We start from the raw sequence: 43,064 nt of genomic DNA on the forward strand, positions 1-43,064 counted from the left end.
TGCCATTAAAGATGGCGAAATCTACGTTTTTCCGATTGAGAAATAGATTTTTTCTTAGGTCTGTTTCCGACCCAAAGCGGACATTGGGGCGGGGCGCGCGTGTGCTTCTCTTTTGGTATAGACACGCTAATTAAAAACAATGATCATCATTTAGGAGCAGCTTATGAAAGATGATTATTCAAGACGCACCGTTATAAAAGCAGGTGCTGGAACGGTACTCGCATTATCTGGAGCGGCCGAAATGGCAAACGCACAAGAAAATAAAGGTATGATGATGGCTTCAGATGACCTAGATGCTGTTGAATTTGGTCAATCATTGCGAGGTATGGGTTTCAATTTGTTAGTGAGCGATTTAGACGCAACCCTTGAATTTTCAAAAGAAATTCTCCATGCAACAATTATAAACGCGAGCGAAGGTTTTGCCGTTGTGCAAAGAAGCGGAGCAATTTGGATGCTCCACGCTGATAGTACATATCATAGTAACCCGCTTGCTGGGTTTGTTAAGGGTGTTGAAGGTCGTGGTCAAGGTATTGAACTACGACTATATGATCTTGATCCCGATAAAGCGGAAGCCCGCGCCAACGAAAAAGGTTATACAGTATTAGCAGGTTCCGCTAATAAGCCACACGGTTTAAGAGAGTGCTATATTCTCGATCCGGATGGGTATTGCTGGGTTCCTAGCCGCGCATTACGCGAAGGCGAAGAATAATTATTTATGAGTGACCTTTGGGTCTAAATCAAAACTTCTTGCTAATGATTCCAGTCTCTTAATGACCACATCATTCGTAATATCTTTCTTTTCTCTATTAATTCTGAGTAATAGAGTATCTTCATTAACGTCTAATTTTGCAATCTTCAATCCGCGTTCCGTACCCGCAGACAATCTTTGCGCCAACCTTAGTGCCATGCCGATTTTACGGGCATAATCTAAGTCATACTTGTTAATTAAAGATGCTGCTACTTCAACTTGATCACTATATTGTCTTGAACCTCCATAACATGTATATAAAGCCATTGAGATTAGTCCAACCCCCCAGTGATTAATGCCCCCGAAACGACCATATAAAACTTCACCAACCACTTTATCTGCCCGGTACTCTGGATGACCGCGCCAACCGACATCACTCAATATACAAATTGCTAAACGTAGTCTTTTTTGTTCATCGGATTCATTATCAAATAACGGATCAATCCAATTATAAAGCCTTTGTCCATGTTCGGGAAAACGACCTGTCATTTCTGCAACTTGATGACAACCAACGATAAGCGGATCTTGTGTGCGGACTTCATCACTCATACCATCATAAAGCACCCCTTCTCGAACACCGAAACCGGATACAACAAATTTTGATGATTTTAAATTTTTAAGAAGATGATATAGCGTTAACGATGCAAGCGAGATAATCTTTGCCCGTTTTTCCGATATTAATCCACGGTATTGATAAACTTCAACTAAACGCATTTTTGAAACTTTTTTAGCCAGCGACATTATTTCATTCACAGGAATGATATAATTGTGCATATTTATATGTGGATAATCGATCATATCCATATGAATACGCGCAAGTGAGCGCCACGCACCACCAACGGCATAAAACTTCTGGCCTTTGTTTTCAGATAACCAATTAATTTCAGCTAAATTCTTTTTTACCATTCTTTTAGGGTTATCAAACCATTTGCCTTCTTGATCTTGAAGTCTAAGAGGACCAATTGGTAGCGTACATTCATTATTAACGTTACGGTCTTTAATGGTCGCCAGTTCAAGACTACCACCACCAAGGTCAGCCATTACACCTGAAGCGTGCGGTACTGCACAAATCACGCCATTCGCAGAAAGCCTTGCTTCTTCAGTACCTTTGATAACTTCAATTGAAAGTCCAGTGTAATCTTTAATGCGTTCAACAAATTTCGGGCCGTTTTTCGCATCCCTTACCGCTGATGTTGCAATTATTCGTGGATCATCAATTCCCATTTTCACAATCAACATTGAAAAACGTTTCAACGTTTTTTCAGAGAGTTCCATTGCTTCATCGATCATATTACCCGTTTCAGCAACACCACGACCAAGGCCACAGAAAACCTTTTCGTTAAAAACCACATATGGTGCGCGTTCACGGTTTTCATATACAACCAATCGAACCGTATTTGATCCGATATCAATTATGGCAAACTTTCCCAAAGATTTCTTCCCTACTTTTTATTTACTCGTTAGTCTTTGTCTTCTTTATTTACCGTCCCTACGCCGGAAAGACTAGGATTAGTCATGAAATATTCGTGCGCTGAGAACGCTTCTTCAAGTTCATTAACTTTATCATATGTACCATCTTCTTTTAATAACCAGCTTTGCATAGTGTCTTTCATATTTGAAACCATAATTTGATCAAGAATTTGCGAATGAACTGTTGGGTTTTCAATTGCTACTAATACTTCAACGCGACGATCAAAATTACGCGGCATCCAATCTGCCGAAGAAATGAAAACTTTCGCTTTTGGGGATGGCAATTGATGCCCATTACCAAAACACACAATTCTTGCATGCTCTAAAAATCGTCCTACTATACTTTTCACTCTAATGTTTTCTGACAATTCTTTAACGCCGGGTCTTAAACAACAAATCCCACGCACAACCATGTCAATAGAAACACCTGCAATCGAAGCCTCATATAATTTATCAATAATGATTGGATCAACTAAAGCGTTTAATTTAAACCACATATTTGCTGGCTTTCCATTTTTTGCGAATTCAATTTCCTTATCAATCATTTGCATTAATTGCTTTCTGATCCCTTTAGGCGAAATGGCAATTTTTTGAAGTGATTGTGGTACCATGTTCCCCGTTAAATAATTGAATATGTGTACCGCATCTTGCCCTAATGCCTTATTATCTGTAAAAAATGATGCATCAGTATAAACTTTTGCAGTTTGCGGATGATAATTTCCTGTGCCAAAATGAAGATAGGATTTTAATCCCTCCTCTTCTCTTCTAATCACTACAGAAATCTTTGCATGGGTTTTAAGTTCCAGAAAGCCAAAAACAACCTGAACCCCTGCTCGTTCCATATCCTGTGCCCATTTGATGTTTCTTGCTTCATCAAAACGTGCCTTTAATTCAACGAGTGCGGTCACAGATTTACCCGATTCAGCAGCTTTGATTAATGCTTCTACGATTGGACTATTATCACCGGTACGATAAAGTGTCTGTTTAATCGCCAAAACATTCTCATCAGCGGCAGCTTGTTGAATAAAGCTTACAACCACATCAAAACTTTCAAACGGATGATGGACCACGAAGTCTTTTTGATTAATTGCGGCAAATATATCACCATTAAATTCTTTTACCCGACTTGGGAAACGAGGACTAAAAGGCTTAAAGGTTAAATCTTTTCGGTCATCAACGATTAGATCACTAAGCTCAGATAGGCCGAGTATCCCTTCTACATCAATTATTTCCTCTTTACGCACATCCAATTCTTTACGGATAATACGGCGTAAATTTTTAGGCATACTTTTATTCACTTCAAGTCGAACAACATTTCCACGCCGGCGTCTTTTTAACGCACTTTCAAAAACCAGAACCAAATCTTCAGCCTTTTCTTCAACTTCAAGTTCACTATCACGGATAATTCTGAAAACACCCTCGCCTTTTAATTTATAACTTGGAAAAATAAGTTTCACAAAAATACTTAAAAGGCTTTCAAGAGAGATAAAACGTATTTCAAGTCCATTATCCGGCAATCTGATAAAACGTTTCGTTTGTGCGGGGATAGGAATGAGCGCCAAAAGCGCTTTTTTATCAACATTTCTTCGCAAGTCTACAATCAATGAAAAACCAAGGTTAGGAATAAAAGGAAATGGGTGGGCTAAATCAATTGCAAGCGGTGTTAAAATTGGAAAAACATTTTCAAGAAAATATTTTTCAAGCCATATCATTTCAGTATCTGTAATTTCATCAACCTCAAGAAGGTTTAAATCATTGTTTTTTAATTCTTCTAAAAGGTTTCTACATTCTTGTTGTTGTTTTTCTACAAGTTCAACAGCCAATTCATTTATGCTCGCGAGCTGCTCGGAAGGTGATAAACCATCATCACTCACCATTTCTTTATTCGCTTTAACAAGTCCGCGCAATCCTGCGACACGAACCATATAAAACTCATCAATATTACTACCAGAAATGGAAAGAAAACGTAACCTTTCTAAAAGCGGGAAATTTTTATTAGATGATTGTTCCATCACGCGCTTATTAAATGCAAGCCAAGAAGTTTCTCTATTAATCATTCTTTTTGAAATATCAAAATCTTCTACACTCATCTTATTTTTCAACTTTCTCGCCCAATGCTCTTTTAACTATTGCACTTGTGATTTTCTTTTTTTCTATCAATGAAATTTCATCAACATCAGCAACCAGATCCCTTATAGCAGAAAAAGACCTCTCCGTATTTTTCATAATATACTTCAATACCTTTTCAGAAATCTTAACCTGCCGATCGGCAAATTGTTTTACTATCACTGCTTTTAAAAGCTCATCATCGGGCTCTTTGATCTTAACCGCATTTGCGGCCAATAAACGTGATGATAAATCAGCAAGATCGATACTCCATTTTTTTGGATGTTCAATTGATGTAAGCAGCAAATAACCGCCATGTTCCATCACCCAATTATAAAGATGAAGTAAATTTTCTTGGGATTGCTGATTTTCAAGATTTTCAAGCACATCTTCAATGATAATGAGAAAATTTTCATTGCTGGTAAAATCAAATGATTGAAGTTGATCAAGTTTAATAACTTGTGCACCCGTCATTTTTTGCCACACATGACATAAATGCGTTTTACCGCACCCCGTTGGCCCATAAAGGATTAAACAATGCCCGCCATTCCAATTGGGCCAGTTCCCGATCCAGGAAACGGCTTCTTCATTTGATTTTGATGGTAAAAAATCCTCTTCCGCGAGCGCCTCTTTGATGGGCAACTCCAGTAAAAGCTGTTCCGGATCTTTCGGTGCCCCCTTTGCCACTAATTAAACCTTCCTGACGTTGCAACATTTGTTAAACCGATTTCCCAATTTTCTGTTTCTTCATTTTGGGAAAGTCTAACCCCTTGTTGCGCAAGTGAAAGTACGAGCTGTTCCGCTTCACCCGAAAATTCAATTTCCAGATCAACCGTTTCAATATTTAAGCTTTTAAGGTCAACTTTTTTAACCAAATTCACTTTTTCAAGCTGTCTTTGCATGATCACCCAATCATTGATTTTTTCAAGATCACCACGCACAGCTATTTTCGATGAAATACCGTAATTGACCAAAACCTGCATTTTCCATAAGTCATCAACCCAACCGCTAGCGGCGTCCACACCCGCCATATATAGCGCTTCAAGATTACTTTTCCCTGTTTCATCATAGGCGGGTAAAGTCACAGATAATGTTTTCGGTTCATAATAGGCTTCTTCAACCAAGCTATTTTGCTTAAGATGAATATCAAGTGATATTTTATCACCGGAAGCACTTTTTCTTAAATTCGCAACCGCAATTATCAATTCGTTTAGTGCGCTTTTCTCAATGAAAGACGCAATAGAGCGTTGATCATCATTTTTTGCCTGTAGCGCACTGATATAAAAACGATTTTTAAGGGTCGGTGCTGGCGTATCAACGGGTACAAGGTTATTTGTCATGTCATAATTTTGCCAAGCCTCACGCCAAAGATTGTCTTTTTCCCATAATCGTAATGTGCCACCCTCTTCAAAGACAGGCAATACGCTTACCGCGCGGCCAAGCGTTTCCGCATAAGGGATTTGATTATTACTAAGCACATCATTAATTTTATCGCGATTGAAATGCACCACAAGCGACGCAATATAACGCACACTTGAACGTCGTTCATTATTAATTTCAAAACCATTAACATAATCCTGAACATCAAGATCGCTAAATTCCGGCAATCTATCCATGTCCGTTGTCAGGATCATACGGCGAAATAAACGCATCAAGGATTCGCGCTGCCCTTTGCGAAGGGCGCGATCACGCGCGGTCGCAACATTTCTCGACGTTTCATCGACTTCCATGTTGTAAATTGTATAAATATCCGCTTCGCGGTTTATATCCGCAAAGCCATTTTGCGCATTTGCCTGATTTGCCGTCAACATTAAAAAGCTAATGCAACACATTAAAAAAATAACATAAATTTTTATATTTAAATAATTTATTGTCAATTTATATACTCATTAATCATTCAAGTTGACTTGATCATAATATGGCATCTAGGCAGCACTATGGCAAGCCTTATAGCGCAGCTATATGACGCTTTCATTGCATTAAATTGATATTGCAAAATATGTAAATTTTTATAGCCTTTTACCCTGTTTATGCTTATATCTGTATCTATTATTTTTAAAGAGGAAAGTACATTCAAATTGTCTGATCAAGATAAATCCTACAGTTATAAAGATGTCGGCGTTGATATTGACGCGGGTAATGCCCTTGTCGATGCGATTAAACCGGCCGCCGCCTCCACCAAAAGATCCGGTTGCGATGCGGGACTTGGCGGGTTTGGTGCCCTTTTTGACCTTAAAGCCGCAGGGTTTGAAGATCCTATCCTCGTGTCCGGTACGGACGGTGTCGGCACAAAATTAAAAGTCGCGATCGAAAGCGGCAAACATGACACCGTGGGTATTGATCTTGTGGCCATGTGCGTCAATGATTTGATCGTACAGGGGGCGGAGCCCCTCTTCTTCCTTGATTATTATGCCACCGGGCATTTAACCATCGAAGTTGGCAAAGCCATCATTGAAGGCATCGCTGAAGGTTGCCGTCAATCAAATGCCGCGCTTATTGGCGGCGAAACCGCCGAAATGCCGGGCATGTATTCAGATGGTGACTATGATCTTGCTGGTTTTTGTGTGGGTGCCGTTGAACGGTCCCGCGTCATTGACGGCAAATCCGTCGGCGAAGGGGACGTTGTCCTCGGCCTTGCGTCAAGCGGTGTTCATTCAAACGGATTTTCACTGGTTCGTAAACTGGTTGAGGTATCCGGCGGCGACTATAACGCCCCCTGCACCTTCGAAGATGGCAAAACAATGGGCGAAGCATTGCTTGAGCCCACAAAAATATATGTAAAAAGCTGCCTCGCCGCCTTAAAAGCGGACTGCGTTAAAGGTCTTAGCCACATAACGGGCGGCGGATTTGTTGAAAATATTCCGCGCGTCTTACCTGACGGCGTCACCGTTGATGTTGACGCGAGCGGCTGGACACTGCCACCCGTGTTTGACTGGTTACGTGTAACTGGCAACATTACTCCGCTTGAAATGGCGAAAACATTTAACTGTGGTATCGGCATGGCCGTGATTGTTCCGGCGGATAAAGTCGCTGAAGCCACCAAAATTTTTGAGGATCACGGTGAAACGGTTTATCATATTGGCACGGTACGCGCGAAAAAGGCGCAAGAGCCATCAACAACCGTTAACGGATCTGCTGGCAGTTGGGGATATCCCGATGCCTGGACCGCGAAATCAGCACATTAGGATTAAAATCAATGATTGATGTCGCAGTTCTTATTTCAGGTAGCGGTACAAACCTTCAAGCATTGATCGATAATTGCGCCCGTGATGATTTTCCGGCGCGCATTGTTTTGGTGATATCCAATAACCCGGATGCCAAAGGGTTGGAACGCGCCGAAAAAGCAGGCATTCCGACAAAAGTCATCAACCACCGCGACTATCCGGACCGGGAAACATATGATGATCAACTCGACGAAGCCTTAAATGAATGCGGTGCGAAGCTTATCTGCCTTGCCGGGTTTATGCGTATCTTAGATGCGCGCTTCGTCAATCGCTGGCGCAATCGCATGCTGAATATTCATCCGTCATTATTACCGAGCTTTAAAGGGCTTCATACACATGAACGCGCCATCGAAGCGGGTGTGCGTTTCACCGGATGCACCGTTCATTTCGTTAATCCGGAACTGGATGATGGCCCGATCATTACCCAAGCGGTAGTTGCCATTAACCCTGACGAAGGCGCAGATAGCCTTGCAGAGCGTATCCTTTCACAAGAACATATTATCTATCCCCAAGCGTTAAAACTGGTCGCCGAAGGGCGTGTCCGCGTCGTCGGCAACAAAGTCACCATCCGCGATGCCGATTATGAAAATTTAATGTGCGTTAATCCGAAGGCAGAGTAGAAATTACAAGGCCCTTCTGAACTCTAATTTACTTAATGATTGATAACCTCTAGGACTATCGTTTGGCATCTTTAAAGGATTTGAACCTCCTCCATATTCTAATGATTTTTGTCTGGGCCAATTAAACCAAGGTAATAAATCAACAATCCTTCCTTCCGTAATTTCTTCATCTGTAATTTCTAAGGTGGCGCTTTTAAGGCTATACCCCTCCCCGAAACTCGCTTCAAGATCATCTGGATCAACCCGCTTCACAGAAGCCGGATCATCAAGATCGTCAAAAGTCACAAAAAGTGGATAATGTACTCTAGGTATAGATTTAATTTCGCCTTTATGTGAATTAACTTCACTTGCTGGCACTATTCTTGAGTCCATTCCAGACCCAACCTTCGAAGTTGCAAAGACGTGCAATGCAAGCGATGGCGTAGCGTTTGAAAGCAATACAAATAAATATTTACCATTTGGAAGTTCTATTATACTAGCCTCACCTTCATGTGAATCTCTAACGGATCGAATTTCTTGCCAAACATCAGGATATTGACGCCATTTAACAGCCACAACGGACGATCCAATAACAACCCCTTCTGGCGTTTCAACTTCGACTGTTAGTTTTTGATTCCAAGCATAGCTAGGGTAAGCTATTTTATAACTTACATAAAAGAATGCAATGATACCTAAGAAAATCAATAATTTCTGATGCTTAATCATTAAATTTTGCATGTCTTCCCCCATTATTTCTGCCATACCGCTTTAAATTCGTCAGTCATTATTAATTTTAAAGATAAAAATAGTGTTAAGACATAAAAAAAGCCGCTCGCATTTCTGCAAACGGCTTTTCAAATCAATTTATATCTTAAATCGAATTAACCAACGATCTGGGCGTCGTTGAAGAAATATTCGATTTCGATTTTTGCGTTTTCAAGGCTGTCTGAACCGTGAACGGAATTTTCACCGATATCAATCGCGTGTGTTTTGCGGATTGTACCTTCTGCGGCTTCTTCTGGGTTTGTTGCACCCATGATTTCGCGGTTACGGGCAACGGCATCTTCGCCTTCTAATACTTGAACCACAACTGGCTCAGACATCATGAATTCAACAAGTTCACCGAAGAATGGACGCTCTTTATGAACGGCATAGAAACCTTCTGCTTTTTCACGAGAAAGTTTTACACGCTTTGAAGCCACAACACGTAGGCCGCCGTCTTCAAGCATTTTTGTAATTGCGCCTGTTAAGTTGCGTTTAGTCGCATCAGGCTTGATGATAGAAAATGTACGTTGTAGAGCCATTTTTATTTCCTTGAAATTAATTACTTAGCTGTTGGCGCGCGTTATAGTGCGAATTGGGGCAAACTGCAATGATTTATTTGTGATTGTTTTTTTAACACGTTCTGTTAAAACCCCATGCATGTTACAAATTACCGACCTCACATACCGCATTGCCGGAAAATTATTACTGGATAATGCAAGCGTCACTGTCCCCGACGGCCATAAAATCGGCATTGTCGGCAAAAATGGTGCCGGTAAAACCACGCTTTATAAATTGATTTTGGGTGAATTGGAAAGCGACGACGGCAACATCCGCGTCCGCAAAAACGCGGTTGTCGGTCAAGTTGCACAAGAAGCACCGGGTGGCCCGGAAACCCTGCTTGAAACGGTGCTTACGTCACATAAAGAAATGAATGCCTTAAACGCAGAGGCCGAAACGTGCCAAGATCCAGACCGCATAGCCGCCATTCATGAACGACTAGCCGATATCGGCGCCTACGAAGCAGAAGCCCGCGCGGCCAGCATTCTTTCCGGACTTGGATTTGATGATGCGGCACAAAGACGTGCGTGCAGCGAATTTTCCGGCGGGTGGCGCATGCGTGTCGCCCTTGCGTGTACGCTCTTCACGCAACCTGATTTACTGCTTCTTGATGAACCGACAAACTATCTTGATCTTGAAGGGGTACTTTGGCTTGAAAACTTTATCAGGAATTACCCTTATACTATCCTGATCATTAGCCATGACCGTGACTTACTCAATAGTTCAACAAGTGCGATTGTTCATTTGGAACAAAAAAAGCTTACCTTTTATGGTGGTAATTTCGAAAAATTTGAAAAAACATATCGTGAGCAACGGGAACTTCAACGCGCAGCGATAAAAAAACAAACCGCAGAACGTGAACATATTCAGAAATATGTCGACCGTTTCCGCTATAAAGCCAGCAAAGCAAAACAAGCCCAAAGCCGCCTTAAAATGTTAGAACGGATGGAACCGCTTGCGGCACTTGCTGAAGAGCACACCGTGCAATTTAATTTTCCAAATCCGGCAGAACTTGCCCCGCCACTGATCACAATGGATAAACTTGCGGTCGGTTACGAAGAAGGCAAACCGATTTTAAGAAACCTATCCTTACGCATTGATATGGAAGACCGTATTGCGCTTCTTGGTCAAAATGGTAACGGTAAATCAACTTTTGCAAAACTTTTATCGGACCGATTAAAAGCGATGGATGGCTCAATCGTAAGGTCACGCAAATTAGGTATTGGTTATTTCGCACAGCATCAAACCGATGAGCTTGACCCAAATGGCACCCCCCTTACCCATCTTGTGGAATTGATGAAGGGAAAAACGACCACTCAAGTTCGTGCCCGCCTTGGCGCTTTTGGTTTTGGTGTTGATAAAGCCGATAATAAAATTTCGACCCTTTCTGGCGGTGAAAAAGCGCGTCTTTTATTCGCGCTTATGAGCTTTAATGCGCCGCAGATGATTATTCTTGATGAACCAACCAACCATTTGGATATGGATAGCCGACAATCATTGATCCACGCCATCAATGAATATGAAGGCGCGGTTATCCTGATCAGCCATGATAGTTATTTGGTTGAAGCTTGCGCCGACCGCATCATGGTCGTTGATAAAGGCACGATTTCAAATTTTGATGGTGATTTGAATGACTATAAGAAATTAGTGCTGACGAAAAAAGTAGGCGCACCCAAAAAAGAGAAAAAAGAAAAATCCGTTAAACCGCAAAAGAAGACGGGCGATGTTGAACTTAAAAAAATGCGCGCCGATCATAAGGAAGCGGAAAAACAGGTTGAATTTTTAACCAAAGAAATTAAAAAATATAATAAGGCACTAACAAATCCTAAGCTTTATAATCAAAAAGATCCAAATGCGGCCAAGGCTTTAAGACAATTTACCAAAGAAAAGGCTGATCTTGAAACCAAACTTGAAAAAGTTGAAGAGCTATGGATGTCATTGGAAGAAAAAATAAACGCCTAGGCCTTTTTAGTCCAGCCACCGGTTTCCGTTTGCTGCCAATAAGTTAGATCATGTCCGTCAGTTTTATATTTACTCCAACGGCCGCGGGCTTCTTCCACCGCCGTTGGGTTATTACCATCAAACATTTCAAGAACACGTTTATAACCATCAAGCATTTCACATGTGGCCCCGTCCGTTAAAACGAGCACATCTGCGCTCGCAGGGTTATCATCATTTGTGGTGATATAAATGGGTTGATCTTCGGGGTGCTTGCTTTTTTCCGTATCATGGGCGAGAAAGCTTCCTTTATCAAACGTCCATAACATTTGATCGATATCATCCATTTCAACGGCACTCGGTACTTTTATCACGGCCTTCATATCCGCTTCCCGCACTTTTGATAAAAGTTTAGGAAGCGCAACACCAAGTGGTTGAAGGGTTAGATGATAAAAGCTTATTTCCATTGTTTGATCTTTGCTTAATCTTCAAAGTTATCTTTTACGAGGCGATCAAGCAGACGAACACCATATCCGGTCGCCCCTTTTTCCGCGACATCGGACGGTTTTTGACGCCATGCCGTCCCGGCAATATCCAAATGAGCCCACGGCACGTCATTGACGAACCGATGCAGGAATTGCGCGGCCGTGATGCTTCCGGCATATTTACCGCCAATATTTTTCATATCAGCAATATCAGAATTGATCATTTTATCGTAAGCATCACCGATTGGCATGCGCCATAATAATTCATCGACATCTTGTCCTGCTTTATTAAGCATTTCACATAATTCATCACTATTTGAGAACATACCTGCATATTCCTGACCAAGCGCCACCATCATCGCACCAGTTAAGGTCGCAAGATCAACCATAAATTTTGGCTTATGAGTATCTTGTGTATACCAAAGACAATCCGCAAGTACGAGGCGCCCTTCGGCGTCCGTGTTAAGAACTTCAATGGTTTGTCCCGACATGGTTCCCACAACATCGCCAGGGCGTTGTGCTGTGCTTGACGGCATATTTTCCACAAGTCCAACAACACCAACCACGTTTGCTTTTGCTTTTCTTCCGGCGATTGCCTTCATTGCACCAACAACCGAAGCAGAACCACCCATATCAAATTTCATATCGCCCATGCCTGCGCCAGGTTTAAGGGATATACCCCCCGTATCAAATGTGACACCTTTACCAATAAAGGCAACTGGTGCTTCGTCTTTTTTTGCGGAGCCATTCCAACGCATTATAACCATTAATGATGAACTTGCGCTCCCTTGACCAACACCAAGAAGAGATTCCATTCCGAGCTCTTCCATTTTATCTTCGTCTAAAATTTCAACCTCGATACCAAGTTTGGTCAAATCTTCGATTTGTGCTGCATAACTTTCCGGATATATCACGTTGCCGGGTTCTGTAACTAAATCACGCGCCCAGATCACGCCATCTGCAATTTTTTCAAACTCTTTAAATTCTTCATCGGCTAAATCTGCCTTGTGAGTCAAAAACTCCACGGCTTCAACGGACGGTTTTTTAACGTTTTTCTCGGTGGTATAATATTTATCAAATTTATATTGGCGCAATAAAACGCCCATCGCCGCGTGAGAAGCCAGCTGACCTTTAACAATTGTGACTTTCTTTTCATTGGAATAAATAAGTTTATTTATAATCTTTCCACCAAGTCGTTCCGAGAGAAGCGGTGTTACTTTTTCCATGTCACCAAGGCCAACCAATAGAATTCTGCTTGCAGCAACACCCGTTGGCGCCAATACTTCGACCATTTGGCCGAATGACCCTTTAAAATTGGAGGTATCAGCCGCTTTTTTAAGGGCACCATTCATTGCTTCATCAAGCTGAGCGGCAGGAGGACGAAATTCATAACCCTCTTTATTCTTAGGAGAAAAGACAACCAATGCCCCTTCAATGTTTGTATATTCGCCATTAATTTCGTTAATTGTTATTTTCATTTTTGCCTCAATTTCGTCTAGCTTGCATTTTATAGCGATTCATTAGTTTAAGAGATAAGGTGAGAATAGTCGCTAATCAAGTGAAATAGGTAACAATATTGTGGATTTTAATTTTATTCGCTGTACCATCGTAAAAAAAATATGTAATTAAAGCCCATGATTAAAACTCTAAAAATATTGGTCTTAGCTTTTATTGGTGCTTATGCATGTCTGACGACTGCATCTGCGCAAAATTTACTGACCGAAAATAAACAAATAGAGTTCGCAGCTGATAAAGTCATATATGACCAAGAAAACAATATAATCACCGCCAGCGGCAATGTAATCCTAAATCAAAACGGCAATTCGTTAAAAGCAGATAAAGTCATATATAATGCCACATCAGGTGAAGTAAGCGCTGAAGGTGGTATTACAATAAATGAAGCTTCCGGTAATATCCTTTATACGGAAAATGCAAATTTAAACGGCGACTTAAAAGAAGGTTTTATTAACAACACCCGTGTCATTTTCACAGACGGATCAAAATTAATAGCAAGAACCGGAGAGCGCAAAGGCCAATTAACAATATTGCAAAATGCGATTTATTCGCCTTGTGAATTTTGTTTGGAACCTGGCAAAGAAAATCCGACATGGCATATTAAAGCTGATGAAATCACTCATGACAGCGATGAAAAAACGATCCGATACAAAAATGTTAGGCTTGAAGTTGCTGGCATTCCAATTCTTTATTCACCATATCTTGCACATCCTGATCCTTCAGTACGCTCAAGATCCGGATTGCTACCCCCTACTAGATTAGGTAATTCAACAGAACTTGGCGCTTATATCTCTGTCCCATACTTTTTTGATATCAGCCAATCACAAGATTTTACATTTGAGCCTATTATAACAAGTCGCGAGGGCATTGTTTTCGCCGGAACTCATAGAAAGCATGTAGGAAATGGCATTTTTACAACCACTGCTTCATTCGCAAACGTAAATGAAAGAGATAATAATTTCATTAAAACCGGAGACCGCGAGTTAAGAGGACATATTTTTTCAGCTGGCGAATTTGATTTAACCAGCCTCGATAGTCTTGGTGGTGATTGGCAGTGGGACTATGCTGCAAATTGGGTTTCTGATGATACTTATTTAAGACGATATTATAGCGATAATACAGACGTACTTGAAAGCCATGCAAAAATAGAACGATTTTGGGATAAAAATTATGCCACTTTTGGTACTTATTTATTTCAAGGGTTGGATAGAGAAGACAATATAGATTTTACGCCTCAAGCACTTCCTTCATTTGCATTGAACATGAACCAAGATACTGGCTTTCTTAATAGTAGAGTGACATTTGATGCGAGCGGCATTCAAATTTACCGTAATAAAGGTATGCGTAGCAGACGTTTTAGTGCAAAAGCTGGTTGGGAAATTCCTTTTCAATCATCATTGGGGGACTTTTATAATATTTCCGCGACAGTCAGAAGTGATCTTTATAATAATAGTAATACAGAATTTCCAGATTTCCCACAATATGCAGGAATAGATGGCACACATTCACGATTATTGCCGAAACTTGCTTTGGATTGGCGCCTGCCATTCTTAAAATCTGGCGAGACAACCAGTCAAGTTATTGAGCCAATGTTCTCTATTATCGTGGCACCAACAAAACCTAATTTACCAGAAAATGTGGTTAATTTCACTAACGAAGACAGTCGTAATTTCGAATTTGATGAAAACAATCTCTTTAGCCATAATCGTTTTAATGGTTATGACCGCTGGGAAGGTGGTACTCGTGTAAACTTTGGTATGAGGTATAATCTCTATACCGATGATATCAATATGACTGCGACCATCGGCCAAAGTGTCAGACTTAATAATACGGAAACCTTTCCTGTTGGCTCAGGTTATGAAGGTAAAGCCTCTGACTTCGTTGGGCGTGTTGATTTAACGTTAGGAGAATACATTGATTATGTTCATCGCTTTAGATTGGACAAAAGAAGTTTTGCGCTTAGACGAAATGAAATGATCCTATCAGGAGGGCCAAAATGGCTCAAAGCATCACTGAGGTATTTAGACTTAGATTTAAACGATAACAATCAACTTGTCGGCACTGAACTAGAAAATAGACGTGAGATTGGGACTGGACTAAATGTCAACTTTGATGAAAAATGGTCTGCTCGTGGTTCTTGGGTTAGGAACTTATTAAATGATAAAACAATTTCATATGATGCTGGTATTTTTTATCAAGATGATTGTCTTGAATTTGGCCTTACTTATGAAAGACGTTTTACTTCGGATCGTGATATTGCACCCTCAAATATCATATTCTTCAAAATTGTTTTGAAAAACTTAGGATAATTATGGTTTATTTGACATAAAATGAACATAATTATGGATCAAAATTTCATTTAGATATATAAGAAGATCTTTAAAATATTATTTATGTCTATAAGGATATTTAAATAGTCATGGTTTTTAAAATTTGTCGAAATATTAGTATGAGAATAATGATAGTTTTTTGCAGTACTTTCCTGGCTTCAAAAGCAACATTAATGGCACAAACACAACAAGATCTTGATGATATCCAGCAAATTGTAGCACTCGTTAATGATGACGTTATCTCATTATATGATTTAAACCAGAGAGCACTATTGCTTGCCTTGTTTACTGGACAGAACCAAATATCACCAGAACAAATGCAGGTTTTACAAAGACAAGCAATGAATGCCCTTATTGATGATCGTTTAAAAGTTCAAGAATCGGAAGAATTTGAAGTCAGAATGTCAACGGCTGAACTTGAAGATTCATTTGCCAATTATGCTAATCAATTAGGTTTAAGTGCTGAAGCACTTGAAGAACAACTATCTCTTGCAGGGATACAAAAACAATCTTTAATCCAACAAATTAACGGTTCACTTTCTTGGCAAGGTATCGTTCAAGGCTTGTTAAAGCCTCAAGTAAACATTACTGATGATGAAGTATATAATGCCATTGAATCATTAGAAAGTAACAAAGGGAAATTTCAATATCAAGTCAGTGAGATTTTTATCCTCGTTACTGATAACGCCCGCAGACAGGAAAGTCTTGCAACGGCCAATACAATTTACGAACAATTACAATCTGGTGTGCCATTTACCGCTCTAGCTCAACAGTTTTCTCAATCGTCCACTGCCGCAGTAGGTGGTGACATGGGCCTAGTAATGGAAGAAAACTTACCAGTGGAAGTTAGAGAGAAAATTGTAACAATGGAAAAAGGTGAAATTTCTCAACCTGTCGAAACTGAAGATGGTATATATATCTTACAAGTTACTGATAAGTCACAAATTCTTACAATTACAGAAGATGACACAATAATTAATGTTAAATTTTTTCTGTTTGAATCTACGGAAGAAGAACTCGCACAAAATAATACTTTTCAGAAATTGTCCACTCATTTTGGATCAGAAAAAATATGTCAATCACCTATAGAAATTGGAGCTGAGTTAGGTGCTGTTGAAGCGAATGAACTCAGTATAAATAGAATTGGCAGTCTACCCGATCAGATCAAAAATAGTCTACTACCATTAGAAATAGGATATGGTACAAATTTCATTGAAGATCCTGATGGAATGGTATCTTATGTATTATGTGAAAAGAGAATACCTGAAGTTAACGTCCCTGACTTTGATGCTATGTTAGCCAATATGACGAACAGTCGCTTACAGCTTTTTGCGACACGTCATTTACGTGATTTGAGACGTGATGCCATTATTGATTTCAGATAATTGAGATAACAATATGGAGGGAACAGAAAATAAACTTCCTATTGCCGTCACGATCGGTGAACCTTCAGGAATTGGCCCTGAAGTCTTAATTAAATCATGGTTTAAACGCCGTGAACACTCTATCCCACCATTTTTTGTTATCGGAAGCCCCGATATCATTCAAAAGCATGCCCAACAAATCAGACTGCCAATTCCATTAGAAGTTATTGAGCATCCAAGCGAAGCAATTGAAATATATAATCGATGTCTCCCTATTGTTGATTTGGGGCTTGATAGCGATTTTCATTTCGCCGTTCCTGGTCAAAATACTGCTGAAATAGTTATCAAAGCAATTGATTGTGCCGTGGATTTTATCATGAGAGGGCAAGCGCGTGCTATGGCCACCGCGCCTATACATAAAGCGGCTTTATATAGTGCAGGGTTTACCAGTCCCGGACATACTGAATATCTCGCAGAACAAGTACAAAAGCATATTGGACAAGAATTCCAGTCGGTTATGATGCTCGCGAGTGAGGAATTATGTGTAGTGCCGCTTACGATCCATGAGCCACTTCATAAAGTACCTGAATTAATCAATCATGCTTTACTGGCTAGAACGATCAGAACCATACATGATAGTATGAAAAAATACTTTGGATTAGCATCCCCAAGAATAGTTGTGAGTGGTTTAAATCCTCATGCAGGTGAAAATAATTCTATGGGTACAGAAGACAGTCAAATTATCGCACCCGCCATCGAAGCCATCCAAAAACAAGGCATTGATGTTAAAGGCCCTCTCCCGGCGGACACCATGTTTCATAAGGCGGCAAGAGCACAATATGATGTTGCGCTTTGCATGTATCACGATCAGGCGCTTATCCCTATCAAGACGATAGATTTTGATGCTGGCGTTAATGTTACACTCGGATTGCCGATTGTGAGAACATCACCAGATCATGGCACTGCCCTTAATATTGCAGGACGCGGAACAGCAAACCCAACTAGTATGATAAATTCATTAAAGCTTGCGGATCGCATGTCAAAAAATATATCGCCATTCGAAATGATCCACGATGTATGAGGACGGCTTGCCGCCTCTGCGCGATGTAATTAACGAATATGAATTACAAGCAAAAAAATCATTAGGCCAAAACTTTTTAACTGACCTAAATCTTACCAGCAAAATTGCAAGATCCGCAGGTGATCTAGAAAATTCAATCATTTATGAAGTCGGCCCAGGCCCAGGTGCATTGACAAGAGGGTTACTTATGAACGGTGCCAGCCGAGTTGTTGCTGTAGAGATGGACCATCGCTGCATTACTGCCCTTTCAAATGTTTCTGAAGCTTATGATGGCGCTTTAACAGTTCATGAAGGCGATGCAATGAAAATTGATGAACTAAGCCTCATTGGGGAAACGAACGGCAAAGACATCCATATCGTTGCAAACCTTCCTTATAATGTTGGTACAGCACTTCTGGTAAAATGGATGACTTGTGAAAAATGGAAGCCATGGTTTAAATCATTAACATTAATGTTTCAAAAAGAAGTTGGGGAACGTATTGTTGCAATTCCCAAAACCAAAGCTTACGGAAGATTATCTGTACTTTGTCAATATCGAGCCGATTGTAAAATTTTATTTGATATTCCGAGACAAGCATTTATTCCACCGCCTAAGGTAACATCATGTATCGTTCAAATTACGCCCCGCGATGAAGACGAAAATGCACCAGCACAAAAAACCATTGAACGTGTTGTTTCCGCCGCCTTTAATCAACGCCGAAAAATGCTACGCGCAAGCTTAAAAGGGTTAGGCGTTGACCCCTTACCTAAATTGAATGCCTCCTCAATAAAGGAAACAGCCAGAGCAGAAGAACTTTCAATTGACGACTTTTGTCGTCTGGCATTAGAATATCAAAAATAATCGAGGGAATATTATGGATATTGTTCAATCTGGTATTTTAGAAGAAGAAACTCAACTAGCGCGTTATATAACATTTGCAGTTTCTAATAATGAAAACATCATTCAAACCTTGAAAAATTTAGCAGATATAATTGATACATCGACATGCGTCATCGGTATCGGGAAAAAACATTTTAAACAAAATCAATTGTAATGTTCCTGAATTAAGGACTATGCCAACTTATTCAGTTGGCGACTTAGAAATCCCCTCTACACCCGATGACCTTTGGGTATGGCTACGTGGAAATGACCGCGGAAAATTATTTCATCAATCACGAAAGATAGAAGAAATATGCCTTCCTGCTTTTGAAATCACCAGTGCGATTGATAGCTTCCAATATGATCAAAACCGCGATTTAAGTGGTTACGAGGACGGAACTAAAAACCCACATGGGGAAGACGCAATAAATACAGCAATCTTGCTAGAAGACGATAATGGAATAATTGGCAGCAGTTTTGTCGCAGTGCAGCAATGGGTGCATGATTTTGTAATTCTTGATGAGATGAGCGTTGAGGAAAAAGATGATGCGATCGGTCGCCACATCAGTGATAATGAAGAATATGATGCCCCAACATCAGCGCACGTTAAACGGTCCGCGCAAGAAGACTTTGATCCAGAAGCTTTTATGTTAAGACGTTCTTTGCCATGGGCCATGGGTATGGATGGAGGACTAATGTTTGTAGCATTTGGAAATTCATTTGATGCTTTCGAAGCCATTATGGAACGGATGGTCGGCGAAGATGATGGCATTGTCGATGCACTTTTTAAATTCACAACCCCAATAACAGGATCTTATTATTGGTGCCCCCCTGTAAAAAATGGGAAGCTGAATTTAAGTGCTTTAGGATCAAATTTTACCAAATAACATACGAATTCCAGCATAACTAAAACAAACGGTCATTAAACCATCAAACCCTCTGCGGAAATTTAGATACAGTTGTCTTGCTGATTTTGTAGAAAATAAAAGTGCATAACTTGTAAAAACAAATATCGATACAAGTGAGCAGCAAAAAACCACAACAAAGGCACTAGTCATTGAAGATCCAGATGGTAGTGCGATAGATACGATTGAGAGCCACACAAAAATTGCTTTTGGATTTGTTAAATGTAGCAATATGCCCGATAAAAAGTGTTTAAAATTGCTCTCTTTTTTTAAAGTCAATGCAGGCATCACAATTGGTTTTTTTGAAAATGCTGATCTTGCCGATTTAAAAGCAAGCCATAACAAATAAAGACCGGCGGTAATTTTCATAATTATCAATAAATTTGAATATGTAGCTAAAATAGACGCTAAACCAAAGCCTGCTAAAATACCCCAAAACATGGAACCGCATACAATTCCTAAGGATAAAATCAATGCTTGAACTCGCCCGTGCTGCATAGCCACTGCCATAATTGCAAGGTTACTTGGTCCGGGGCTCGCTACGCCTACAAAAAAAACGATGCATACAAATAATATATCAATAGAATTAATGAATTCTGACTACATTTTTCTAATCTTTAATTAGCTCTGACACAAAATCACTTAATCCTGATTGTCTAGCGCGTTTCATACGCTCTGCATTAAGGATCGTGAATAACTCTGCTTCAGCCGCTTTTAAATCATCATTAATAATGACATAATCATATTCCGCCCAATGACTTATTTCCGAATTTGCTTTAGCCATTCTTTTAGCGACGACTTCATCACTATCTTGTGCCCTGGACTTTAAACGATTTAACAGTTCTTCTTTACTAGGCGGCAAAATAAAAATCCGAACTAAGTCTGCCCCTACCCTTTGGTTTAACTGTTGCGTTCCCTGCCAATCAATATCAAAAAGAACGTCTTTTCCATTACGTAATGCGGCCTCAACAGGTTCTGCAGGTGTGCCATATGAATTTTCAAAAACGGTCGCATATTCAAGAAAACCATCAGCAGCAACTAGCGCGTCAAATTCATCTTGTGACGTAAAATTATAATGAACGCCATCGACTTCGCCTGGACGTGGCTCCCGTGTCGTCATGGAAACGGACATACTGATATTGTCATCCTTTTCAAGAAGCGACCTTGAAAGTGTCGACTTCCCTGCTCCTGAGGGACTTGATAACACGAGGAGCAATCCTCTTCTTTTTATTTTCTCATTCGACATTTTGTACCTGTTCTCGAATTTGATCAATTGCCGTTTTTAAAGATAGGCCAATATTGGTTAAGGCAATATCGGATGATTTTGAACAAAGTGTATTGGCTTCGCGATTAAATTCCTGCGTAAGGAAGTCCATTTTACGGCCAATTGTCCCCTTTGCATCTAGCATTGTCCTCGCAGAAGCAATATGCGCCCTTAAGCGGTCCGTTTCTTCTTTCGTATCCGCTTTGGTTGCAAGTAATACGATTTCTTGTGCCAACCTGTCTTTATCAATGCCTTGTTTATTATCAAATAGGGCGTTGACTTTTTCTTCATATTTTTCTTTTAGCAAGCTTGGCTGATTATTTACAATTTCTTCAGCTTGATTAAGAAGGTCCTCAACTTGATCAATGACATCACTTAACATTTTTCGCGTAGCGAGTCCCTCTTCCTGCCGGGATGATTTAAGTTCGGAAAGTGCCTCAATAAAGCTTTTCTTTAGAATATCATTGCGTTCGCTAATTTGATTTTCATTATCTTCTGTTAGTATGATTTCAACCACATCACGTATTGACAATAAACTATCCAAAGACGGCATCGGAAGGTCATGATCAACAGAGGCTTTTTTTGCCACACCAATTAATTTATCAAGCGCCGCTTCGTTGACCTTTACGTCTGTATCAGTCTCTTCTTTACTTAGTTGAAGCAAAACATTAATGCTGCCACGGGTAATTTCTTTTTTAATGGTGGTTTTGATAAATTGATCAAAAGCATCAAGTCCGGGCGGAATGCGCATACGCACGTCAAGTCCTTTTCCATTAACACTTCTTATTTCCCAGACCCAACTGTAGTGCTTATAGTGCCCTTCAGCGCGGCCAAATCCTGTCATGCTTGATAATGTCATAATAGTCAGTATTGTTATTTCAATTAATAATAAGATATAGCAGGAACAAGTGAATTGAAAAACCCTAAATCCATATTGATTACAGGTGCCAGTAGCGGTATCGGCGAAGCGCTTGCCCTTGAATATGCTGATACTGATGTAATTCTTCACTTGTCTGGACGCAATAAAGAACGATTATCAAAGGTTTCATCCTTATGTACCGCTAAGGGGGCAACGGTATATGATAAAATTATTGATGTAACAGATGAAGCTGAAATGCATCAATGGATCGATAACCTTGGGCCTCTGGATCTTGTGATAGCGAATGCGGGAATGGGTAAATCATTAAAATATCACTATGAACTTGGCCGTCATACTAAAGAAATATTTGATGTTAATGTAGGTGGTGTTTTTAACACGGTCCATCCCGCCATTGAAAAAATGAAAGAACGAAACAAAGGTCAAATCGCGTTAATATCTTCAATGGCAGGATATCGCGGCATGCCTTCCGCCCCCATTTATTCTACATCAAAAGTGACCGTGAAAGCATATGGTGAAGCATTACGCGGTTTTTATTATAATCACGGCATTGAAATTAATGTTATTTGCCCCGGTTTCGTCAGAAGCCGTATCACCGATAAAAACAAATTCCCCATGCCTTTTTTTATGGAAGGTCCAAAAGCCGCTAAAATCATTCGTAATGGGTTAGAAAAAAATAAAGGCTTAATCGCCTTCCCATGGCAAATAAGATTGGCACTCGGGGGTGTCGTTAGAATTTTGCCTGAGTTTATTTTGGAGAGAATTTTGAGAAGATTACCGAATAAATAATTTTTATTGATCTTATTGCACTTATGCTTAATCTTAAAGAAATAGAGGATCATACCATTAGTTAAACATTAGGGGGAGAGAATGTTCAATATTTTTAAAAAGAAAAAGAAAATAATAGAACGTAAAGAACCAAATTTATCTGCTAGAGAGCCAGGCGAAGTTTTACAAAATGCAATTGATGCTAAAAAAGATGATGATCCTATAATAACTCTAAAAATTGGTGCCTCAGATTTAAAAACAAAGTTTCTTGAATTATCAAAAGATGAAAAAGGTGTTCATATTGAAACTGCACTTGGAGTGCTGGGTGCTCTAGCAGGAAATTATTGTTTGATTAGTGGAGTTGCAATTCAAGAAGCTAGTGCGAGAAAGCTGGCAACATTCAAAGAATTGGCGCTAAAGATGGCAAAACTTACTACGTTGGTGAATTAATAAACAGACCACTTTTAACGGATCAATTATCCGTTTGGGGACTCGTAGGAGGGATTGCTCAACAACTTGGTGCAAAACAATTGCCGGACATTAAAGAAATTGTTGAATATACAGCAAAAACAATTGGAAATTCAAATTTTGGCGAACCTAGAATTGATGAAAAGCATAAATTAAGAAAACATCCCATAAAACTCATTCAAGAATATCATCCAGTCCTAATTAATATAATAACACAACATACACAAAATCCTGTAGAATTCCCTATTTTATTGGGTCTGACAATTCAGCAATTAATTTCTGACGGTAAGGATGTAATAGATCCTTCTATTTCTGCAAAAATTGTTATGGAGTGTGCCGTTCCCATGTCAAAATTAGAATCTTCTGGAATGCTTCAAATTAGTTAACACCAGATGTCTATTTGTAATTAAAATTTTAAAATCAGAGCGTTGTAAGCATCAGATTACCGCCTGCGAATAATTATTATTTTTAATCATGTAATGATAACTACATGTGTAAATTGAAATTATGGCACAATAGTTACTGTCTTTTTCGCTCAATTTTACGCCAATTTGCGACGTTTCTTTGATGTTCTGCGAGTGTCGCAGCGAAGGCATGACCACCCGTTCCATCCGCTACAAAATAAATATCATCCGTTTGCATTGGATTTAGGACAGCTTCTATAGAAGCTCGTCCCGGATGAGCTATAGGTGTCGGTGGTAAACCGTCAATTTGATAGGTATTATAAGGATTTTCTTTGTCATTAAGTTCGCTTCGTCTGATGCCACGATCAAGAAACCCTTTCGGACTAATGCCATAAATAATTGTCGGATCCGATTGAATACGAATACCGCGTTTCATTCTATTAACAAAAACACCCGCCACATGGGCCCGTTCTTCCGGTAGTCCAGTTTCCCGCTCAACAATCGAGGCAAGAATTATGGCTTCTTCAATAGTATCAAATGGCAAATCAGGATTACGGTCATTCCATAGTTCATCAATTAATTTTGTTTGGCTCTCTTGCATCCGTGATAGTAAATCACGACGGCTTGTTCCATAGGTATAATTATATGTTTCTGGTAAAATGCTTCCTTCTGCGGGAAGCATTTCTATGGGATCCGATAATGTATAAAGTTCATTTAAATATTCAGCGATTTGATAACTGGTCCATCCTTCAACAATTGTAAGACTATGTTGAATGACCTCGCCTTTAACCAATATATCCATAATATTTTGCATAGAGCTATTCGCAGGAATGGAAAATTCACCCGCCTTAAGGTTTCTTTCTTCTCCAAATAGCATTACACCAACTTTAAAAAGGTCTTGATTACTAATCAGTCCTTCTTCTTCAAGCAATCTCGCTGTTCTGATTAGCCCTTGACCAGAAGGCACTAGAAAAACGCTGTCGTTATTCTTATCACCTTCTAAATGAAAAACGTGATACCCCATATATGCAAACAGCGCCCAAAAAAGAACGCTGCCCGCAAATAATAAAATGATATATTTTTTTATGCCTTGCATTACACCCGACTGATTATAACCGAAGCGTTTGTCCCACCAAAACCAAAACTGTTTGAAAGAACCGCTTTAATTTCAGATTTTTGCTGTGCTTCATGTGCAACAAGGTTAATACCTTCAATTCCATCGGAAGGGTTATCAAGGTTAAGCGTTGGTGGCAATTCACCTTTTACCATCGCAAGCGTACTAAAGACCGCCTCAACCGCGCCTGCAGCACCAAGCAAGTGACCAATTGCAGATTTAGTGGATGACATAGCCATTGTGCTTGCAGCATCACCAAACATACGTTTCACGGCATTAAATTCAATTTCATCACCAAGAGGCGTTGATGTTCCGTGCGCATTGACATACCCAATATCATCAGGTGTAAGGCCAGAACGCTTTAATGCTCCCTGCATAGCACGGTATCCACCGCTTCCATCAGGAGACGGCGCTGTTACGTGGTGGGCATCACCACTAAGGCCATAACCAACTACTTCACCGTAAATTTTTGCACCGCGCGCTTTGGCATGTTCATATTCTTCTAAGATCATCATGCCAGCGCCTTCACCCATAACAAATCCATCACGGTCCTTATCATATGGTCTTGATGCTTTTTCCGGTGTGTCATTAAAGTGTGTACTTAAAGCACGTGCCTGATTAAACCCAGCGACACCAAGACGGCAAATAGTTGCTTCTGCGCCGCCAGCGACCATTACATCGGCATCATCAAGCGCAATCAAACGCGCCGCATCGCCAATCGCGTGGGTACCGGATGCACACGCCGTAACTACTGAATGGTTTGGCCCCATTAGGCCATGACGAATTGAGGCATTACCTGAGACTAAATTGATCAAACAACGTGGAATAAAATGGGGACTAACACGGCGCGGGCCACGTTCATGAAGGTTTACGGCTTCATCGCTAATCGCAGGAAGGCCACCAATACCAGCACCTATTAATGCACCGGAACGCCATTTTTGTTCCATTGTGTCCGCTTTATAACCACTGTCAGCCATAGCCATATCAACTGCGGCCATACCATATAGAATGAAGTCATCAACGCGTTTGCGGTTTTTAGCTTCCATCCAATCATCTGGATTAAATGTGCCATCGCTACCGTCGCCAAGTGGTACTTCACAGGCAACTTGTGCAGAAAGTCCTGATGCGTCGAAACGTGTAATCGGACCTGCGCCACTTTCACCGGCAATAAGTCTTTTCCATGTTTCCTCAACCCCCGAAGCCAATGGCGTAACCAGCCCTAGCCCGGTAATAACAACTCGTCTCATTCGTTAAACCTTTTAATTATTGATTTATGGATTTTGATGCTACCTAAATTTAGTAGATATAACAAGACCGCGAACATCATTTTTATCTAAATTTTAGATAATATGATTCGCGGTCTATGTATTCTTCAGAGTAAAGCTCTGAAATTAGCCATTTGCTTCGATGAATTCGATAGCGTCTTTAACAGTAAGAATTTTTTCTGCAGCGTCATCTGGAATTTCACAACCAAATTCTTCTTCAAAAGCCATCACTAGCTCAACTGTATCAAGGCTATCAGCGCCAAGATCGTCGATAAAGCTTGCAGTGTCACTTACTTTATCTTCTTCAACACCAAGGTGTTCTACAACGATATTTTTAACGCGTTTAGCTACATTGCTCATTTCATATTCCTTAAATAAAGGGCTTTCATCAAAGCCTATGTTAAACATTCTTATAACTCTTAAACGAGAGTTTGGGGCTTCCTAACACAATTAATTAGGAAATGCAAAGCCCTAAATCATCGCCATACCACCATTTATGTGTAAAGTCTGTCCTGTAATATACTCTGCTTCTTCACTTGCGAGGTATAAAACACCAGCGGCAATTTCATCACCTTTACCAAGACGCCCCGCAGGAACATTGACTAAAAGTGATGATTTCTGGTCATCTGTAAGCTCGTCTGTCATCGGGCTTTCAATAAATCCTGGCGCTATACAATTCACGGTAATATTTCTTGAAGCAAGTTCATGAGCAAAACTTTTTGACATACCAATCATGCCTGCTTTCGATGCGGCATAGTTGACTTGTCCTGGATTTCCCGTAACCCCAACAATAGAAGTGATGTTAATAATGCGGCCGCCACGGTTTTTCATCATGCCGCGCATTACGCCTTGTGTTAACTTAAATGCCGCCTTTAAATTAACTTGCATCACGTCATCCCAATCTGCATCTTTTAATCGCATAGAAATATTATCACGCGTAATTCCAGCATTGTTAACGAGAATATCAACTGTGCCCATGGCTTCTGTGGCAGCTTTTGGAAGTGCAGCAACACTATCAGGATCGCCAAGGTTCGCAGGAACAAAAAATGCCCCTTCTCCTAACTCATCCGCTAGTTTTTTAAGCGGTTCTTCACGCGTTCCGGAAAGTGCAACTTTTGCGCCCGCACCATGAAGGGCTCTTGCAATCGCGCTCCCTAATCCACCTGAAGCACCAGTTACCAATGCACACTTACCTGTTAAATCAAACATTAATGATTTTCTCCGATTATGATTTTAATTCTTCTGCGAAAGCTTCAATATCAGCCATTGTCTGAATTGAGTTTCCTGCTATTTCTTTATTGATGCGGCGCACAAGACCGCCTAAAACTTTGCCTGTTCCAAGTTCCGTTAAATGCGTCACACCAAGGTCACCCATTTTTAAAACAGATTCGCGCCAGCGAACACGCCCCGTAATTTGCTCAACAAGTTGCGTTCTTAATTGATCAGGGTCACTAACGGCATCTGCACTTACATTGGTAATAACTGGCACACAAGGTGCGTTAAATGTCGTTTCTGCTAGCGCAACGGCCATTTCATCGGCAGCCGGTTGCATAAGTGGGCAATGGAACGGTGCGCTAACGGGCAACGGGATCGCTCGTTTAATACCACGTTCTTTGGCAATTTCCATGGCACGCTCGACGGCACCTTTATGTCCACTGATCACCACTTGACCATCCGCATTATCATTTGCCGCCGTACATATCTCGCCCTGTTCTGCCTCTTTGGCGATTTCTTCAATGGTGCTAAATTCCGCACCCATAATCGCGGCCATAGCGCCAACACCAACCGGAACAGCGCGCTGCATGGCTTCACCGCGCAATTTTAATAATTTTGCCGTATCGGAAAGACTTAAGGTCCCTGCTGCCGCAAGCGCAGAATATTCACCTAAAGAATGACCGGCAACATAAGAACTATGTTCAGACAACTTAACATCAAATTCATTTTCAAGAACACGAACCACAGCGATACTTGCTGCCATAAGTGCGGGTTGTGCATTAAACGTTAATGTTAATTCTTCTATTGGGCCATCGAACATTAATCCGGACAAGTTTTGGTTAAGCGCTTCATTTACTTCATCAAATACATCTTTTGCTACACTTGAGTTATCACTTAAATCCTTTCCCATACCAACGGCTTGACTACCTTGGCCTGGGAATACAAATGCTCTTGTCATATGATTATTATCCCTTAGAATTTTTATATATAAACCAACTCTTATCAAATGGGGCTTAACTGTCAAGAAACTAAAGTGGATATTTATTAAAAAAGATCTATTTAGCGCTATAAACCCCTTGCCTTCCCTAAGCTTTCATGTATATTGCGCCCTTCCTGTGACGAGTCACGGGAATGTCGGTTAATATTGTAATGTGGTTTTTTGATATTCGCTATCACCCCGACTTAAAGCCTAATTAAGGAAATTGCTAAATGTCTTTATATGAATATACATATATCGCTAGGCAGGATATCCAACCTCAACAGGTTGATGCGATAACAACGGAATTCGCCAAAATCATTACTGATAATGGTGGTAAAGTTGCCAAGACTGAGTCTTGGGGTCTTCGTACTCTTGCTTACAGAATTAAAAAATACAAAAAAGGTCACTATGTTCATTTGAACCTTGACGCCCCTCATGCCGCTATTGCTGAGCTTGAGCGTAATGCACGTCTACATGAAGACGTAATTCGTTATATGACTATCCGTGTTGATGAATTTGAAGAAGGCGACAGTGTCGTACTTCGTTCAAAAGATCGCGATAACCGCGCACCGCGCGAAGATCGCCGTCCACGTGAAGAGAAAAAAGAGGGAGCAGAATAATGAGCGCAGATCGTCCACAAAGTGGCGGCGCACGCCGTCCATTTTTCCGCCGTCGTAAAACATGCCCGTTTTCCGGTGATCATGCTCAAGTAATCGATTATAAAGATGTACGTACACTTTCACGTTATGTTTCAGAACGTGGTAAAATTGTACCAAGCCGCATCACAGCCGTATCAGCCAAGAAGCAACGTGAACTCGCAAAAGCTATCAAACGTGCACGTAACCTTGCGCTGATTTCATACGTAAACCCATAGGAGACTGACAATGGACATTATCCTACTTGAACGCTTAGCAAAGCTTGGGCAAATCGGTGACGTAGTATCTGTTAAAAACGGTTTTGCCCGTAACTTTCTTCTTCCACAGAAGAAAGCTCTTCGTGCAACAAAAGCAAATATGGCCGTTTTTGAAGCACAACGTAAAGAAATCGAAGCCGATAACCTTAAAGCAAAAGTAGAAGCAGAAGCAGTGGCAGCAAAAATGGTCGATGTATCTGTTATTCTTATTCGCCAAGCTGGTGAAAGTGGACAGCTTTTCGGTTCTGTAACAGCACGTGATATTGCTGTTGCTCTTGAAGAAGCAGGCTACAAAGTTTCTAAAAACCAAGTTATCCTTGATCGTGCAATTAAAGTTCTCGGCCTTAACGACATTGCTGTTCGTCTTCACGCTGAAGTCGACGTTACTGTTATTGTTAACGTTGCTCGTTCTGCTGCTGAAGCAGAAATTCAAGCAATCGGCGGTGACGTTGATGCGAAAGAGGAAGAAGAAGAATTTGAAGTAGAAGATTACTTCGAAAAAGAAGAAGACGCTGAAGCTGCTGTTTCATCTGATGATGAGGCAGAAGAGGAAGTTGCTGAAGAAGCGGCACCTGCTGAAGAGGAAACTCCTGCTGATGAAGAAGAGGAAGAAGAAAAAGGTTAATTTTTTTCTCTTAGAAAAAATTTGAAAAAGGCGAGCTCACTGCTCGCCTTTTTTGTTAATTATATAATTTCGTTTAAAAATATATTTTAAAAATTCGAGATATACATTTTTAAATTAATGGAATATAATTCCTGTAATCACAAAACAGAGCGCTACTAAAAATGTCAGACATTTCAGAAATGCCGGTCATTCAAGATAATGATCAGCCAGACATAGAACGGGAAGAGGATATTTCCTATAAGGAAATCCCCTATAACCTTGAAGCGGAACAAGCGCTTCTGGGTGCTATTCTTGTGAACAATGAAGTACTTGAAAAAGTTCAGGATTTTCTACTTCCTGATCATTTTGCCAATGCGGCCCATAATAAAATATATGCCGCCTGCCAAACCATGATTGAAAAAGGGCAATTGGTAACGCCCGTCACCTTAAAACCATTCTTTCAAAAAGAAAAACTTTTAGAAGATGTCGGTGGTGGCATTTATTTATCAAAACTCGCGGCTTCTGCGATCACGATTATTAATGCGGTTGATTATGGATTATTGATTTATGATCTCGCCATGCGCCGTCATTTGATTGATCTTGGTACTGATATTGTTAATAAGGCTTACGAATTTGATGTGGAAGAAACATCAAAAGAGCAAATCGAAGAAGCCGAAAAAAAATTATACAGTATGGCCGAGAGTGGTACTACTGATGGTGGGTTTAAAGATTTTAAAACTTCCGCAATCACCGCCGTTAATGTGATCGGTAATGCGCTTCGCCGTAAAGGTGAACTCGCTGGGATCACGACCGGATTTAATAGTGTTGACCGCAAAATTGGTGGCTTACATAAATCTGACCTTCTAATTATCGCTGGACGTCCGGCAATGGGTAAGACAGCCTTGGCGACCAATATGGCTTTTAATGCAGCCAAAGCTTATAAGCATGATAAAGATTTAGGCTTATCTGAAGAAGAAAATAAAGGCGCCGTCGTCGGTTTCTTCTCATTGGAGATGTCAGCAGATCAGCTCGCAAGCCGTATTCTTGCTGAACAAGCACAACTTTCATCGCAGGATATGCGTCAAGGGAAACTGGAACAGGAAGAATTTAATCGCCTATCTCGTGTTGCCGTTGAACTCGAAGGTTTGCCTCTTTTCATTGATGATACACCAGGATTAACAATTGGTGCGCTTCGCACCCGCGCGCGCCGCCTTCAACGCCAACATGGGTTGGGGCTCGTGATCGTTGATTATCTACAATTATTAAGGGGATCAGGTAAAGGCGGTTCAGAAAACCGCGTACAAGAAGTTTCCGAAATCACACGCGGGCTTAAGGGGCTCGCAAAAGAATTAAAAATTCCTGTCGTTGCACTATCACAATTAAGTCGTGCGATTGAAAGCCGTGACAATAAGCGCCCTCTTCTTTCTGATCTTCGTGAATCAGGAACGATTGAGCAAGACGCCGATATGGTGACCTTTGTTTATCGTGCGGAATATTATCATAATCAGCAACAACCTGATCCAGGAACGCCTGAGCATATGATTTGGCTTGAAGAAGGTGAAAAATTATTCGGAAGAGCGGAATTCATAATCGGTAAACAGCGTCACGGTCCGACAGGCATTATTGAGCTTAAATTCGAAGCCGAAATCACTAAATTCAGCGATTTACCTTTAACAGACGACTATCTACCGGAAAAATTTGAGTAATGACCGTGGCAGACGTGCTTAACGATGCATCGGCGCAACTGCACGTCGATCTTGAAACGATAATTGATAATTATAATACTTTAAACGCGCAATCAAATGCGGCTTGTGCCGCCGTCGTAAAGGCTGATGCTTATGGCCTTGGAATGGAAAAAATTGCACCTGCACTTTTTCATCATACAGAATGTAATACTTTTTTTGTAGCAAACTTGGTTGAAGCCGTAAAGTTACGATCAATTCTAAAAGGTGCAAAAATTTATGTTTTTAATGGCCTTTTTGAAGATCATGTTGATATTTACCTCAAGCAGAATATTACGCCAATTTTAAACGATCCAAATCAGATACAATTGTGGAATAATAAAAATCAACCTTGCGGCATTCATTTTGACACCGGCATCAATCGATTGGGGTTTTCTGATAAACAAACGGAAGAATTCTTTAATTCAAAACACAATTTAAATATTGATTTGGTATTAAGTCATTTTATTCAGTCAGAAATTCCAAATCATCCCAGTAATGAAATTCAACTTGATCAATTTATGCGTGTTCGATATCAATTGCCAAATGCAAAAGCGAGCCTTTGTAATTCCGCAGGTATTTATCTTGGTGAAGACTATCATTTCGATCTATTAAGACCGGGTATTATGCTATATGGCGGCAACCCGGGTCTTCCGAAAAGACCTGTCGGCATTACGCAAGCTTTTGAAATAAAGGCCAAAATTCTACAAATTCGTGAACTCGAGGTCGGCATGTCGGTTGGTTATAATTCTCTTTGGACCGCACCTGAAAAATCACGTATTGCCATATTAAATGTTGGTTATGCCGATGGCACCTTAAAAACTAGCGACAGAAATTCATTCGTTTATATCGATGGGCACATTGCAAAAGTTGTTGGAAAAACGTCAATGGATATGATTGCAATTGATATCACTGACGCGAAATTTGACAAAGTGACCGTAAACAACTTTGTGGAAATACTCGGATCGAATATAACACTTGAAATGGTTGCTGAAAACTCTACTCTAGGGCATTATGAATTAATGACGGGTATTGGTCGTCGCTATAATAAAATATATAATTTAAGGGCATAAACTTAATGACTTTCTTAGCCGTCATCGGACGGGTCGTCATATCATTTTTAAGAGCAGCAGGTCGAATAGGCCTTTTTGCCGTTAATGCGGTCAAAAATATCTTCTTACCGCCCTTTTATCCACGTGAACTTTTCCGCCAAATGATGAACATTGGTTATTATTCTTTGCCGGTTGTGGGCTTGACCACCCTCTTCACTGGGGCGGCTTTAGCCGTTAATATTTATGAAGGAAGTGCCCGTTTTAATGCGGAAAGCACCCTACCCACTATCGTTGTAATTGGAATTGTTCGGGAACTTGGTCCAACGTTGTGTGGACTTATTGTTGCGGGACGCGTCAGCGCATCAATGGCAGCCGAACTTGGAACAATGCGTGTCACGGAACAAATTGATGCCTTAACCACGTTATCCACCGATCCCTTTAAATATCTTATAGCACCAAGAATACTCGCGACCGTTATTATGATGCCGTTTATGCTCGTGCTTGTGGCGGATACCATTGGTGTGCTTGGTGGTTATTTATTGGCAACAGCAAAGCTCGGGTTCAATAGCGGTAATTACATTAAATCAACCGTTGATTTCCTTGAAGCAATAGACGTGATGGCCAGTATGACCAAAGCCGCGGTTTTTGGATTTTTCATTTCATTAATGGGCTGTTATCACGGATTTAATACGCGCGGCGGCGCTCAAGGCGTGGGTATTTCAACCACTAATGCCGTTGTGTCTGCTTGTATTATGATCTTGTTATCCAATTATATCGTGACGGAGATGTTCTTTTCATCATGAATAATCAGGTTCTAAAAATCAGCCTTAATGGCCTCCATAAACGTTTCGGTGAAAAAATTGTATTGGACGATGTTAATCTTGATGTAATGCCAGGCGAAAGCATGGTGATCATCGGAGGATCCGGTTCTGGTAAATCTGTGACTTTAAAATGCATTTTAGGTCTTCTTACTCCTAACAGTGGCAGCATTAAAATCGACGGACAAGAAATGGTCGGCATTGCTGCGGATGATCGTAAAAGAGTGTTAAATAAATTTGGTATGCTTTTTCAGGGGGCTGCCCTATTTGATAGCCTTCCCGTCTGGGAAAATGTTGCATTCGGTTTATTAGCACAACGTTTACATTCACGCGATGAAGCCAAAGAAATTGCAATTGAAAAATTACGCCGTGTGGGCCTTAGCCCCGATGTTGCAAAATTGAGCCCTGCTGAATTATCAGGAGGAATGCAAAAACGCGTTGGCCTCGCTCGTGCGATTGCTGCAAATCCGGAAATTATCTTTTTTGATGAACCGACAACGGGACTTGATCCGATTATGTCTGATGTTATCAATGAATTGATTGTGGAATGTGTAAAAGATGTTGGCGCAACAGCCCTTACCATTACCCATGATATGTCGAGCGTCCGTAAAATCGCTGATAATGTTTCCATGATTTATCATGGCAATATGATTTGGACAGGACCGAAAGATAAAATCGATCAAAGCGGTAGCGAATATATTGATCAATTTATCAATGGTAAGGCCGAAGGCCCTATCAAGATGGAAATCCTTAAAGGGTAATTCACTTAATGGCGAAAGCAAAACGCATATATGTCTGCAATTCTTGCGGTTCAACTTATTCTAAATGGATGGGCCAATGTGAAGGATGCGGGGAATGGAACAGCTTAACCGAAGAGGCTTCAGAAAATTCACCAACAGGACTCGGAAAAACGGCAAACGCCAAAGGCAATCTAATTGAACTCAGCGCCTTAAAAGGCGAAGACGAAGATTTGCCACGTATGAAGTCAAGCATTAGTGAATTTGATCGCGTTACCGGTGGTGGCCTTGTTCCTGGTTCCGCTATTTTAATCGGGGGTGACCCCGGCATTGGTAAATCAACCATACTGCTTCAAGCCATGAGCAAGCTCGCGGATAACAAAATTAAAACCGTTTATATCTCAGGCGAGGAATCGGTAGCGCAAGTCCGTATGCGCGCTAAAAGGCTCGGTCTTGCGGATAGTGATGTCTCACTTGGCTCTGAAACAAATTTACGTGATATTCTCGCGACCCTTTCCAAGGGTGACTGCCCCAATGTGGTTGTTATAGATAGTATTCAAACAATGTATGCGGATACAATCGAATCTTCCCCCGGTACGGTCTCGCAAGTACGAACCTCCGCACAGGAACTGATCCGTTTTGCAAAAAAACGTAATGTTTGCGTGCTTCTTGTGGGGCATGTCACTAAAGACGGGCAAATCGCAGGGCCCCGCGTTTTGGAACATATGGTTGATACAGTACTTTATTTCGAGGGTGACCGCGGACATCAATTCCGTATCCTTAGAGCGGTGAAAAACCGTTTTGGCGGCACCGATGAAATTGGCGTCTTTGAAATGGGTGAACTCGGCCTTTCCGAAGTTTTAAACCCATCAGCCCTTTTCCTTGGTGATCGTGATGAAGGTGTTGTTGGCTCTGCTGTTTTTGCCGGAATGGAAGGGTCACGCCCTATGCTTGTTGAGGTTCAAGCCCTTGTCGCGCAAAGCTCACTTGCCACACCAAGACGCGCTGTTGTTGGCTGGGATAGTTCTCGTCTCGCGATGATCATTGCCGTTCTTGATGCACGGTGTGGTCTTGGACTTGGCGCATTTGATATATATTTAAATGTAGCAGGTGGATTAAAAATTTCTGAACCTGCCGCTGATCTGGCCGTGGCTGCCGCGCTTATTTCATCATTATCGGGCGACGCCATTGCAGAAGAAACGGTTATTTTCGGTGAAATCGCCCTTTCCGGTGAAATAAGACCCGTCGGCCAGGCAGAGGCAAGATTAAAAGAATCAGAAAAACTCGGCTTCACACAGGCCTTTATTCCGTCAAAAATGAAGTTTAAAAATAAAAAAATTAAAACGGCAGAACTTGACCAATTGATCAAACTTGTGGATATAATTGCACCAAATTTGGGTGATTAGTAAAAAGGATAGAACCATTAACGCTGTAGATATAATAGTTTTATTAATTATCGGTGCTTCGGTGCTTATTGCAATAACACGTGGCTTTACAACTGAAGCCTTAAGTTTAGTAGCATGGGTGGCTGCCCTCTTTATAACCTTACAAGGTCATCCTTATGTATATCCTTATATTGTTGAATTTGTGCAACCTGACTTTATGGCAAGCGTAATTACATATGCGGCTTTAGGTATAATAAGCTTAATTGTCTTGAAATTTATTGCTGGTATGATTGGCCGAACAATAAAAGAAAGCCATATTGGTGCACTAGATCGAGGGTTAGGTGTTCTATTCGGTATTATTAGAGGTATGCTTGTCATCAGTTTTGCATACTTATTAACCACTCCATTTTTTTCAGCTAATGAATATCCTGATATGTTTATGGAAGCGAAATCGCGCCCGCTTGTTGAATATGGTGCTAGTATGCTTAATTCAATGAATCCTTATAAAGATGAAGAATTATTTGAAGAAGGTCACTTTGATGGTCCAATGCTTGATTTTTTTAAAGATCAACTGCCTTCTTTTCCAGATGATGAAACTGGATATGAAGAAGAAAATCGAGATGAACTTGATAAATTGATTAAAGAAAGTTCAAATACGTAAAAAAAGGTTCACAAAAGGGGAAAATACCAATATATAGAAGGCATGTTTACCCTTAATGAGTTGGATTAATGACGGATCATATAAACTCCTCGAATTCTACGCCCTCTCCTTTAACCACGAATCCATTTGATGATGATAAATTCCATGACGAATGTGGTGTTTTTGGTGTTTTTAATACTCCTGAAGCGTCGACCCACTCTGTGCTTGGCCTTCATTCATTGCAGCACCGCGGACAAGAAGCAGCCGGAATTGTAAGTTTCGATAAAGGACAGTTTTTTTCTTATAAATCATTGGGGCATGTGGCGGATAACTTTAACACCCAACCCGTAATCGAATCATTGCCGGGAAATAGCGCCATTGGCCATGTTAGATATTCGACATCTGGGGGCGCAGGTCTTCGAAATGTACAGCCATTATTTGCTGATCTCGCTAGTGGTGGATTTGCCGTTGCACATAACGGAAATTTGACAAATGCTCTTACATTACGCAGACAGCTCGTTGATAAGGGCGCAATTTTCCAATCAACATCGGATTCAGAAGTTGTTATTCATCTTATTGCCACGAGCACGTATCTCAACCTTCAAGATAAATTTATTGACGCAATGCGTAGAATTGAAGGTGCCTTCGCTTTTGTCGCTTTAAGTGAAGATTGCTTAATCGGTGCCCGTGATCCACTTGGAGTACGCCCGCTTGTCTTGGGGCTTTTAAATGATGAAAGTTATATATTCGCGTCTGAAACCTGCGCACTTGATATTATCGGCGCAGAATATGTCCGTGATGTTGAACCCGGTGAAGTTGTAACCATTACGAAAAAAGGATTAAACAGCGTTAAGCCCTTCCCTGAGCAAAGCGCCCGTCCTTGTATTTTTGAACATGTTTATTTCTCACGCCCCGATAGCCTAACGGGCGGTACAAGCGTCTATAAGGTGCGTAAAAACATCGGCCGTGAACTGGCAAAAGAATGTAAGCTTAACGCGGATCTCGTTGTTCCTGTTCCTGATAGTGGCGTGCCAGCTGCAATTGGATATGCGCAAGAGGCAGGTATCCCTTTTGAGCTAGGTATTATACGTAATCATTATGTTGGACGCACATTTATTGAACCTTCCGATACCATTCGCCATTTAGGTGTAAAATTAAAACATAACGCAAACCGCGGTGAACTTGATGGTAAGATCGTCGTGCTTGTGGATGACAGCATCGTTCGCGGTACTACATCCGTTAAAATCGTTGATATGGTGCGTCAAGCGGGTGCTAAAGAAGTGCATATGTATATCGCAAGCCCACCAACAACTGATCCTTGTTATTATGGCGTTGATACACCCGATAAAGATAAGCTTCTCGCTTCCAATATGACTATTGATGAAATGGCGACCCATATTGGCGCTGATAGCCTTAAGTTCATTTCCATTGATGGCCTATATCGCGCGGTTGGTGAAAAAGGGCGTGATAAAGCTTGTCCGCAATATTGCGATGCATGTTTTAGCGGCGAATACCCGACCCCCTTAACCGATAACAACGCATCTGATGATGATAAGCAATTTTCATTACTAACGGACAGCAGAGCATGATTTTAGAAGGAAAAGTCGCCGTTGTAACTGGCGCATCGCGCGGCATCGGAAAAGCCACAGCATTAGCGCTCGCAAAAGAAGGCGCGCATATCATCGCGGTTGCAAGAACCATAGGCGCACTTGAAGCACTTGATGATGAAATTAAAGCGGTATCAGGTAACGCAGCGACATTGGTACCACTTGATATTACCGATTTTGATGCTCTAGATCGTCTAGGCGGTGTCATAATGGAAAAATATGGCAAACTTGATATTTTAATCGCCAACGCTGGGTTTCTGGCTGACATTACACCAGTCAGCCATCTTAAACCAAAAACATTTGATAAACTTATGAATGTCAATGTGACGGCGAATTACCGATTAATCCGTTCGCTTGACCCATTACTTCGCGCCGCTGATCATGGACGTGCCGTTTTTATGGGTTCATCAAATGTTGCGCGAAACCCACGTCATTTTTGGGGTGGATACGCCACAAGCAAAGCAGCACTTGAATGTTTGGTAAAGACCTACGCGCAAGAAATCGAACGATCAAACTTACGGGTCAATATCCTAAATCCCGGGCCGATTAGAACTGCCATGCGTGCTAAAGCGGCACCGGGCGAAGATGCCAGTAAGTTGGACACCCCAGAAGATCTGATGCCTCTGATGATGCAATTATGTTCGCCGGAATTTAATGATAACGGTATCGTTGCTGATTATAAAATGTGGAAAGAAGATAAAAATAATTTCTTCTTTTAATCAACTAAAAATCCAGAGGCTAACTCTTTAAACTCTTCGGTCATTGGTTTTGATTTTCGTTTTTTAAGATCAAAAATTACCGCTTTTTCTTCGCATGTAGATATTAAACTATCATCATCCGCATTAAACATGTAATGCATTGCTGTAAAAGAAGAATTTCCAAGATTTACAATACCGCTTTTGATATAAAACTTACCGCCTTCTCTAATTTCGACGATAAATTTCATATTAAGTTCCAGATCAACAAAACCTTGTTCATCATCAATTTTATATCCACATGCTTTAACGAGTTCATAACTGGCCTCGTCAAAAAGAGCGGTATATACGCGGGTTGTTAAATGCCCCATCTGATCACACATGTCGCCGCTTACTTCATGGCGACCTGTTTCAATTAAATTATTTTGTGGCATTGATCTTGTCCCTCCCTTTTAATTTTAATCTTTCTCTGGCCTCATCTGGTTTAGCGACTAGATATCCAAGCTCTTCAATAATTGCTCTAATCTTACGGACTTGTTCGGCATTATTTTTAGCCAATTGCTTATCAGGCATAATTAAACTATCTTCTAACCCAACGCGCACATTCCCGCCAAGGATTACGGCCATTGTCGCAAGCGGAATTTGCTGTAATCCCGCAGCAAGAACAGAAAATTGATAATTTTCAGGACCCAACAATCGATCAGCTGCCGCCTTCATCGCCATAAGGTTTTCTGGTGTTGCGCCAATGCCACCCATTACCCCGAGCACAAATTGAACATAAAGCGGGCCTTTGACCATTCCTTCTTTGAAATAAAAAGCAAGCGTTTCGATATGACCCATGTCGTAACATTCGAATTCAAATTTTGCGCCTTTATCATTCCCAAGATCGCTAAGGATATTTTCAATATCTTCATAGGTGTTTTGAAATGTGGTTTTTTTAGTCGCATCCAAAAGTGCCGGTTCCCAATCGTGTTTCCACTCAGAAAACCGTTTCTTTAAGGTGAAAATGCCAAAATTCATCGATCCCATGTTAAGTGAACACATTTCCGGCCTGATATGACGCGCAGGCGCTAAGCGCTGATCAAGCGTCATTAATGAACTTCCACCCGTTGAAATATTAAGAACCGCATCTGTAGCTTGATGAATTTGTGGAATAAATCCCATAAAATCATCTATATCCGCACTTGGTTTTCCGGTTTCAGGATCACGCGCATGTAAATGAATGATTGATGCCCCCGCCTCTGCTGCACCAATTGCTGCATCGGCGATCTCTGGCCCTGTTACGGGCAAATGTTCGCTCATGGTCGGCGTATAAATAGATCCTGTCACCGCACATGTGATGATAATATTTTTCTTAGTGGCCATTTTTTTATTTCTTTTCTTAATGATTAAATCATAATGCAATTGAGATATAAATTAGTCAACCAATTGGAAAGAAAATGAAATCGCATCTTTTTTACCAAACCCGTGACCGAAAACCGCTGCTCGATCGTGCAGAAGGTATTTATATGTGGGATCAATCGGGCAAGCGATATATAGATGGATCAAGCGGTGCGATGGTTTCGAACATCGGCCATAGTAATAAAAACGTACTTAATGCCATGAAAACCCAAATGGATAAATCAACATTTGGTTATCGCCTTCATTTTGAAAATGAACCCGCAGAAAAACTTGCCGCGCGTGTCGCTGAACTGAGCCCAGATGGCCATGAAAAGGTCTTTTTCGTTTCCGGCGGTTCAGAAGCCGTTGAAAGTGCAATCAAGTTAGTGCGACAACATGCATTTGCCAAAGGTGAATTAAAGAAATCAAAGGTCATATCACGTTCTCCTTCTTATCACGGGGCAACATTTGGGGCTCTTGCCTTAACATCATACGCACCATTAAATGATCCTTTTGATGCAATGACCATGGATATGCCCCATATTGCCGCACCGACCTGTTATTTGGATCGCGACAACCTCACCATAGAAGAACGTGGCCTTAAATATGCGGAAATGTTAAAAGAAAAAATTATCGAAGAAGGCCCAGAAAACATCCTCGCCTTTATCATGGAACCCATTGGTGGCGCCTCAACGGGGGCTCTCGTCGCGCCAGATATCTATTATTCCCGCATACGTGAAATATGTGACGAGTTTAGTATTTTCCTGATTTATGATGAGGTTATGACGGGCGTGGGACGCACTGGTAAATTCCTTGCCTGTGAACATTGGGACATTAATCCCGATATTATCGCAACCGCAAAAGGCTTCGGTGCAGGCTATGTCCCCTTAGGTGCTATGACGGCAAAACAAGAAATCGTTGACACCGTTTTAAATAGTGGCGGTTTTCAACATGGATATACTTATGCAGGAAATCCAATAGCCTGCGCTGCCGGTCTTGCCGTGATTAATGAAATTTACCAAAATAATCTTATGGCTAATACTTCCGAAATGGGCGCGCGTCTAATTACAGGACTTAACACATTAAAAGAAAAGTATGACTTTATCGGTGATGTGCGCGGCAAAGGGCTTCTGACCGCATTTGAATTTGTCTCAAACCGTGAAACCATGGAACCGCTCCCCTCTGATATCAATGCCCATATCAAATTCGTCAATATGGCATATGATAAAGAGCTTATTATTTATTCGCGCCGCACTCGTATGGGTATTAAGGGTGATCATTTCCTTGTGTGCCCACCTATGATTATAAACGATACTCAAATTGACGATATTCTATCGATATTAGATGACTGCCTTCGCCTCTATTCTAAGGAATTATAATATGAAATGTGTCTTTGCCGACGAACAATTAAAACATGCTCCTAAAAACTTTCTGGTAAATGGGGTGATAACGCCCACACCGGAAAAACCGGAACGTGTTTCTTATTTGATGGACGCTCTTAAAAAAGCCGGGCATTCTGTTGAAAGCCCCCTTGATTATGGGCTTGATCATATTGCCTCTATCCATACGGACCGTTATTTGACTTTTCTTGAAAATGCTTATGAAAGATGGGCACGAATTCCCGGTGCTGCCAAGGAAATTATGCCAAATATACATCCCTTAGATAGGTCAAACGGATATCCAAAATCAGTTGTTGCCCAAGCGGGGTTTCATACGACTGATACATCAGCACCCATTACGCCTGATACATGGGAAAGTTCGCTTTGGGCCGCATGGTCGGCCATTCATGCAAGCGAAATGATTTTATCTGGTGAACGTCATGCTTATGCGTTATGTCGTCCACCAGGTCATCATGCAACAGCGGATACGGCGGGCGGGTTTTGTTACCTTAATAACACGGCAATTGCGACCCAGAACCTTTTAAAAAAATATCCGAAAATCGCTATTCTTGATGTCGATCTTCATCACGGCAACGGTACCCAATCAATTTTTTATGATCTACGCGATGTGCTCACAATTTCTATTCATGCGGATACATCACGCTTTTATCCGTTTTTCTGGGGTTATGAAAATGAATATGGCGAAGGAACCGGCCAAGGATATAATATTAATTACCCCCTTCCCCGTGGCTCTGGTGATGACCCATTTATGGAAAAACTAACACATGCCCTTGACGAAATTGATGATTTTGACGCCGACATGTTGGTTATTGCACTAGGCCTAGACGCCTTTGAAGGCGATCCTTTCGCCGGGCTTTCCATTACCACAAACGGCTATAACCTTATGGCCAAAATGATCGCAGAACGTACTAACACCCCTATCCTCATGGTACAAGAAGGCGGTTATATCTGTGATGAACTTGGTGAAAACCTTATTAGTTTTTTAGGTGGTATTGAGTAATTTATCCGCCCAAATCACCAGTATAATTAAAAGCAGCAAACTTATTGCCATCTGGATCACGAAGATAGCCGATATAAAAGCCCGGTGTTCTTTCGCCTGGATTTCCTTCGCAAGTGGCGCCATTATCAATGGCGGCTTGATAAAATTCATCGACCTGTTCTGGTGACATGGCGTTAAAAGATGTCATAACTCCATTACCAGCACTCGATTCCTGCCCATTAAAGGGAAGGCAGACGGAGAATTATGGTTGATCGGGTGTAACGCTCCAAACGATGAATGTATCACCCTCTAAGCTGCGTTTTGCACCTAATACGCCTAAAACTTTATCATAGAAATTACCCGCTGCTTTTAAGTCGTGGGTACCGACCATTGTATAACCGATCATTTGCTACCTCCCTTTATTAATTCTATTATGATTTAACTGACCTTATAGGTGGTCATCATGGGGGTAATGGTAAGCTGCTAATTTATTGCCGTCAAGGTCACGAAAATAACCGATATAATATCCACCGTCTCGCATTCCTGGCTCACCTTCAGAAGTGGCACCATTTTTTATTGCGCATTCGTAAACTTTATGAACCATTTCTTGAGTGTTCACAGGAAAGGCAATCATAGAACCATTGCCTACGGTTGCTTCATTTCCGTCATAAGGAATACATATAGAAAAAGAAGGGTGATCAGCCGCATCATTCCAAAGGATGAATTTTTCATATTCCATCTTTCTTGTGGCACCCATAGTGCCCAGAACTTTGTCATAAAATGCGGCAGACTTCCCAATGTCTTTGACGCCGACCATCGTATAGCCGATCAT

46 protein-coding genes and 1 pseudogene are annotated in these 43,064 nt (G+C 40.9%); 26 read left to right on the forward strand and 21 right to left on the reverse strand.

All coding sequences use genetic code 11. The features are described from left to right. Positions 1-163: 163 nt before the first annotated feature. A complete protein-coding gene (locus ACTF6W_RS00255) occupies positions 164-709 on the forward strand; it encodes a VOC family protein (protein WP_438992531.1) in 546 nt (181 codons plus the stop codon). On the opposite strand, the gene ACTF6W_RS00260 is transcribed toward ACTF6W_RS00255, so the two are convergent. The 4 genes from ACTF6W_RS00260 to ACTF6W_RS00275 are packed head-to-tail and all read right to left on the reverse strand — an operon-like array spanning position 710 to position 6,135. Beyond that, the gene (locus ACTF6W_RS00260) at positions 710-2,179 is read right to left on the reverse strand and encodes a Ppx/GppA phosphatase family protein (RefSeq protein ID WP_438992532.1); all 1,470 of its coding nucleotides are present in this window, start codon (positions 2,177-2,179) and stop codon (positions 710-712) included. Between the two features lie 29 nt (positions 2,180-2,208). Next, a complete protein-coding gene (locus ACTF6W_RS00265; RefSeq protein ID WP_438992575.1) occupies positions 2,209-4,308 on the reverse strand; it encodes an RNA degradosome polyphosphate kinase in 2,100 nt (699 codons plus the stop codon). A 1-nt stretch (position 4,309) separates the two neighbouring features. After that, positions 4,310-5,011 (reverse strand): HdaA/DnaA family protein, encoded by a 702-nt coding sequence (locus ACTF6W_RS00270; RefSeq protein WP_438992533.1) that lies wholly within the window; start codon positions 5,009-5,011, stop codon positions 4,310-4,312. Continuing rightward, positions 5,011-6,135 carry a DUF2066 domain-containing protein gene (locus ACTF6W_RS00275; RefSeq protein ID WP_438992534.1) on the reverse strand — a complete coding sequence of 375 codons (1,125 nt, stop codon included), beginning with the start codon at positions 6,133-6,135 and terminating at the stop codon, positions 5,011-5,013. Before ACTF6W_RS00275 ends, ACTF6W_RS00270 begins: the two co-directional genes overlap by 1 nt. Before the next feature lie 267 nt (positions 6,136-6,402). Here ACTF6W_RS00275 and purM point away from each other — a divergent pair, with 267 nt between their 5' ends. Next, positions 6,403-7,509, forward strand: coding sequence for a phosphoribosylformylglycinamidine cyclo-ligase (gene purM / locus ACTF6W_RS00280; protein ID WP_438992535.1), 1,107 nt, complete (start codon positions 6,403-6,405; stop codon positions 7,507-7,509). 11 nt (positions 7,510-7,520) lie between these two features. Then, the gene (purN, locus tag ACTF6W_RS00285; RefSeq protein WP_438992536.1) at positions 7,521-8,168 is read left to right on the forward strand and encodes a phosphoribosylglycinamide formyltransferase; all 648 of its coding nucleotides are present in this window, start codon (positions 7,521-7,523) and stop codon (positions 8,166-8,168) included. A gap of 3 nt (positions 8,169-8,171) precedes the next feature. Here purN and ACTF6W_RS00290 read toward each other — a convergent pair whose 3' ends face one another. Further along, entirely contained in the window at positions 8,172-8,885 is a 714-nt protein-coding gene (locus ACTF6W_RS00290; RefSeq protein ID WP_438992537.1) for a hypothetical protein, read from the reverse strand. 143 nt (positions 8,886-9,028) lie between these two features. Continuing rightward, a complete protein-coding gene (gene ndk, locus ACTF6W_RS00295) occupies positions 9,029-9,451 on the reverse strand; it encodes a nucleoside-diphosphate kinase (protein WP_438992538.1) in 423 nt (140 codons plus the stop codon). A 79-nt stretch (positions 9,452-9,530) separates the two neighbouring features. On the opposite strand from ndk, the gene ACTF6W_RS00300 reads away from it, so the two are divergent. Then, on the forward strand, positions 9,531-11,432 hold the full coding sequence (locus ACTF6W_RS00300) for an ABC-F family ATP-binding cassette domain-containing protein (protein ID WP_438992539.1): 1,902 nt from the start codon (positions 9,531-9,533) through the stop codon (positions 11,430-11,432). On the opposite strand, the gene ACTF6W_RS00305 is transcribed toward ACTF6W_RS00300, so the two are convergent. Both ACTF6W_RS00305 and ACTF6W_RS00310 read right to left on the reverse strand, forming a co-directional pair. Next, positions 11,429-11,875, reverse strand: coding sequence for a DNA polymerase III subunit chi (locus tag ACTF6W_RS00305; RefSeq protein ID WP_438992540.1), 447 nt, complete (start codon positions 11,873-11,875; stop codon positions 11,429-11,431). The two genes, ACTF6W_RS00300 and ACTF6W_RS00305, sit on opposite strands and share 4 nt — an antisense overlap. A 14-nt stretch (positions 11,876-11,889) precedes the next feature. Then, entirely contained in the window at positions 11,890-13,371 is a 1,482-nt protein-coding gene (locus tag ACTF6W_RS00310; RefSeq protein WP_438992541.1) for a leucyl aminopeptidase, read from the reverse strand. A 156-nt stretch (positions 13,372-13,527) separates the two neighbouring features. Between ACTF6W_RS00310 and ACTF6W_RS00315 the strand changes: the two genes are divergently transcribed. The 6 genes from ACTF6W_RS00315 to ACTF6W_RS00340 all read left to right on the forward strand — a co-directional run bounded on the left by ACTF6W_RS00315 (position 13,528) and on the right by ACTF6W_RS00340 (position 19,929). Further along, complete coding sequence (locus ACTF6W_RS00315) at positions 13,528-15,717, forward strand: LPS-assembly protein LptD (RefSeq protein WP_438992542.1); 2,190 nt, start codon at positions 13,528-13,530, stop codon at positions 15,715-15,717. Positions 15,718-15,911: 194 nt separating this feature from the next. Continuing rightward, on the forward strand, positions 15,912-17,123 hold the full coding sequence (locus ACTF6W_RS00320; protein ID WP_438992543.1) for a peptidylprolyl isomerase: 1,212 nt from the start codon (positions 15,912-15,914) through the stop codon (positions 17,121-17,123). 13 nt (positions 17,124-17,136) lie between these two features. After that, on the forward strand, positions 17,137-18,183 hold the full coding sequence (gene pdxA / locus ACTF6W_RS00325) for a 4-hydroxythreonine-4-phosphate dehydrogenase PdxA (protein WP_438992544.1): 1,047 nt from the start codon (positions 17,137-17,139) through the stop codon (positions 18,181-18,183). Next, positions 18,176-19,024, forward strand: coding sequence for a 16S rRNA (adenine(1518)-N(6)/adenine(1519)-N(6))-dimethyltransferase RsmA (gene rsmA, locus ACTF6W_RS00330; protein WP_438992545.1), 849 nt, complete (start codon positions 18,176-18,178; stop codon positions 19,022-19,024). The genes pdxA and rsmA overlap by 8 nt, the downstream gene beginning before the upstream one ends. Positions 19,025-19,037: 13 nt before the next feature. Continuing rightward, a complete protein-coding gene (locus tag ACTF6W_RS00335) occupies positions 19,038-19,217 on the forward strand; it encodes a hypothetical protein (RefSeq protein ID WP_438992546.1) in 180 nt (59 codons plus the stop codon). A 19-nt stretch (positions 19,218-19,236) separates the two neighbouring features. Then, positions 19,237-19,929, forward strand: a complete 693-nt coding sequence (locus tag ACTF6W_RS00340) for a Dyp-type peroxidase (RefSeq protein WP_438992547.1) — start codon at positions 19,237-19,239, stop codon at positions 19,927-19,929. Here the strand turns inward: ACTF6W_RS00340 and ACTF6W_RS00345 are convergent. The 3 genes from ACTF6W_RS00345 to ACTF6W_RS00355 are packed head-to-tail and all read right to left on the reverse strand — an operon-like array spanning position 19,912 to position 22,070. Then, positions 19,912-20,538, reverse strand: coding sequence for a LysE family translocator (locus tag ACTF6W_RS00345; protein ID WP_438992576.1), 627 nt, complete (start codon positions 20,536-20,538; stop codon positions 19,912-19,914). The two genes, ACTF6W_RS00340 and ACTF6W_RS00345, sit on opposite strands and share 18 nt — an antisense overlap. A gap of 19 nt (positions 20,539-20,557) precedes the next feature. Then, positions 20,558-21,193: a guanylate kinase gene (gene gmk / locus ACTF6W_RS00350; RefSeq protein WP_438992548.1), complete on the reverse strand. Its 636-nt coding sequence runs from the start codon at positions 21,191-21,193 to the stop codon at positions 20,558-20,560. Beyond that, a complete protein-coding gene (locus tag ACTF6W_RS00355; RefSeq protein WP_438992549.1) occupies positions 21,183-22,070 on the reverse strand; it encodes a YicC/YloC family endoribonuclease in 888 nt (295 codons plus the stop codon). The genes gmk and ACTF6W_RS00355 overlap by 11 nt, the downstream gene beginning before the upstream one ends. A 54-nt stretch (positions 22,071-22,124) precedes the next feature. On the opposite strand from ACTF6W_RS00355, the gene ACTF6W_RS00360 reads away from it, so the two are divergent. The 3 genes from ACTF6W_RS00360 (at position 22,125) to ACTF6W_RS00370 (ending at position 23,710) form a co-directional block, all read left to right on the forward strand. After that, positions 22,125-22,877 (forward strand): SDR family NAD(P)-dependent oxidoreductase, encoded by a 753-nt coding sequence (locus ACTF6W_RS00360; protein ID WP_438992550.1) that lies wholly within the window; start codon positions 22,125-22,127, stop codon positions 22,875-22,877. An 81-nt stretch (positions 22,878-22,958) separates the two neighbouring features. Continuing rightward, positions 22,959-23,306, forward strand: coding sequence for a hypothetical protein (locus tag ACTF6W_RS00365; protein ID WP_438992551.1), 348 nt, complete (start codon positions 22,959-22,961; stop codon positions 23,304-23,306). An 80-nt stretch (positions 23,307-23,386) separates the two neighbouring features. Then, positions 23,387-23,710: a hypothetical protein gene (locus ACTF6W_RS00370; RefSeq protein ID WP_438992552.1), complete on the forward strand. Its 324-nt coding sequence runs from the start codon at positions 23,387-23,389 to the stop codon at positions 23,708-23,710. 133 nt (positions 23,711-23,843) lie between these two features. Here the strand turns inward: ACTF6W_RS00370 and mltG are convergent, their stop codons facing one another. The 5 genes from mltG to fabD form a co-directional block, all read right to left on the reverse strand. Continuing rightward, complete coding sequence (gene mltG, locus ACTF6W_RS00375) at positions 23,844-24,824, reverse strand: endolytic transglycosylase MltG (RefSeq protein WP_438992553.1); 981 nt, start codon at positions 24,822-24,824, stop codon at positions 23,844-23,846. After that, positions 24,824-26,089 (reverse strand): beta-ketoacyl-ACP synthase II, encoded by a 1,266-nt coding sequence (gene fabF, locus ACTF6W_RS00380; RefSeq protein ID WP_438992554.1) that lies wholly within the window; start codon positions 26,087-26,089, stop codon positions 24,824-24,826. Before fabF ends, mltG begins: the two co-directional genes overlap by 1 nt. Positions 26,090-26,233: 144 nt before the next feature. Next, the gene (locus tag ACTF6W_RS00385; protein WP_438992555.1) at positions 26,234-26,467 is read right to left on the reverse strand and encodes an acyl carrier protein; all 234 of its coding nucleotides are present in this window, start codon (positions 26,465-26,467) and stop codon (positions 26,234-26,236) included. A gap of 111 nt (positions 26,468-26,578) precedes the next feature. Continuing rightward, positions 26,579-27,316, reverse strand: coding sequence for a 3-oxoacyl-[acyl-carrier-protein] reductase (gene fabG / locus ACTF6W_RS00390; protein ID WP_438992556.1), 738 nt, complete (start codon positions 27,314-27,316; stop codon positions 26,579-26,581). A 16-nt stretch (positions 27,317-27,332) separates the two neighbouring features. Beyond that, positions 27,333-28,280 (reverse strand): ACP S-malonyltransferase, encoded by a 948-nt coding sequence (fabD, locus tag ACTF6W_RS00395; protein WP_438992557.1) that lies wholly within the window; start codon positions 28,278-28,280, stop codon positions 27,333-27,335. A gap of 251 nt (positions 28,281-28,531) precedes the next feature. Here fabD and rpsF point away from each other — a divergent pair, with 251 nt between their 5' ends. The 11 genes from rpsF to ACTF6W_RS00450 all read left to right on the forward strand — a co-directional run bounded on the left by rpsF (position 28,532) and on the right by ACTF6W_RS00450 (position 38,497). Further along, positions 28,532-28,921, forward strand: a complete 390-nt coding sequence (gene rpsF, locus ACTF6W_RS00400) for a 30S ribosomal protein S6 (protein ID WP_438992558.1) — start codon at positions 28,532-28,534, stop codon at positions 28,919-28,921. Then, on the forward strand, positions 28,921-29,175 hold the full coding sequence (gene rpsR, locus ACTF6W_RS00405; RefSeq protein WP_438992559.1) for a 30S ribosomal protein S18: 255 nt from the start codon (positions 28,921-28,923) through the stop codon (positions 29,173-29,175). Before rpsF ends, rpsR begins: the two co-directional genes overlap by 1 nt. A 10-nt stretch (positions 29,176-29,185) precedes the next feature. Beyond that, entirely contained in the window at positions 29,186-29,839 is a 654-nt protein-coding gene (gene rplI, locus ACTF6W_RS00410; protein ID WP_438992560.1) for a 50S ribosomal protein L9, read from the forward strand. Between the two features lie 161 nt (positions 29,840-30,000). Continuing rightward, entirely contained in the window at positions 30,001-31,524 is a 1,524-nt protein-coding gene (locus ACTF6W_RS00415) for a replicative DNA helicase (protein ID WP_438992561.1), read from the forward strand. Then, a complete protein-coding gene (gene alr / locus ACTF6W_RS00420) occupies positions 31,524-32,612 on the forward strand; it encodes an alanine racemase (RefSeq protein WP_438992562.1) in 1,089 nt (362 codons plus the stop codon). The genes ACTF6W_RS00415 and alr overlap by 1 nt, the downstream gene beginning before the upstream one ends. A gap of 5 nt (positions 32,613-32,617) precedes the next feature. After that, complete coding sequence (locus ACTF6W_RS00425; protein ID WP_438992563.1) at positions 32,618-33,394, forward strand: MlaE family ABC transporter permease; 777 nt, start codon at positions 32,618-32,620, stop codon at positions 33,392-33,394. Next, positions 33,391-34,170, forward strand: coding sequence for an ABC transporter ATP-binding protein (locus ACTF6W_RS00430; RefSeq protein WP_438992564.1), 780 nt, complete (start codon positions 33,391-33,393; stop codon positions 34,168-34,170). The genes ACTF6W_RS00425 and ACTF6W_RS00430 overlap by 4 nt, the downstream gene beginning before the upstream one ends. Positions 34,171-34,178: 8 nt before the next feature. Further along, entirely contained in the window at positions 34,179-35,552 is a 1,374-nt protein-coding gene (gene radA, locus ACTF6W_RS00435) for a DNA repair protein RadA (protein WP_438992565.1), read from the forward strand. Next, positions 35,530-36,192, forward strand: a complete 663-nt coding sequence (locus ACTF6W_RS00440; protein WP_438992566.1) for a CvpA family protein — start codon at positions 35,530-35,532, stop codon at positions 36,190-36,192. Before radA ends, ACTF6W_RS00440 begins: the two co-directional genes overlap by 23 nt. A 68-nt stretch (positions 36,193-36,260) precedes the next feature. Then, entirely contained in the window at positions 36,261-37,760 is a 1,500-nt protein-coding gene (gene purF, locus ACTF6W_RS00445; protein WP_438992567.1) for an amidophosphoribosyltransferase, read from the forward strand. Beyond that, positions 37,757-38,497: an SDR family NAD(P)-dependent oxidoreductase gene (locus ACTF6W_RS00450; RefSeq protein ID WP_438992568.1), complete on the forward strand. Its 741-nt coding sequence runs from the start codon at positions 37,757-37,759 to the stop codon at positions 38,495-38,497. Before purF ends, ACTF6W_RS00450 begins: the two co-directional genes overlap by 4 nt. Here the strand turns inward: ACTF6W_RS00450 and ACTF6W_RS00455 are convergent. Then, positions 38,494-38,907 carry an acyl-CoA thioesterase gene (locus ACTF6W_RS00455; RefSeq protein WP_438992569.1) on the reverse strand — a complete coding sequence of 138 codons (414 nt, stop codon included), beginning with the start codon at positions 38,905-38,907 and terminating at the stop codon, positions 38,494-38,496. The genes ACTF6W_RS00450 and ACTF6W_RS00455 overlap by 4 nt on opposite strands. Further along, positions 38,894-39,838 carry a 3-keto-5-aminohexanoate cleavage protein gene (locus tag ACTF6W_RS00460; protein ID WP_438992570.1) on the reverse strand — a complete coding sequence of 315 codons (945 nt, stop codon included), beginning with the start codon at positions 39,836-39,838 and terminating at the stop codon, positions 38,894-38,896. The genes ACTF6W_RS00455 and ACTF6W_RS00460 overlap by 14 nt, the downstream gene beginning before the upstream one ends. Positions 39,839-39,912: 74 nt before the next feature. Here ACTF6W_RS00460 and ACTF6W_RS00465 point away from each other — a divergent pair, with 74 nt between their 5' ends. Together ACTF6W_RS00465 and ACTF6W_RS00470 are read left to right on the forward strand one after the other, a co-directional pair. After that, positions 39,913-41,232, forward strand: coding sequence for an aminotransferase family protein (locus tag ACTF6W_RS00465; RefSeq protein WP_438992571.1), 1,320 nt, complete (start codon positions 39,913-39,915; stop codon positions 41,230-41,232). Position 41,233: 1 nt separating this feature from the next. Next, positions 41,234-42,253 (forward strand): histone deacetylase family protein, encoded by a 1,020-nt coding sequence (locus ACTF6W_RS00470; RefSeq protein ID WP_438992572.1) that lies wholly within the window; start codon positions 41,234-41,236, stop codon positions 42,251-42,253. A gap of 1 nt (position 42,254) precedes the next feature. Here the strand turns inward: ACTF6W_RS00470 and ACTF6W_RS00475 are convergent. The 3 genes and pseudogenes from ACTF6W_RS00475 to ACTF6W_RS00485 form a co-directional block, all read right to left on the reverse strand. Continuing rightward, positions 42,255-42,476 (reverse strand): annotated as a pseudogene (locus ACTF6W_RS00475) (VOC family protein); the annotation flags it as partial. A gap of 18 nt (positions 42,477-42,494) precedes the next feature. Then, positions 42,495-42,638, reverse strand: a complete 144-nt coding sequence (locus ACTF6W_RS00480) for a hypothetical protein (RefSeq protein ID WP_438992573.1) — start codon at positions 42,636-42,638, stop codon at positions 42,495-42,497. A 42-nt stretch (positions 42,639-42,680) separates the two neighbouring features. Beyond that, on the reverse strand, positions 42,681-43,064 hold a 384-nt coding region (locus ACTF6W_RS00485; protein ID WP_438992574.1), incomplete at its 5' end, for a VOC family protein.

The sequence above is a fragment of the Pseudemcibacter sp. genome (assembly GCF_965661635.1).
Classification (GTDB): domain Bacteria; phylum Pseudomonadota; class Alphaproteobacteria; order Sphingomonadales; family Emcibacteraceae; genus Pseudemcibacter.

Excerpts from the sequence above, each read along its gene's own strand:
- radA (WP_438992565.1), top strand. The coding sequence starts at position 34,179 with ATGGCGAAAGCAAAACGCATATATGTCTGCAATTCTTGCGGTTCAACT.
- rpsR (WP_438992559.1), top strand. The coding sequence starts at position 28,921 with ATGAGCGCAGATCGTCCACAAAGTGGCGGCGCACGCCGTCCATTTTTC.
- ACTF6W_RS00355 (WP_438992549.1), bottom strand. The coding sequence starts at position 22,070 with ATGACATTATCAAGCATGACAGGATTTGGCCGCGCTGAAGGGCACTAT.
- ndk (WP_438992538.1), bottom strand. The coding sequence starts at position 9,451 with ATGGCTCTACAACGTACATTTTCTATCATCAAGCCTGATGCGACTAAA.
- purN (WP_438992536.1), top strand. The coding sequence starts at position 7,521 with ATGATTGATGTCGCAGTTCTTATTTCAGGTAGCGGTACAAACCTTCAA.
- gmk (WP_438992548.1), bottom strand. The coding sequence starts at position 21,193 with ATGTCGAATGAGAAAATAAAAAGAAGAGGATTGCTCCTCGTGTTATCA.
- rpsF (WP_438992558.1), top strand. The coding sequence starts at position 28,532 with ATGTCTTTATATGAATATACATATATCGCTAGGCAGGATATCCAACCT.
- ACTF6W_RS00265 (WP_438992575.1), bottom strand. The coding sequence starts at position 4,308 with ATGAGTGTAGAAGATTTTGATATTTCAAAAAGAATGATTAATAGAGAA.
- ACTF6W_RS00425 (WP_438992563.1), top strand. The coding sequence starts at position 32,618 with ATGACTTTCTTAGCCGTCATCGGACGGGTCGTCATATCATTTTTAAGA.
- ACTF6W_RS00305 (WP_438992540.1), bottom strand. The coding sequence starts at position 11,875 with ATGGAAATAAGCTTTTATCATCTAACCCTTCAACCACTTGGTGTTGCG.
- ACTF6W_RS00430 (WP_438992564.1), top strand. The coding sequence starts at position 33,391 with ATGAATAATCAGGTTCTAAAAATCAGCCTTAATGGCCTCCATAAACGT.
- ACTF6W_RS00480 (WP_438992573.1), bottom strand. The coding sequence starts at position 42,638 with ATGATCGGTTATACAATGGTCGGTACCCACGACTTAAAAGCAGCGGGT.
- ACTF6W_RS00460 (WP_438992570.1), bottom strand. The coding sequence starts at position 39,838 with ATGGCCACTAAGAAAAATATTATCATCACATGTGCGGTGACAGGATCT.
- purF (WP_438992567.1), top strand. The coding sequence starts at position 36,261 with ATGACGGATCATATAAACTCCTCGAATTCTACGCCCTCTCCTTTAACC.
- alr (WP_438992562.1), top strand. The coding sequence starts at position 31,524 with ATGACCGTGGCAGACGTGCTTAACGATGCATCGGCGCAACTGCACGTC.
- ACTF6W_RS00385 (WP_438992555.1), bottom strand. The coding sequence starts at position 26,467 with ATGAGCAATGTAGCTAAACGCGTTAAAAATATCGTTGTAGAACACCTT.
- ACTF6W_RS00415 (WP_438992561.1), top strand. The coding sequence starts at position 30,001 with ATGTCAGACATTTCAGAAATGCCGGTCATTCAAGATAATGATCAGCCA.
- ACTF6W_RS00455 (WP_438992569.1), bottom strand. The coding sequence starts at position 38,907 with ATGCCACAAAATAATTTAATTGAAACAGGTCGCCATGAAGTAAGCGGC.
- rplI (WP_438992560.1), top strand. The coding sequence starts at position 29,186 with ATGGACATTATCCTACTTGAACGCTTAGCAAAGCTTGGGCAAATCGGT.
- fabG (WP_438992556.1), bottom strand. The coding sequence starts at position 27,316 with ATGTTTGATTTAACAGGTAAGTGTGCATTGGTAACTGGTGCTTCAGGT.
- mltG (WP_438992553.1), bottom strand. The coding sequence starts at position 24,824 with ATGCAAGGCATAAAAAAATATATCATTTTATTATTTGCGGGCAGCGTT.
- ACTF6W_RS00320 (WP_438992543.1), top strand. The coding sequence starts at position 15,912 with ATGGCACAAACACAACAAGATCTTGATGATATCCAGCAAATTGTAGCA.
- ACTF6W_RS00450 (WP_438992568.1), top strand. The coding sequence starts at position 37,757 with ATGATTTTAGAAGGAAAAGTCGCCGTTGTAACTGGCGCATCGCGCGGC.
- ACTF6W_RS00465 (WP_438992571.1), top strand. The coding sequence starts at position 39,913 with ATGAAATCGCATCTTTTTTACCAAACCCGTGACCGAAAACCGCTGCTC.
- ACTF6W_RS00315 (WP_438992542.1), top strand. The coding sequence starts at position 13,528 with ATGATTAAAACTCTAAAAATATTGGTCTTAGCTTTTATTGGTGCTTAT.
- ACTF6W_RS00365 (WP_438992551.1), top strand. The coding sequence starts at position 22,959 with ATGTTCAATATTTTTAAAAAGAAAAAGAAAATAATAGAACGTAAAGAA.
- rsmA (WP_438992545.1), top strand. The coding sequence starts at position 18,176 with ATGTATGAGGACGGCTTGCCGCCTCTGCGCGATGTAATTAACGAATAT.
- pdxA (WP_438992544.1), top strand. The coding sequence starts at position 17,137 with ATGGAGGGAACAGAAAATAAACTTCCTATTGCCGTCACGATCGGTGAA.
- fabF (WP_438992554.1), bottom strand. The coding sequence starts at position 26,089 with ATGAGACGAGTTGTTATTACCGGGCTAGGGCTGGTTACGCCATTGGCT.
- ACTF6W_RS00290 (WP_438992537.1), bottom strand. The coding sequence starts at position 8,885 with ATGCAAAATTTAATGATTAAGCATCAGAAATTATTGATTTTCTTAGGT.
- ACTF6W_RS00310 (WP_438992541.1), bottom strand. The coding sequence starts at position 13,371 with ATGAAAATAACAATTAACGAAATTAATGGCGAATATACAAACATTGAA.
- ACTF6W_RS00255 (WP_438992531.1), top strand. The coding sequence starts at position 164 with ATGAAAGATGATTATTCAAGACGCACCGTTATAAAAGCAGGTGCTGGA.
- ACTF6W_RS00335 (WP_438992546.1), top strand. The coding sequence starts at position 19,038 with ATGGATATTGTTCAATCTGGTATTTTAGAAGAAGAAACTCAACTAGCG.
- ACTF6W_RS00470 (WP_438992572.1), top strand. The coding sequence starts at position 41,234 with ATGAAATGTGTCTTTGCCGACGAACAATTAAAACATGCTCCTAAAAAC.
- ACTF6W_RS00340 (WP_438992547.1), top strand. The coding sequence starts at position 19,237 with ATGCCAACTTATTCAGTTGGCGACTTAGAAATCCCCTCTACACCCGAT.
- ACTF6W_RS00275 (WP_438992534.1), bottom strand. The coding sequence starts at position 6,135 with ATGTTGACGGCAAATCAGGCAAATGCGCAAAATGGCTTTGCGGATATA.
- fabD (WP_438992557.1), bottom strand. The coding sequence starts at position 28,280 with ATGACAAGAGCATTTGTATTCCCAGGCCAAGGTAGTCAAGCCGTTGGT.